Source organism: Paenibacillus woosongensis (genome assembly GCF_030122845.1).
Classification (GTDB): Bacteria; Bacillota; Bacilli; order Paenibacillales; family Paenibacillaceae; genus Fontibacillus; species Fontibacillus woosongensis_A.
The window spans coordinates 1036089-1093759 of sequence record NZ_CP126084.1 but is presented as its reverse complement, the minus strand read 5'-3'; the positions used below and the strand labels follow the sequence as shown (position 1 = coordinate 1093759).

Annotated in this window: 58 protein-coding genes (2 of these 58 cut by a window edge); 6 read left to right on the top strand and 52 right to left on the bottom strand. The window is 50.5% G+C overall.

All coding sequences use genetic code 11. The features are described 5' to 3' along the window. The 18 genes from QNH46_RS04820 to QNH46_RS04735 all read right to left on the bottom strand — a co-directional run. On the bottom strand, positions 1-2106 hold the 5' portion of the coding sequence (locus tag QNH46_RS04820; RefSeq protein WP_283927146.1) for a DUF5704 domain-containing protein. 1407 nt of this gene lie to the left of the window's left edge; only the first 2106 of its 3513 coding nucleotides appear in the window; it begins with the start codon at positions 2104-2106; its stop codon lies off the left edge, out of view. Between the two features lie 3 nt (positions 2107-2109). Next, positions 2110-3216: a copper amine oxidase N-terminal domain-containing protein gene (locus QNH46_RS04815; RefSeq protein WP_283927145.1), complete on the bottom strand. Its 1107-nt coding sequence runs from the start codon at positions 3214-3216 to the stop codon at positions 2110-2112. A gap of 87 nt (positions 3217-3303) precedes the next feature. Next, the gene (locus QNH46_RS04810; protein ID WP_283927144.1) at positions 3304-4281 is read right to left on the bottom strand and encodes a hypothetical protein; all 978 of its coding nucleotides are present in this window, start codon (positions 4279-4281) and stop codon (positions 3304-3306) included. Next, complete coding sequence (locus tag QNH46_RS04805) at positions 4268-4816, bottom strand: hypothetical protein (protein WP_055109602.1); 549 nt, start codon at positions 4814-4816, stop codon at positions 4268-4270. The genes QNH46_RS04810 and QNH46_RS04805 overlap by 14 nt, the downstream gene beginning before the upstream one ends. Positions 4817-4826: 10 nt before the next feature. Continuing rightward, positions 4827-5216 carry a hypothetical protein gene (locus QNH46_RS04800; protein ID WP_055109604.1) on the bottom strand — a complete coding sequence of 130 codons (390 nt, stop codon included), beginning with the start codon at positions 5214-5216 and terminating at the stop codon, positions 4827-4829. Between the two features lie 72 nt (positions 5217-5288). Continuing rightward, positions 5289-5768 carry a hypothetical protein gene (locus tag QNH46_RS04795; protein ID WP_054819771.1) on the bottom strand — a complete coding sequence of 160 codons (480 nt, stop codon included), beginning with the start codon at positions 5766-5768 and terminating at the stop codon, positions 5289-5291. A 72-nt stretch (positions 5769-5840) separates the two neighbouring features. Next, positions 5841-7904 (bottom strand): hypothetical protein, encoded by a 2064-nt coding sequence (locus QNH46_RS04790; RefSeq protein ID WP_283927143.1) that lies wholly within the window; start codon positions 7902-7904, stop codon positions 5841-5843. After that, on the bottom strand, positions 7894-9762 hold the full coding sequence (locus QNH46_RS04785; RefSeq protein ID WP_283927142.1) for a P-loop NTPase family protein: 1869 nt from the start codon (positions 9760-9762) through the stop codon (positions 7894-7896). Before QNH46_RS04785 ends, QNH46_RS04790 begins: the two co-directional genes overlap by 11 nt. Continuing rightward, positions 9759-10607 carry a CpaE/TadZ family protein gene (locus QNH46_RS04780; RefSeq protein WP_283927141.1) on the bottom strand — a complete coding sequence of 283 codons (849 nt, stop codon included), beginning with the start codon at positions 10605-10607 and terminating at the stop codon, positions 9759-9761. The genes QNH46_RS04785 and QNH46_RS04780 overlap by 4 nt, the downstream gene beginning before the upstream one ends. Positions 10608-10646: 39 nt before the next feature. Continuing rightward, the gene (locus tag QNH46_RS04775) at positions 10647-11369 is read right to left on the bottom strand and encodes a hypothetical protein (protein ID WP_283927140.1); all 723 of its coding nucleotides are present in this window, start codon (positions 11367-11369) and stop codon (positions 10647-10649) included. A 9-nt stretch (positions 11370-11378) separates the two neighbouring features. Continuing rightward, positions 11379-12470 carry an SAF domain-containing protein gene (locus QNH46_RS04770; protein WP_283927139.1) on the bottom strand — a complete coding sequence of 364 codons (1092 nt, stop codon included), beginning with the start codon at positions 12468-12470 and terminating at the stop codon, positions 11379-11381. A 31-nt stretch (positions 12471-12501) separates the two neighbouring features. Further along, positions 12502-12672 carry a hypothetical protein gene (locus tag QNH46_RS04765; protein ID WP_155609868.1) on the bottom strand — a complete coding sequence of 57 codons (171 nt, stop codon included), beginning with the start codon at positions 12670-12672 and terminating at the stop codon, positions 12502-12504. Positions 12673-12756: 84 nt separating this feature from the next. Beyond that, positions 12757-13695 (bottom strand): ParB/RepB/Spo0J family partition protein, encoded by a 939-nt coding sequence (locus QNH46_RS04760; RefSeq protein WP_283927138.1) that lies wholly within the window; start codon positions 13693-13695, stop codon positions 12757-12759. Further along, positions 13643-14470 (bottom strand): ParA family protein, encoded by an 828-nt coding sequence (locus QNH46_RS04755; RefSeq protein WP_283927137.1) that lies wholly within the window; start codon positions 14468-14470, stop codon positions 13643-13645. The genes QNH46_RS04760 and QNH46_RS04755 overlap by 53 nt, the downstream gene beginning before the upstream one ends. Before the next feature lie 268 nt (positions 14471-14738). Continuing rightward, positions 14739-16349 (bottom strand): 23S rRNA (uracil(1939)-C(5))-methyltransferase RlmD, encoded by a 1611-nt coding sequence (gene rlmD, locus QNH46_RS04750; protein WP_283927136.1) that lies wholly within the window; start codon positions 16347-16349, stop codon positions 14739-14741. 573 nt (positions 16350-16922) lie between these two features. Continuing rightward, positions 16923-17804: a diacylglycerol kinase gene (locus QNH46_RS04745; RefSeq protein WP_155609870.1), complete on the bottom strand. Its 882-nt coding sequence runs from the start codon at positions 17802-17804 to the stop codon at positions 16923-16925. Between the two features lie 21 nt (positions 17805-17825). Continuing rightward, entirely contained in the window at positions 17826-18722 is an 897-nt protein-coding gene (locus QNH46_RS04740) for a sirohydrochlorin chelatase (RefSeq protein WP_283927135.1), read from the bottom strand. Positions 18723-18724: 2 nt separating this feature from the next. After that, positions 18725-19015, bottom strand: coding sequence for a YerC/YecD family TrpR-related protein (locus tag QNH46_RS04735; protein WP_125084865.1), 291 nt, complete (start codon positions 19013-19015; stop codon positions 18725-18727). A 227-nt stretch (positions 19016-19242) separates the two neighbouring features. Between QNH46_RS04735 and QNH46_RS04730 the strand changes: the two genes are divergently transcribed. Continuing rightward, positions 19243-19779 carry a hypothetical protein gene (locus tag QNH46_RS04730; protein WP_213594250.1) on the top strand — a complete coding sequence of 179 codons (537 nt, stop codon included), beginning with the start codon at positions 19243-19245 and terminating at the stop codon, positions 19777-19779. Positions 19780-20013: 234 nt separating this feature from the next. Here the strand turns inward: QNH46_RS04730 and QNH46_RS04725 are convergent, their stop codons facing one another. The 8 genes from QNH46_RS04725 to QNH46_RS04690 all read right to left on the bottom strand — a co-directional run bounded on the left by QNH46_RS04725 (position 20014) and on the right by QNH46_RS04690 (position 27837). Next, a complete protein-coding gene (locus QNH46_RS04725) occupies positions 20014-21264 on the bottom strand; it encodes a glycosyltransferase family 8 protein (RefSeq protein ID WP_283927134.1) in 1251 nt (416 codons plus the stop codon). A gap of 112 nt (positions 21265-21376) precedes the next feature. Then, positions 21377-22270 carry a UTP--glucose-1-phosphate uridylyltransferase GalU gene (gene galU / locus QNH46_RS04720; RefSeq protein ID WP_213594246.1) on the bottom strand — a complete coding sequence of 298 codons (894 nt, stop codon included), beginning with the start codon at positions 22268-22270 and terminating at the stop codon, positions 21377-21379. Positions 22271-22485: 215 nt separating this feature from the next. Continuing rightward, a complete protein-coding gene (gene corA / locus QNH46_RS04715; protein ID WP_213594244.1) occupies positions 22486-23445 on the bottom strand; it encodes a magnesium/cobalt transporter CorA in 960 nt (319 codons plus the stop codon). 108 nt (positions 23446-23553) lie between these two features. Next, positions 23554-24543 carry an inorganic phosphate transporter gene (locus QNH46_RS04710; protein WP_213594242.1) on the bottom strand — a complete coding sequence of 330 codons (990 nt, stop codon included), beginning with the start codon at positions 24541-24543 and terminating at the stop codon, positions 23554-23556. Positions 24544-24631: 88 nt separating this feature from the next. Continuing rightward, the gene (locus QNH46_RS04705) at positions 24632-25246 is read right to left on the bottom strand and encodes a DUF47 domain-containing protein (RefSeq protein ID WP_213594240.1); all 615 of its coding nucleotides are present in this window, start codon (positions 25244-25246) and stop codon (positions 24632-24634) included. A gap of 192 nt (positions 25247-25438) precedes the next feature. Then, positions 25439-26500 (bottom strand): DUF3048 domain-containing protein, encoded by a 1062-nt coding sequence (locus QNH46_RS04700; RefSeq protein ID WP_283927133.1) that lies wholly within the window; start codon positions 26498-26500, stop codon positions 25439-25441. 171 nt (positions 26501-26671) lie between these two features. Further along, positions 26672-27502 (bottom strand): alpha/beta hydrolase, encoded by an 831-nt coding sequence (locus tag QNH46_RS04695; RefSeq protein ID WP_283927132.1) that lies wholly within the window; start codon positions 27500-27502, stop codon positions 26672-26674. 113 nt (positions 27503-27615) lie between these two features. Beyond that, positions 27616-27837, bottom strand: coding sequence for a hypothetical protein (locus QNH46_RS04690; RefSeq protein WP_213594234.1), 222 nt, complete (start codon positions 27835-27837; stop codon positions 27616-27618). Positions 27838-28085: 248 nt separating this feature from the next. Here QNH46_RS04690 and QNH46_RS04685 point away from each other — a divergent pair, with 248 nt between their 5' ends. Next, a complete protein-coding gene (locus QNH46_RS04685) occupies positions 28086-28799 on the top strand; it encodes a hypothetical protein (protein ID WP_283927131.1) in 714 nt (237 codons plus the stop codon). A gap of 144 nt (positions 28800-28943) precedes the next feature. Further along, the gene (locus QNH46_RS04680) at positions 28944-29303 is read left to right on the top strand and encodes a hypothetical protein (protein WP_283927130.1); all 360 of its coding nucleotides are present in this window, start codon (positions 28944-28946) and stop codon (positions 29301-29303) included. A gap of 16 nt (positions 29304-29319) precedes the next feature. Here QNH46_RS04680 and QNH46_RS04675 read toward each other — a convergent pair whose 3' ends face one another. The 19 genes from QNH46_RS04675 to QNH46_RS04585 all read right to left on the bottom strand — a co-directional run bounded on the left by QNH46_RS04675 (position 29320) and on the right by QNH46_RS04585 (position 48519). Beyond that, positions 29320-30078, bottom strand: coding sequence for a hypothetical protein (locus tag QNH46_RS04675; protein ID WP_283927129.1), 759 nt, complete (start codon positions 30076-30078; stop codon positions 29320-29322). Further along, positions 30078-30773 (bottom strand): ABC transporter ATP-binding protein, encoded by a 696-nt coding sequence (locus tag QNH46_RS04670; protein WP_283927128.1) that lies wholly within the window; start codon positions 30771-30773, stop codon positions 30078-30080. The genes QNH46_RS04675 and QNH46_RS04670 overlap by 1 nt, the downstream gene beginning before the upstream one ends. A 58-nt stretch (positions 30774-30831) precedes the next feature. Further along, positions 30832-31224, bottom strand: coding sequence for a GntR family transcriptional regulator (locus QNH46_RS04665; RefSeq protein WP_283927127.1), 393 nt, complete (start codon positions 31222-31224; stop codon positions 30832-30834). Positions 31225-31269: 45 nt separating this feature from the next. Beyond that, the gene (locus tag QNH46_RS04660; protein ID WP_283927126.1) at positions 31270-32028 is read right to left on the bottom strand and encodes an ABC transporter permease; all 759 of its coding nucleotides are present in this window, start codon (positions 32026-32028) and stop codon (positions 31270-31272) included. Continuing rightward, positions 32021-32971: an ABC transporter ATP-binding protein gene (locus QNH46_RS04655; RefSeq protein WP_283927125.1), complete on the bottom strand. Its 951-nt coding sequence runs from the start codon at positions 32969-32971 to the stop codon at positions 32021-32023. Before QNH46_RS04655 ends, QNH46_RS04660 begins: the two co-directional genes overlap by 8 nt. Positions 32972-33098: 127 nt before the next feature. Then, positions 33099-33929, bottom strand: coding sequence for a response regulator transcription factor (locus QNH46_RS04650; protein WP_283927124.1), 831 nt, complete (start codon positions 33927-33929; stop codon positions 33099-33101). A gap of 1 nt (position 33930) precedes the next feature. Continuing rightward, positions 33931-35682 carry a cache domain-containing sensor histidine kinase gene (locus QNH46_RS04645; protein ID WP_283927123.1) on the bottom strand — a complete coding sequence of 584 codons (1752 nt, stop codon included), beginning with the start codon at positions 35680-35682 and terminating at the stop codon, positions 33931-33933. A gap of 56 nt (positions 35683-35738) precedes the next feature. Next, complete coding sequence (locus QNH46_RS04640; RefSeq protein WP_213594209.1) at positions 35739-36800, bottom strand: NAD(P)-dependent alcohol dehydrogenase; 1062 nt, start codon at positions 36798-36800, stop codon at positions 35739-35741. Positions 36801-36907: 107 nt separating this feature from the next. Next, entirely contained in the window at positions 36908-38515 is a 1608-nt protein-coding gene (locus tag QNH46_RS04635) for a glycoside hydrolase family 43 protein (protein WP_283927122.1), read from the bottom strand. A gap of 349 nt (positions 38516-38864) precedes the next feature. Beyond that, positions 38865-40118 carry an ABC transporter substrate-binding protein gene (locus QNH46_RS04630; protein ID WP_283927121.1) on the bottom strand — a complete coding sequence of 418 codons (1254 nt, stop codon included), beginning with the start codon at positions 40116-40118 and terminating at the stop codon, positions 38865-38867. Between the two features lie 55 nt (positions 40119-40173). Then, entirely contained in the window at positions 40174-41070 is an 897-nt protein-coding gene (locus QNH46_RS04625; protein ID WP_283927120.1) for a carbohydrate ABC transporter permease, read from the bottom strand. An 84-nt stretch (positions 41071-41154) separates the two neighbouring features. Beyond that, a complete protein-coding gene (locus tag QNH46_RS04620) occupies positions 41155-42063 on the bottom strand; it encodes a carbohydrate ABC transporter permease (RefSeq protein ID WP_283927119.1) in 909 nt (302 codons plus the stop codon). A 924-nt stretch (positions 42064-42987) separates the two neighbouring features. Then, positions 42988-43605 carry an NUDIX hydrolase gene (locus tag QNH46_RS04615; protein WP_283928352.1) on the bottom strand — a complete coding sequence of 206 codons (618 nt, stop codon included), beginning with the start codon at positions 43603-43605 and terminating at the stop codon, positions 42988-42990. A gap of 125 nt (positions 43606-43730) precedes the next feature. Then, entirely contained in the window at positions 43731-45005 is a 1275-nt protein-coding gene (gene ilvA, locus QNH46_RS04610) for a threonine ammonia-lyase IlvA (RefSeq protein ID WP_283927118.1), read from the bottom strand. Between the two features lie 78 nt (positions 45006-45083). Beyond that, positions 45084-45701: an alpha/beta hydrolase gene (locus QNH46_RS04605; protein WP_283927117.1), complete on the bottom strand. Its 618-nt coding sequence runs from the start codon at positions 45699-45701 to the stop codon at positions 45084-45086. After that, on the bottom strand, positions 45698-46654 hold the full coding sequence (locus QNH46_RS04600; protein ID WP_283927116.1) for a ring-cleaving dioxygenase: 957 nt from the start codon (positions 46652-46654) through the stop codon (positions 45698-45700). The genes QNH46_RS04605 and QNH46_RS04600 overlap by 4 nt, the downstream gene beginning before the upstream one ends. A 177-nt stretch (positions 46655-46831) precedes the next feature. Then, positions 46832-47104 (bottom strand): hypothetical protein, encoded by a 273-nt coding sequence (locus QNH46_RS04595; RefSeq protein ID WP_283927115.1) that lies wholly within the window; start codon positions 47102-47104, stop codon positions 46832-46834. A gap of 50 nt (positions 47105-47154) precedes the next feature. After that, on the bottom strand, positions 47155-47586 hold the full coding sequence (locus QNH46_RS04590; protein ID WP_283927114.1) for a DUF4064 domain-containing protein: 432 nt from the start codon (positions 47584-47586) through the stop codon (positions 47155-47157). A 27-nt stretch (positions 47587-47613) separates the two neighbouring features. Next, a complete protein-coding gene (locus tag QNH46_RS04585; protein ID WP_283927113.1) occupies positions 47614-48519 on the bottom strand; it encodes an ABC transporter ATP-binding protein in 906 nt (301 codons plus the stop codon). Between the two features lie 869 nt (positions 48520-49388). On the opposite strand from QNH46_RS04585, the gene QNH46_RS04580 reads away from it, so the two are divergent. The 3 genes from QNH46_RS04580 (at position 49389) to QNH46_RS04570 (ending at position 51099) form a co-directional block, all read left to right on the top strand. Next, entirely contained in the window at positions 49389-49679 is a 291-nt protein-coding gene (locus tag QNH46_RS04580; RefSeq protein ID WP_283927112.1) for a hypothetical protein, read from the top strand. A 113-nt stretch (positions 49680-49792) separates the two neighbouring features. Continuing rightward, positions 49793-50272: a stage II sporulation protein M gene (locus QNH46_RS04575; protein WP_283927111.1), complete on the top strand. Its 480-nt coding sequence runs from the start codon at positions 49793-49795 to the stop codon at positions 50270-50272. Positions 50273-50478: 206 nt separating this feature from the next. Then, positions 50479-51099 (top strand): YIP1 family protein, encoded by a 621-nt coding sequence (locus tag QNH46_RS04570; RefSeq protein ID WP_283927110.1) that lies wholly within the window; start codon positions 50479-50481, stop codon positions 51097-51099. Positions 51100-51110: 11 nt separating this feature from the next. Here the strand turns inward: QNH46_RS04570 and QNH46_RS04565 are convergent, their stop codons facing one another. The 7 genes from QNH46_RS04565 to purF form a co-directional block, all read right to left on the bottom strand. Further along, the gene (locus QNH46_RS04565; protein ID WP_213594184.1) at positions 51111-51299 is read right to left on the bottom strand and encodes a helix-turn-helix transcriptional regulator; all 189 of its coding nucleotides are present in this window, start codon (positions 51297-51299) and stop codon (positions 51111-51113) included. 16 nt (positions 51300-51315) lie between these two features. After that, complete coding sequence (locus tag QNH46_RS04560; RefSeq protein WP_283927109.1) at positions 51316-51522, bottom strand: hypothetical protein; 207 nt, start codon at positions 51520-51522, stop codon at positions 51316-51318. 195 nt (positions 51523-51717) lie between these two features. After that, positions 51718-52983 (bottom strand): phosphoribosylamine--glycine ligase, encoded by a 1266-nt coding sequence (gene purD, locus QNH46_RS04555; protein ID WP_283927108.1) that lies wholly within the window; start codon positions 52981-52983, stop codon positions 51718-51720. Between the two features lie 389 nt (positions 52984-53372). Next, positions 53373-54920 (bottom strand): bifunctional phosphoribosylaminoimidazolecarboxamide formyltransferase/IMP cyclohydrolase, encoded by a 1548-nt coding sequence (gene purH / locus QNH46_RS04550; protein WP_283927107.1) that lies wholly within the window; start codon positions 54918-54920, stop codon positions 53373-53375. Positions 54921-55244: 324 nt separating this feature from the next. Continuing rightward, entirely contained in the window at positions 55245-55877 is a 633-nt protein-coding gene (gene purN, locus QNH46_RS04545) for a phosphoribosylglycinamide formyltransferase (protein WP_283927106.1), read from the bottom strand. Further along, positions 55877-56920, bottom strand: a complete 1044-nt coding sequence (gene purM, locus QNH46_RS04540) for a phosphoribosylformylglycinamidine cyclo-ligase (RefSeq protein ID WP_283927105.1) — start codon at positions 56918-56920, stop codon at positions 55877-55879. The genes purN and purM overlap by 1 nt, the downstream gene beginning before the upstream one ends. A 59-nt stretch (positions 56921-56979) precedes the next feature. Next, on the bottom strand, positions 56980-57671 hold the final stretch of the coding sequence (gene purF, locus QNH46_RS04535) for an amidophosphoribosyltransferase (RefSeq protein WP_283927104.1). It continues 787 nt past the right edge of the window; the window shows 692 of its 1479 coding nt (coding positions 788-1479); its start codon lies off the right edge, out of view; the stop codon is at positions 56980-56982.

The following is a 57671-nucleotide window of genomic DNA, read 5'->3' as shown; positions in this document are numbered from 1 at the left end:
ATGCGCCTGATCGTCAGATACAGAAGCCTGATTGACGACCGGCGTATGCACCGTCACCGGATTAATGCCATCAATGGGATAGCTTTGGTTCTGACCGCCCCCAATTCCTTCGATGAGCGTAAAGAAGATCGTGCCGGAGCTTGGTTGATCGGCCTTGTTGGGTTTGCTGGCATCGATCATCAAACCGCTGCTATACAGAACTTTTTGTCCGATCTCGGGCGGAGTCGGTATCTCCCTTGGGGTCGGGGCGGTTTCTTCCGTGATCCGGTTGTCCATAATCGTTTGCCCGTTAAAGATCAGTGAGTCATTTTTCACTTTGATTTTTCCGACAGCCTGTTCCGCTTCGTTGGTCCAATCCTCATTAGGAACGGACGGGCGACTGGAACCTCCTTGAATTGTCTGCCCAGGCAACGATACATTTTGATAGACAGGATCGGTGATGTGGGCCTCACGGGAAGTGTCGTGAGAAACCGAGACCCTCGGCTGCGCGTAGCCGTTCGGCTGCAAGGTAACTTGCCCGCTGGGTAACGCGTAGTTGGAAACCTCTGCTTTTTGTAAGCCGTATACCTCCAGACGATCAATGAGCCAGTAGCTGTACTTGCGCTCCACGGTATAGCTTTTCGTTACGGTTTGCGTATCCGAGCGTGAAACAGGCACTCTGGTCGGATTGCCTTCGCTGTCCGGGGGACCGGAAACGTATTCCGTCCAGCGCAGCGTGTACGTTCGACTAACGGTAATCGGGTACGTCTTCGTCCCTTTGATTTCCGTAAATTTGTTTCGGTACAGATATGCTTTGGCATTCGCTTGAACATAGAGACTCTCCGATGTTGGGATGCCTTGAAGCACGTCGAAGCGTTCCGCACCGCGAGTATCCGCCCGGATCACAGCCGAAGCATCGGGATTCATCACTTCGTTTTCCTTGACAGCTCCAGGCTCTGTTTCGTCATCCGTATCGCCATTTCCCCCTTTGTATACCCCGATAAAATTGGAGCCTCCAGAACCGACAAAGATGGACCGATCCAGCAACTTGCTATCTCCTTTTTCCTGAATAAATAATTTCTCGTCGGGTTTGTTGTTGTTCGTGATATAAGACCGGATGATTTCATACGTCTGCCCGTCTTTGGTGAGCGTGGCTTCAAACGTGTGATTCACTTCATCTCCGGTCGCATGTTCGCCTTTATCCACCTCTTTCAGGACTTGGCCGCCTTCTGTCATATAAATCGCCTTCACCGTATTTTCCTCATGGTATTCGGCGATCAGATTCGTTCCGCCCAGCGCGACGGTAAAGCTGCGAATGCGCACTTTTTCGTTCGTTGCCGGGTTTTCCTGCACCCAAGATTTTCGCGAAGGGTCTTGCTTCGGTGATATATAGGAGCGAACGATGGTATACGTTTTTCCATTGTCTTCGATCACCGCCGGAAATTCATGATTGATCGTCTCCCCGATCTCATACTTTCCTTTTTCAAATGTCACATCCGGTTGGTCAATCACCCGTCCGTCTACTGTCTTAGCGATAACGTCCACCGGGAATTCCGCACTGCGGTAAGGAATATGCAAACCAAAGTAATCATCCAGATCTTCCGGAAATCTCCAGCCTTCCGCTTGCTTGATGCCGGACAACGTATAAAACGGACCTTTCCGCACCGAGCCGTCCGCATTGACCGATACCATCACAGCATAAAAGTAAAGATCGTCATTGTTCTGAATGCCCTCCATCCCTGCTTGCCAGAGACGCTGCGTCACGATTTCTTCGGGGATTTCGTAGTATGATGTCAACGGTTGCCCCGGGATAGGAGGATCGGGATGCTGCCCGATTTGTCGTACTTCCTGATTCATAAATAGCGCATGCGGCCTGCTGCGTGGGTCAGCGCATTGTTTGGGTGATGTTGTGCTGCAAACTTGCTCCCGGGTCACCACCCAGCCCACCGTCCGATAGCGAATCGAAGTGCTCGCCGCCGTGCTGGTGATTTCGAATTGAATCTTGCCGTCACGGATAATCACTTGCGGGAGAGCTGCCGCCGCTTGTTGAACGACGAAAAACGGCATAAAAAAAGTGCATGCCAGCAGCATGCACAGTACTCGTTGATAAAGTTTTCTATTGTCCACCGATCATTCCACCTTTGAAATCGTGTGGTTGAAAAACAAGCTGGCCGTTGGCGAGACTTTCAACGTGCTTCCCCAATTGCCGCCGACATTGGTGACCATTTTGATGTCGGCGTACCCTTCATACCACACATTCTTCTCAAAATCTGCTTCCTGCGGAAACCAGTTATCATAAATCAACCGTTCATGATGTTTAAACGAGAGGAATTGAACCCGAAACTTGACGCGAATATAATCCGCTCCAAACCCGTCATAAAAAATCATGGATGGCTCCGGTTCCAGGTAGCCCATAATATGAATTTGATTTTCTTTCACCCAATCCACATATTCACGAATGTATCTCAATTCCGCATTGGAGTTTTGCATCTTCGTTGCAAACATGGCCTGCGCCCACGTATCATCAATCGTGCGGTAATCTACATTTAACAACAAAGCGCCAAACGTTTTTAAGTGTCCCATCCAGATGTCCACGTTCTGCTTGTTGTATTCGGGGATGGACGCGTACAGTTCGGAAGACACTTTGCTTTCTGAAGGACGGGAGTGGGGGTACGCCATCTCGTACATCTCATTGGGAACATCGGCCAAAATGTAGGGATAGTCCGCCGCATTTTTCGGAAGATCCGTCGTGCGGAGCAAGCGCCCCCATTTATCCGTGTCGCTCTCAGAGATGTCCTTCGTGTGAATTGTCACCGTTGACGTACTGCCGTCCCATTCCACCTCTGCGCCCAGCACCTCGCTGACAAAGCGCAACGGCACATACGTCCGGCCGTCCTTGGTTACCACTTGCGTATCTAAAGCGACCTCTTGTCCATTGACAAGCGCAATATTTGAACCGATTTGAAGTCGAATCTGCTGGCCGTCCCGTTCAATCGGCACCGATTGGCTCTGAGCTTCCCAGCCAACCTTGGCACCGAGCGACTCTGCGACAAAGCGAACCGGCACTAATGTCCGCTGGTTCTCATCAACATAAGCTTGGGCATCGGGAAACCATATTTTCTTGCCGTCCAGCACCACGCTTACAAACGTAGGAGGAAGACTGGCAGCACTTGCCGTAGCCCCGAACAAGCTGATAACCAGGACGGCAATCGTCATGGCCATAAACCATTTCTTCACTCATTTCACCTCTTATTCAAGTAATCCTGACTGGACTGGTTGTACTGTTACTACTAGCATAATGTGCATGAGTCAGACTGTCCACCCTTAGAAAGAGGAACAAGAAAGCGGCATATATCCCTGTTGCGCCGCCGTTTTTTCGCTTGCGAACGTTTCTTCTATCGGATAGGAGTACGGACAGCTTCTGCGATAATATACTTTCATATTGTCTTTCATCGCTCCTACAATCTCCGTTTGCTTCATTACGCGGCTGCCGCCCAGTGCGTAGTTGTTATATTCCTTGCGTCCCATCGGAATTCCCTGCATAAAAGCCACAACGCCTACATCGGCAATCGTGTTGTGCCATTCCTCTAGCGGGATGGACGGCAGTGTAAACGTATAGGAAAGACCATTTCGCAGGGCGACCTCGTTATGCTTGTTGATCCGATAGGACAGCTCATCCTGTATTGCGCCCACGATGGTGCTGAGCCGCACTTCATGAAATAACGCCGCATCTCGTAACAACGGAATGTTGGCCTCCGCCTGAATGTCCCTACGAAAACCCTCATGCCAACTGCGAGTTGCCGCAGCATACACCAGCACTTGTTCATCCAACGTAAAGGAATAGCTGTTGCCGCTTGAATCGGTATACGCATACGGCCGTTTGGTTCCCCAAGCCGGTGCCATGACCGTTTGGCCGTTACGATCTGTCCATTCATCCTCGGCATAAACATAAAACCCATCGTATCCAATGACAACAATCACCGGAATGTAACGGTTCAAAACCCCTTGCGCAACCGGATCGCCGGATATGCCGAAATTGGTGTACAACGTCCGGTAAAACGCCGTGAGCGCTTCCTCCGTGTTGACCGCCACTCGCTTGACCGACTCGTAGCGTGACTCATGCTGCTGATCTGCATTGATGATGAGTGCTTGTGCCGCCGCATCCACCGCTGCATCCATGGCAGCGTCATAACGCAGTTCGAGCAGCATCGTTTGACGCATCAGTTCTACGTCAATCTGATTGATTGTGGCAAACGGGAAAAAGATCAGCACACCAACGACAGCCCATTCAATCCACTTCATTGCGTACCACCCCGCCATAAGGAATGAATATTTTATCGTTCGGGCTGACGGTGCTGTTCAGAAAATCAAACAAGACCGTGCCGGGCGTACGGCTCACATTTTTGACCGTGACGGTGAACGTATCGCCCACCCGCAGTTTGTACCTTCTTGACGGGTCGTCTCTGGGGGCAGAGCTACCGGGAAACAGCACCGGCAAGATCTGAGCGTTGTAAAACGCATCGTAATGCACTTCATACGTACCCTGGAACGTTTCTGGCCTGGTCGGATCGTCATATACCGGCACATATTTCTTGCTTTCATGTTCCATCTGCACATCGAAATCAAGGCCCGTCGCCTCAATAGTTTGTCTGAAATCGGTATACATGGTCGGTGAAATATATCCTTTGTCACGTACCGCATCCACAAACGCCGTTGTCGCCCGCAGGACGACTAATTCTGAAATATCATCCTGCTGCTGGAACGCTGTGTAAATCGGGTAGATGTAAAGCAGCAGTACGGCAAGCAGTATCGCAAACACCTTGATATAACTGTTCATGGCATTCTCCTCAACGTGTGACGACTACCAGGCGCAACAGCCGCCCGTCCGTGTCACGTTCGTGCAAGACGCTGTATCGGCCATGGAGTTGGATTCTGTCTGAAAACCATTGCTCCCGGTTCACCGGTGATGCGTATCGGACGCCATCCACCACGATTTCCGCATCTCCTTCTTCCAACCGCGCGATGGCCTGAAACACTTCGGTTCCCGACATCCTGCCATCACCGGACAAGGGAGACAACGTTTGCCGGATGGTCCGGTCCTGCGTCATACCGGCGAGATAGGCCGTATCGGCAAGCGTCGCGCCGTTTTGAAACAGCCATAGCCCGTTAACCACGGCGATCAAAAACAGGAGACAGGATGCACTCACCTCCAACATCGTTCGCGTCGCGTAATCCAATGGCTTCCTCCTTTCAGCAAAAGGGGGCGCCAGCTAGACGGCCCCCCCTTGGCTTCATTTCGTTTTCGTGCCTTATTGTTGGCGGAACACGATCCCGCGAATGACGTTGCTGCGATCCAGCACCAATTTCGCCTGAAACTTTCCGCTTGGATTAACATAGTTCACATTGGCTTCATCGACGGTATGCTCCAGACGTCCAGGCGCATCGCCAACGACCGATCCATACGTAATGCTGTCCATCGGAACGCCAATGTTGATGACTTTGCCATACCACTGCCCGGTCGGGTTTTTCCCGGTGATTATTTGGATGCCAAACTGTTCCTGATCCGAAAACTTGCGCAGTGCATTGACGACTTGACTGCCCGAAAGTGTCGTGTTGTCGTACACTGTAAAGGCCGTCTGCGATAATTCCGTTTGGATATTGCTAAAATTGCTTTGAGCTGCTTTTGTTGAATCTTGCGCGGAAATAAACAACACGACGGCGAGGGTAATGAGCGCAATTGCGAGGAAAATGCCCGCCGCCATTACCAGCGCCTTTTGTGCATTGGACATGGTCGATCTCTCCTTTAAATGTAGAAATAAAAAACGGTCCTTTCCAACATGGAAAGCACCACTAAAGTTGAATTATTGAATGCGTTGCAATTGCTCGTAGTACACCGACATTTGGTTCAAGCTGACAACAATAAGCGGAATGACCAGATAACCGAAAATAAGCGCCATCATTGGTGTGAACCCGATCATTCTGCCCCATCCCGCCTTGTGCTCAATCAATCGTTCGTACTCCTGCTTGCGTTCTTCCTGTGCATACACGTACTCGGACTCCAAATCATCAAACGCTTTTCGAATCGGCAGCGTGCTTGCCGCCAGTTCCAGCTTTTCCACCATGCGCACGAATGGCTGAAAAGGCGCATCCTCCTTGAGCTGCTCCAGCGCCTGTTCAGCGCCTTGATCAAAATGGAGCAGGCATGTTTGCAGCGGCTCTTCGAACACGCGGGCGAACTGCTCCATCCAAATTAGCAAATGCTCTACCGACATGCGATCCATATCGGCCAGCATCGCAATGACCGCCTGCAATTGATCCACTTCATGCTTCATTTCCATTTGCCGCATTTTGCGCTGAAACAGGCGAATGCCGACCGGCGCCCAGTAGCCGACCCAGCCCGCCAAAACGGTCAATAGCGCTTGCCACCATTTGACGTATTGCCTGTCGAGTTTCTCCAACTTGCCTATAATGCGCTGTGCATCCGCGCGAAGCGCTTCATCCGAACGTTCTCCTCCGGTCTCCTTTCGCAACAGCTCCAAGAGCGACTCCTCTGTAGGCCTCACCCCCTTTACTTGTTCGATGATTCTCCGATCCAGCGCGGCTGCTTCCAGCGCTCTTTCCTGCTCCTCAGGCGTCGCTTGACCAAACAACGTATTGGCATACACCGGCGCATATAGCACTTGATGCCGATCCGTAAAATGCAAAGCTATGAATAGCCCCATTGCTGCAAGAAAAGCCATGCTTCCCGCCACGATTCGCTGGACATAAAACCATTCCAACCGTAGAGGAGAAGCCGTTTCTTTCAGTAGCTTCACCATCCGTTCCGCTTCCCTTGAGCCAGGAGCAGGACCCAATCGGTGAACGAGCCAACGCATCCAGCCCCGGCCGTGCGCCCATTTCTCCCATCTCTTTCGGTTGGTGATTTTCGGCGAGGTCTCCAAGCTCTGAATATGACGAAGCAGAACATAGGAGAGCCAAACGACCCCCATCAAGGCGAGCTTTATGCTCCAACCCATCACACTGCTGTAAAAGGCGTCCATCGCCGAAAAATAATAGCTGGCCCATGCTTCAATCGGACGGGTAAACAAGAGCGGAAGCAGGGCAATAACGGACAGCCCATGCAGCAAAAAACCAAGGCGTTCCCGGCGCAACAATTCAAAGTTCAATTCACCGGCCAATTTTCCCAATGCCTTCAAATACAATGATCCGCTATCCGTTTGTTTGTCTCCGTATTCCTTCACCAGATACGACAATCCGGCCAAACCTTTCAAATAACGGTTCGGAGCCGTTTCCAAGTATTGTTCCAGTCGTTCTTCCGCGTGGCTGTCGGTCAACACTTCAACGATTTCCTGGCCGTGCAAAGTCATTTCATACGGCGCTTCATCCGTCGCTTCGTAAATCGCTTCTTCTACCATTCCGTGTCGGTGATAATGATGACGGACATCCCCGAAAAACTGGCGTAGCTGACGCAACAATCGCATTTCCAACCGTTGTACGAATACGTCTGTTAACATGCCGTGGCAAACCCAACCGCCAATCATCAGCATGACAAGTGTAAATACATCGCGCACCCAAAGCGTGATCGGCACAGCCGCTGCAAGCAACATGCCCCAGAGCCAAAGCGCCGTCCGCATCGTCTCCAGACGCAGCTTCCACTCATCGCCCAGGTGGAGAATGACCAAACGACGACGAATGAAGTGTAAGTAGGTACGCAAGAGCGGTACACGAGAGCAGAGGGTATAGAGTTGTTGCATGCCGTTGTGCAATGCCTGCTTGTTGCTCGTTTTGGCAGGTTGGCGCAAGGCTTCATACTTTCGTGCTGCCCCGGCTTCCCCATAGCGGGACAAAAATTGAAACGCTAAGACCGCCCCAAGAAACAACAGCGTCGCTCCGCCAAGCAGCAGGGAAAGCCACTCAAGATTCATCGCCATCCCCCCAATTACACAAAAACGCCTCGAAAGCTGCCTGGTCCGGACCGGCAAGCCGCTCTGTAATATCTTTGCGGCTTTGTTCGGACAACGGATGAACCGCAACATAACGGCCGTCCCGATATTCAATGACATTTCGCGCTTCATACAGTTTCCGATCCGTGGAGCGATGGAAGTAGTCCGTCACCGTCTCCATAAACGCATCCATCTTCTCATCCAGCGTCTTTTTCTCGCGAAAGTCTGTCCGGTAAGGCATTTCCTGTGCAAGCGGTACGCATTCCGTGATGCGCTCGATATAGCGGCGACCGTCCGCATCCCGTTTTAAGTGAATATCAAAGTTGATGACGCTGACCACTTGCTGTTCTGCCACCTGTTCATTGGTAAACACGCCGGTTTTGAGCAATGAATTGCGCAAGGACAACACCAAATCGCGAAACGTTTTGGCGTGGTGGGTAAACAACGTAAAAAGTGAAGCCACTTGCGCCATTTGGATCATCCAGGCCGCTACCGGGTCGGTCGCCACCTCACCCAAAATGTTGACCGAGCCGTCCGTTTTTTTCTGTATATCCAGCCCGGCCTGACCGGAGATCGTTTCCGTTTCCCGAAGGCTGAGAATATTACGATTAGGATAAATTTTGCGCAGTTGCAGTTCAAAGCTCATCTCTTGAACGCGAATCGGGAGCAGGGCGGATATATGACGCACCATGGCCATAAGCAGCGTCGTTTTCCCGCTGCCTTGCGCGCCGGTTATCGCCGTAATGCGCTCTCCCATCACAAGATAGCGAATCAGAGCAATCGGCAGTTCCGCATGTTCATCGCGAATCAGCTGTTCTAAAGTGGCATTTTGCACATCAAATTTGCGCACAAAAAAAGCCCACGACTCGGCAAATCGGGGGCGCAGCACCACGACACGAGAACCGTCGGCCATTTCATTCACCTTGTATCCGGTCGTTTCGGACAACTGGCCGGGAAAATTATGCTTGTAGATGTTTTGGCATACACGCCGCAGTTCCAGTTCCGATCCAAAGGAGAGGAAACTAAGGTGGATGGATTTCCCCTCATAAAAAACCCACACACTGTCATGCGCGCGCGGCACTTCGCCGAGTTGAACATCCCCTTCCCAATCCCATGTTTCTTCCCATACGGAAGGCGGCAAACCGGAAACTCCGCCGGACACGCCGTCAATGCGCATATCGCGCAGTTCGTCCACGACACTAAAGCCTTTGTAGTGCTGGTAAATGCGCTGCACCACGATTTGCAGTTTATCCTCTTCCGATAGCTGGACGTCCTCTTGTTCATAAATCTCGCCGATCTCCTCAGACGTAATACGGTAAGACAGCTCCTGTTCTTCATGGGCATCCGGCTTGGGCCGATCCAGATCATAGCGGCGTATGAGTTCACTAAGCGCATGATAGCCGTGACGTTTTTTGTATACATGAAGCAAGATGTCAAACCGATCCTGATGCGACAACGATTCAGGGCAATCAAACGGGATCAACCGGTTCAGATGTTCATGATCCAACGTATAGTGCTGTGCAAGCAAATCGGTTATATATTGCTTGACATACATTTTGTCACGCAGATCACCAGACGTGCATCCGCGCAGCGCTTTTTTCATCTCGGCCCGCTTGTTTTTCCGTCGCCGGTACTCTTCTTCTGATAGACCGTAATCCGTCAGATTGGCGCTTATCACGTCATGCAGTGCTCTTTTGACGTATTCTTCCATCGCCTTCAACGTGTACACCGGCGATTCCTGCTGGCGTTCCGGCAAGGTTCGGCTCATGCGCAAATACAGGAACAATACGCCTATTAAGACAATGCCTCCGATCAACAGACCATGTAACACGCCCATCATATCGTGGTCTCCTTCCCGCCGAAAAAGGCATTGTGCAAGCCCGTTTGTTCAATCAACGCAAGTGCCAACGCTCGCACGTCTCGCATGAACAGATAGTTTTCATGTTCCCGCGGCACTTGCCGATTGCGATACATGTAAGAAATCGCCTGCCCGTTTTGTCCATCATCCAACCACCGTGTATTGTAACTGACCGAACATGTTTGTAAACGCCGTCCATAAGGACGCAACAAATTTTTATGGGTCAAAGATGAGTACCGATCATATTTTCCGAATACGAGCACATGCTTTTTAGTTGCGAGCATCGCTTGAAGTTCATCCATCCGAAAAAAACGATGGACAGCCAACCGATTTTGCGGGAGGCACACCACCAGCACATCCGCCAGCCGCAGTAAACCGTTGGTCCATTCCGATGAATTTCCGCTGCCGCCATCCACAAACACAAGATCATACATCCGTTTCGCCATGCTTAGCAGCGATTCCATCCAAGGCGTGGCCATGTCAATAAAACGATCATCCGGCTTGCTTGAACCCGGCAGCAAGTCGAGCCTGTCCTTTAACAAAGGCAGCGTGTAATCCCGAATCATGTTGGGGTGCAATTTTCGGTTTTGCAGCAGTCGCAATAACGCATCTACCCCCATATTGACTGAGACATCCATGTCCATCTCCCGAGAGGCATGCGTTTGATAAAAGCATTGCTTCAAGGCGATATCGTGACTTTCACAATGACCCAGCAGCAACATATGTGCCGAATACTCCAGTCCCATGACCGAGGCAGTCGCTGCCAGATTGCTCGTTGTCCCGGTTCCCGATACCGGACTCCAAAACACGATTGTATGTCCCGTCACCGTGTCCCCTCCTTTTCTCAATCATTTTGATCAGCTTGATTAGCGACGGAAGGCAGCGCGTTCTTGGCGAAGTCGCTTCCATGCCCTGCGAACGGTTTTGTCGTCCCACTCAAACAACTGTTGTGCCATCTCCCATATCGTGCGACGATACGTTCCCGATAGTCCCTTCACATCGATGCGGCCATGATGCTGGTTTTCCAGCTCGACGGATACATCATGCTCATCCAGCGGAAAACGAAAAACCGCTTCCTCCCAGCGAATGGTCTGCTGAGCAAAGGCGGAATCGAGATACGCCTCGGTGACAGTCAGAGGAACAACGGATAGCATCATCTTGTAAAACGATACCGGTTGATTCTGTGCTTCATGCAAGCATAACCGCTGCATCAATTCGACATTTCGCTGCATGGTCAATCGGTTGAAATTGCTGCACCAGATCCGCTTGTCGTAATGGGGTAACTCCCGCCCTTTGACCATTTCGGTATGGTCGGTGTCCAGCAGCATCACATCGTAATCCATGCCATTTGCTTTCTGATACAAGTATCGTTCCATCTGCGAATACAAGATAAACCCACAGGCCACGTCCACACCTTCAAACTCGTAGAGCGGGGCGCGTAATTCTTCCTGCGGCAAATATCCCTGTGTCGTTTGTGCGAGAGTGGAGTCCACCACCAGCACCTTGTAATCCATTGCGGCCAGGAGTTTGCCAAGCAATAACAGCACATGGCTTTTATCCGGCGCTCCTAAAAATACAATCTTTTTCATGGTTTCTCCTTATTGATTGAAGATTTCGGAATAATCCGGGGCCGTTTCTGACTCTGGCTCGGATGCAGGCGGTGGATCGGGCAACGTCGCTTCGGGCGATTCTTCTTCTACCACGACCGGAAGGGAAGAAGGCGGCTGTTCATCTTCTCCTTGCACCGACTCTTGGTCATCCTGCTCCGGGAAACTAAGGGGCTGCGGCATTTGCTGAGCGGCATTGCTTTGCTGTGTTGCGGCCCGTTCATTCATGAGTTGTTGCTGCACGGTGACATTGCCGTACATCACCCGCATTTTGTCCGCTTCGCTCATTTCATTCAGGTTGCTTTCCAACCTTTCGCGTTGCTGACGAGCCAGCTCAGTAGAAACCTGCTCAACCAGGTTTGGGTTTTGCTCCAATAAATCCAACACCATCGGATTGGCCGGATAAGTCGCCGTCGCTGCCTCTTGCAGTCCCGGTTCGATATAGGGCACCGCGTATAATCTTGCGCCTTGCAGATAAGCATCGATGATCGCGCTTGATGTGAGCAGCAGGTCGGTTTCATTCATCTCCAGCCAAATGACGGTTCCCTCGCGATCAAGCACCTGCTTTTTGGCAAGCACAACGAAATCTTCGCCAGTCGGGAAGTTGATCCTCACATCGATATACTGTGCTTTTCCCAGATGCGACGGAAGCTGAATGATTTGAAACTCTTGTGTCCGCACATCCTTGGCAATCGGGTTGCCCTCATACAGCACAGAAGCAAGAAGCGGCATTCCCGGGCGAAGTTCAACTTTGGCGTGTTTACCGACCGCCTCTTCCTCCTTAGCGATCATTTCGGGCGAAACCAATGCGGTCGGCAGGGTCATCGCCGTGACGTCTTCCGGTTCGATCTGCTCACCGGCCGGAATGGTTCGAGCCACAGTCCATACCGTTTGCAGCGATTCTTCTTTAGTCGCTGTTAACTGTTCTATTTGCCTCTCATAATGGGCGATCACTTCCTGATGTTCCTGCTGTTGTTCAGCTTGTCTCATCAAGTGAAAAATGACAGCCGACACGAGCAAAAGAATGCCGAACAAAATGGCAGCGATCACCAGCATCTTGCGATGACGATAGATCCAAGACATGCTCACGACTCCTTTCTATACCAAATGAATTTCAACTTTCTTCCTTCTCATTGCTTTTATGCTTTGCTCGACTTCTTTTTCTTCGTTCCTCTTTAGCTGTGTTGGAACGCTCCGATTCATCTTTCGGTTCTCTGCGGTCAAAACCGGGCCTTTCTTTCATTAATCGTTCGTATTTCCGCCATTTACCTTCCGTAAAGAGCATCTCCGTCACCTCCTTGTAGGCACAAAAAAACTCCCTTGCAATGGAGAGTAAGGAATGGCTATTTTTTGTTCATGTTGCTTAAGATTATCTTCCATGTTCGCGCTGCCGCTTGCGATACCAGCTTTCAAGCAATTGGACAATAAGGTCCTCCTTTTGTTTTTCAGTGAAATTCTTAGGGAAAAAGCGATCAATGCGCTCCCGCTGAATGTGCATTTTTTCCCTCTGATTGGGCTTTTCCTCCGTCAAAATCGAGAAGATAACATCCATATTGAGCCGTCCGCCCTGACTCAGTTTCTTCATACGCAGCGCCTGTGACAAAGAAGGCGTACAGTCTTCGGACTGTATCGTTTCATAAAGGTCTTGCTGCTCTTTTTCGGCCAAGTAAGACAACTCAACAGCCGGATTAAACGCGATCCGTTTTTCATCTACCATTTCAAGAATGGAAGGGATCAAATGAGTCAAGCGAATATACCGCTGAATTTGATTGCGACTTTCTCCAACTTGATCTGCTAGCAGTTCATCGGAACGTTTTTGTGTCCCAACTTGGGACACATTTTCTTTACTTGGTCTGCCTGCCTGTCTTTTCATCGCCTCCAGCTTCATCTTATAAGCAAACGCCTTCTCGCTAGGCGCTATATGCTCCCTTTGCAGGTTGCTGTCCACCATAATAATGGTCGCTTGATCGTCGTCCAGTTCGCGGACGATGCAAGGCATCATTTCCATACCCGCCAGCTCGCTCGCCTTTTTCCGCCGATGTCCGGCGACCATCTCATAACCGCCCTCTGCCTTCGGACGTACTAATCCAGGAACCAATACGCCGTATTGCTTCACACTATTTGCCATTTCCAGCATCGCTTCATCCGCTTTTACTTTGAATGGATGATCGGGGAAATCGCTGATCTCTGACAACGGGATGTCCATCACTTTTTCCCGCTGTGCATCGGCGCGGCTCTCATCGGTCGAAAACAAATCATCGACTGTGGCCAGCTTGATGCTGGCGCGTCTGTCGTCTTTCTTTGCCAATACCCTTCACCTCCTTTGTAAATGCCGCATACGCTTCGGCTACTTGTCCGTTCGGATCATGCTTATAAATGCTCTTCCCCTTGGCGCTCGTTTCCGCCGCACGGATGGAAAGCGGAATTTCCGTTTGAAACACACGCAGCTTGTCTCCATAATCACGCCGAAGAACAAAGGAAATATCCTTGGCAAAGTTGGTCCGGTTGTCCACCATCGTCAGCAGCACGCCATCTACCAGCAACTTCGGGTTGATTTGGCGTCGGACACGGGAAATGGTTTGCAAAAGCTGCGTCATTCCTTTCGCCGGTAAATAATGCGCCTGAACCGGAATGATGACGCTATCAGCGGCCGCCAGTGCATTGATGGTCAACATGCCCAAGCTGGGCATACAGTCAATAAGGACATAATCATAGTCCTTTTTCACCTTGTCTATATAGGAGCGCAAGATCGTTTCCCTGCTCATTGTATTGACAAGCGAGACTTCAACAGCAGACAATTCGATGTTACCGGGCATTAGGTCAATCCCTTCGGGATGGTGCAAAATGCCTTTTTGGGGCGGATACGATTCTTCCAACATATTTTTAACGAGCAGTGTAGCCAAAGAAATTGACAAATTATCCGGTTCGCGGTAACCCAACGCATCTGTCAAATTGCCTTGTGCATCCGCATCCACTAGAAGAACCTTTTTACCTTCAGTCGCCAAGCCAATACCCAAATTAACAGCCGTAGTCGTTTTGCCGACACCGCCTTTCTGATTGGCAAGAGCAATCACCTTCGTCATTCGCTGTTCCTCCTTTCATGAAAAATGCCGGCTGCCTGAGAGGGACAACCGGCTCTTTGAAGAAATATCTATATAAAAAGAGAACGCCCCGATAAGGACGCTCTCTTGGATATTCTTGTTTTCAATTAAAAATCACTAGGTGTATCTATCCATTCCAAGTCGAGAACAATAGAAACCTCGATTTTATCGTTTAACACCTTATTCCTGTAGTCCTTTCCATTAGTCGTAAACGAAGCATACTTTGCAGAATACTGATAATTCAGCACTTCTACGTATCGTCTCGACATATTCCTATTACGCACTCCACATGCACTGTATGCGGGAACATATCCACCGGCTGCACCTCTAACGTCCGGTAGCCGCCATCCTCCAGAATCCGCAGATCCCTGGCTAGCGTGGACGGGTTACAACTTACATACACCACCCGCTCCGGCTTCATCTCCAAGATCGTCTCCAGCAAGCGGGGATCGCAGCCTTTACGCGGAGGATCGACCACGATCACATCTGCTTGGATGCCTTGCTCCTTCCAGCGGGGGATGACGTCCTCCGAAGCTCCCACCTCAAACGTCACATGCTTCATCCCGTTCAACTCGGCATTGCTGCGGGCGTCGTCGATCGCTTCCTTGACGATTTCTACCCCGTATACGCGTTCGGCGTGCTGCGCCAGGAACAAGGAAATCGTTCCAATGCCGCAGTAGGCGTCGATGACAGTCTCTCTTCCGGTCAGCCCCGCATATTCCACCGTCTTACTGTACAACACTTCAGTTTGCACCGGATTCACTTGGTAAAAAGAGCGCGCCGAGATCGCAAACTGCACGTCTCCGATATAATCATAAATGACGTCACGTCCCCAGAGGACGCGGGTTTCGTCGCCAAAGATGACGTTGGTCTGTTTCGTGTTAATGTTCTGGCAAATGCTGACTACCTGCGGGAGCTGTTCCCGGATCAGGCCGACCCAGGCCTCGACGTGCGGAATGTCCTGCCCGTTGGTGACGAGGACAAGCATCATTTCTCCGGTATGAAAAGCCTTCTTCACGACAACATGGCGCAAGAGGCCTCGCCCCGTCTCTTCGTCATAGGCGGTGATGCCGAGCTCGCTCCCGATCGCCTTCACGCGGGTGACGACATCGTCGTTATGCTCATGCTGGATCAGGCACGTCTCCATGTCGACGATGCGGTGGCTGCCGCGGGCATAGAAGCCGCCGACCAGGGCGCCGTCGGTCACGCCGATCGGCACCTGGGCCTTGTTGCGGTAGCGCCAAGGCTCCGCCATGCCGAGCGTCGGCAGCACAACAATACCCTCGTCGCCGTGTGCTGCTCCCTCGCTAGCCCCATCGCCGCCCAGCACCGCGCCAGCATCGCCCTCCGCCGCCACGCGCAGCTTGCCGATGCGCTCCAGCGCATCGACCACGTGCTGGCGCTTCCAGGCCAGCTGGCCCGCGTAGCTCCAGTGCTGCAGCTGGCAGCCGCCGCACTTGTCGTAAATGCCGCACGGCGGAGCTACACGATCCGGGCTGGCTTCACGCAGCTCAAGCAGTTTGGCATAGCCGTATTGCTTCTTCGTCTTCAGCACCTTCACGAGCACCTTCTCGCCCGGAAGCGCTCCAGCTACAAACAGCGTGTACCCATCTGCCCGGCCCACGCCCTCTCCGTCGTGATTCATACCGATGATGTCGATGACCACTTCATCGTTTTTGCTGACAGGCAATCCGGCGATCTCTGGTGCCTGCTGTTTTCTAGCGCCACGCAAATGACCTGCACTTCCATTTCTGCTTCGTTTACTAGAGCTGCGGATACCTGTCTCACGCTCCGCCGATCCATAGGCACGGCCCGCCGATTCCTTCCTGCCCGCTGCCCCATTACTTCGCTGCTTCTTCATTGCTGGTACTTCACTTCTTTCTTGTAAGGTTATTCCCTCATGTTTAGAATATCTGCCAGGGCTTCCAGTTCTCCGCTATTCCTGAGTTTTAATAGCTTCCGCTTCTGCCAGATCTGCCAGGTCTGCCGGGCTTGTCAGGTTTGTCCAGTCTGTCAGATCTACTGAGCCTCTTAGGTCCCCAGGCCATCCGGTTCTACCACTTTTCCTGATCTTAATCTATTCTCATCAGGTCTTCGGGTCTTCAGTTCTTCTTGCCCTTCCTGACCTGCTTGACCTGCTTGACCTGCCTACTCTACGCTCTTCCAGCCCACCCCGGCCCACTAACATAGCAGCCTGCCGGGGCTCCATCATGCCACCTTCATGAAGCCGGGGCTGTTCCCCGCATCCTGCATGCTTCGGAAACAGCCCCTCTATATCCATCCAAATATCGACTCTTCACTATCCTATTACCTGCATTCCGCCCAGTCCGATATAGCCAGCCCGTCGCGAACGCTCTCCACCCAGCCAAGGGTTTCCCCAGCAAGCGAACAACCCGCCTGCCAGCCTGTGCCCTTCACCCGCTAACCCTTACATCTATGCAAAAATCCGCAAATGCGACGGCAAAATCTCGAACACGCCGGGCAGCTCCCCGCCCAGTTCGCCGTCCAGGTTCAACTGAACCAGGCCTGGCGAAGTGACCTCCATCCGGGTCGTCTTGAAATAGACGACACGAGGATCACTGAAATGATCGCCGCGCAGCGCCATCGTCAGCAGGCGGATGAATTCCGCCAGATTGCATTTACGCACCGCGATCACGTCCAGCAGGCCGTCATCGATTCGCGCATCCGGCGCCAGCTTCTCAAAGCCGCCGACAGAGTTGCTGTTCGCAATCAGGAACAGCATGAACTCGCCTTCCAGCACCCCGTGCCCATCAGCACGAATGATCAGCTCCGTCGGCGACAGACTGGCAACCTTCTCGATGCCCTTCATATAATAAGCCAACTGGCCGATCATCGTCTTGAGCTTGCTGGGCACCTCATACGTCAGCTCCGTCAGCGAGCCGCCGCCGGCGATATTAATAAAGTGGCGGCCATTCACCTTGCCGATGTCAATCGGCCGCGTCTTGTTCTCAATCACTAAATCGCAATAATCCTCCCAGCGCTTGGGAATTCCCATAGCCCGGGCGAAGTCGTTTGTCGTTCCCATCGGAAAGATGCCGAGCGGCGGCAAATGCTCAAGTCCTGCCATGCCGTTCACCACTTCATTTAACGTGCCGTCGCCGCCGGCCGCAATAATGATATCGTAGCCGCGCCGCACCGCTTCCGCCGCTTCCCGCGTAGCATCGCCCTCGCCTGTCGTAGCATGGCATGAAGTCTCAATGCCGGCAAGATCCAAGCGATCCAGCACATCGGGAAGCAAGCGCCGCATTTCCTCTCGTCCGGAGGACGGATTATAAATCAACCTAGCTCTCTTCATGATATGAACGCCACCCGTTTATCATAATTTCATTGACCTCATTATATGCAATATTTGATCCAACATCCAGTGAGGCAAAAGCGGATGGGGAAGCAGCGCTTCTCCCGAGTAGCGATATGTCAATCCTTCCAGTCTGGAAGGGATTTCTTTCTTCGTGAAATAACCTGCGCTTAGGAATAACGGGGCGATAGCCACCTCATATCCCCGTTCTTGCCAATAAGTGACCTTCTTATGCACGCTATCTGGATTTAGAAGCGCAAAATCCGTCACGGCAAGGCCGCTGATGTCTTTCACCCGTGCCGCCAGGGAGGAGATGCCTTGCTCCCAGCGCTGGCGGAAGCCGTCATGCCTGCTGCCATGGCCGACCAGCAGCAGCGCCTCCCGCTCCGGCTCGCGGGACAATGGCTTGACCTTATCCCAGATCATTTGGGCAACCAGCGGGTGATCGTCTACGGGCTCGCCAAAGAACACGCGCGCAGAGAGGCGAAAATGCTCTAAATCCGTCTCCTTCTCCGGCGTGTCCTTAACCCCAAGCGCATACGCAATCTCATCCACATGCGTGCTGCCCGAGGACATAAATAAAGGAATGACAATCATATCGGTGACGCCCTCGAGCTCCAGCCGGTCGATCCCGTCCTGAATGAGGCGGCCATCTACAATTTCAAGGAAAGAGGCTTCCACTGGAAGCCCCCCCGGTAATCCTGCTTTGACTGCTGCGACCGCCTCATCCACCAGCTTTACCCAGTGGCCGTCCGGAGAACCGTGGCTGATCACGAGCACACCGGGCCGCCGCGGGCCGTCCGCCGAAAGCGGCTCTCGTGTAAATTCCGCCTCCTCGCTAACCAGCCCTTGTCGCAGCCCATGATCCTGCCCCGAAGCTCCGCTTCCACCCTGCAGCATATCCAAGCTTTCCTTCATCCTTATCGCCCCAGGCGGTCAAGCGTCATCTTGTACCCGTCGTTGCCGTAATTCAAGCAGCGCTTGACGCGGGAAATCGTCGCCGTGCTGGCTCCGGTCTCCGCCTCGATTTGATTATAAGTATTTCCTTTGCCGAGCATGCGCGCCACTTCCAGGCGCTGGGACAAAGATTGTATTTCGTTAACTGTACATAAATCATCGAAAAAGACGTAGCATTCCTCGATATTCTTCAATGTAAGAATCGCTTCGAATAATTGGTCGATCGTTTTATCATTCAACTTCTTAAGTTGCACTGATTAATCATCCCCTACGGTTACTATAAACACACCTACATTGTACCTGAGCAATGGCCTGCTTTTCAAGCGTTAACGATTTCACGCATCACAGAAATAACGCCCAAAATACACAAAAGCCCACCACACCCGGGACATTCGTCTATACACACGTTGTGCGATACACATACAGTGTAATATACAAACGCCTATCTCCACCCTAAATATTGAAAAAGGAAAGTGATATTATGCCTCATTACTATCCTCCCCATCGAAGCGTAACGCCCTCTACCTATACAGACTACTATCCCGGGGTTATTCCGTATGAGCCGTCGCTTACGAATACAGCGGAAGCTTCTGCGCTTGTTCCTTATTCACCACCACAAGCCGCAGCGGGAGCGGGAGCAGCCGCGGGCGAGACCGCTATACTGCCAGCCGCAGCCGCCGGAGCTGCCAAGTCCACCGGAGGCTTCTCTCTCCCGAACTTGGGCGATCTCAAAGGCATGATCGACAGGCTCGGCGGGATCGACGGCATAATTGCTACGGTGGGGAAAGTGCAGAAGGTCATGCAAACCGTTCAGCAGTTTGCGCCGATGGCTAAGCTGATCACGGGTCTGCTCCCCGGCGGCAAAGGAGCGCGGCCCAAAGGAGCCGGCTACAAGCTGGACGAATACAGGCCACGACGCCGCCGGCAGAGCAGAGGAAGCGCCAGGAAGAGCAGCAGAAAAGGCAATAAGCGCTCCTCCTCCCGTGCACGCAACGGAAAAGCGAAACGCCGCCGCTAATGCTACAAACTCCGCACTAGATTATATTCGGGGCCGCAGAGCTGTCGAGAAGTCTCGGCAGCTATTTTTTCTTATCCCATGCATAGCTATAAAATAGCGGCACCCTTCTTTCTTTCTCGCCTTCAGGCTAATAAAGACCGAAGGGTGCTTATGAATTCGGTGTTCGCGATATTGCCGGTAATCTGCGGCAATTTCTACACGTTTCCATATGCGCCCTGGTCCTTCTCCGCCCGCTTAAGGTTCGGGCGTGTACCGTCTTCCAACCAGTTCTGTAATCATTCTTCGCCGAGGTGCTGCGACCCGCTGACCCCTTCCCGGAGGCGTAACTATACCTGGATAGAAATTCTGCGTTCTTCTTTTAGGTTTCAATCGGTAATTCCGCTGCACCGGCGCTGCCTGATATGGCCGAGAGGGCTTGAGCGTTCCGAAGCCGGCCTGCCTTACAGGTCTTTTCAATAACTTCCGCTTCGTTAATCTCCTAAACTTCTTCAGTCTGGATTGCCGCTTCATCCGCGTTTTCTTCATACCGTAAATACGCCGATGCCTTGGCGGATTCACTTTATGCACGGGCTGCTGCTTCCCGGCATACTGCAGAGGCAGCTGCGCAGAACCCTCGGGCTGAGCTGGCTCTTCATGTTCCAATCGAGGCAAGGACGGCCACGGATCCGCCTTTTTCTCAAGCGGCGCTGCAAAGTGCGATTCAGGTAATCTCCACGGTGTCAGATTAAGATATTCTTCATACAGGGCGTAGCCTGGGGACGCTGGATCCCACCACTTTGTCTCGCCGGCAAAATGCACGATTTTATGATTGAAATCTTGATCCGGATTACTGAAGCTAAAGGTGTTAAACTCCCCGCCAAGCTGTAAATAGTTGCTGCCGAAAACGTGATTGAGTATATCCTGGTCCGGCAGGGTTGTGCTGGGATGCTGCCGGAGGAAATCCTTCATCTTGTCATACCATTCCGGGTTGTGGCGAATATTGTCCAGTCCAAATACGATAACACCCGAATTGAAGTAATTATCCGGATTTAAACCTAAGGGCAGAAGTATGTCGGTGAGTCCTGCGACGCCTGGATCTCGGGCCGCAGCCAAATAGTAACCGTTTAAATCGATATTCCACAACTCTTGAATATCCAGATTTACCAGCACATCGCAGTCCAGGTAAATAACTTTCCCGATATTGGGGAGAAAAGGCAAGAGCAGACGGTACATGCTCCCCCGGGTCCATGTATTAACCGATTGAGCTCCCTCAACAACTTCAGCCAAATCGGGAGGAAAGACGACAGAGTAGAAATTGACCGTATGATTATAATGCGAAACCAGTTGTTTAATTCTTAGTTTGTTCTCTTCGGTCAACGACTCGTCATGAAGAATATGAACGTTTACTTGTGAACCTGTATGGAGGAAAACCGATGTAAGAACGACAGCGGCATGTTCTGCATAACTTCCATCCTTATCCGTAAATGCTAAAGCCAATTCAACCATTTACATTTAACACCTCTCCCTGGTTTTTAGACAATAACGCAGTTTACGATTGCCGTACTCGTTACTCTCAGGCCTCTTGGCCCCTTCATGCTTAGTGACTATACGTAGATAGCTATTGTTCGGAACTAGGGATATCATTGTCAACCTGCAGCAGTCTGTTTATCTCCTCTTGCAGATCATTCTTCAGATCTCCACGATGCCTTGTAATAGCGAGAATAGCCTTAAGATAGCCAAGCGGATCTCCAACATCATGCCAGCGGCCATTGATCTCGCAAGTATAGACTGCTTCCTTGGTCAGGAGCCTGTTCAACGCGTCGGTGAGCTGAATTTCACCTCCTACGCCGGGTGGCTGATTTTCCAGAATATCAAAGATCGATGGCGTAAGAATATAACGCCCTACCATCGCCAGACGCGAAGGCGCCGCACCTGTCTGGGGCTTCTCGATTAATTGAGTAACATAGGCGAAAGCATCCATTAATGGCTTGGCATCTACAATCCCGTATTTGGATACTTTATCTTCGGGAACCGTCTGAACCCCCAGAATGGAAGTCTGGAATCTGTCGAAGCCTTCGATCAACTGCTTCAGTGCCGGAGGCTCTGACTCGAAGAAGGTATCTCCAAGCAGAACAGCAAAGGGCTCTCTCCCAACAAACTTTCTGCCCACATGAATCGCGTGGCCCAGCCCTTTCGGCTCGGATTGGCGGATATAATGAATGTCTGCCAGACCAGCAAACTCTCTCACCTTGCGAAGCTCTTCGAACTTTCCCTTCTGTTCCAGGAAGTATTCAAGCTCATGTGCGGAATCAAAATGATCCTCGATAACCTTCTTCCCTTTGCCGGTGACAATCAGAATCTCCTCGATTCCAGCCGCTGCCGTTTCCTCGATAATAAATTGAATCGTTGGTTTATCAATAATCGGAAGCATTTCCTTGGGGATTGCTTTGGTTACTGGAAGAAGCCGTGTTCCGAAGCCTGCTGCTGGTATGATCGCCTTACGAATCTTCAAGTGGTCCTCCTCCTTTATAGTGCAGTTGTATATAATCTCATCGTATGCCAGAAAAGCAATTGTATAGTGGACATCTATCTAATCCGGCAAAAAATAATTGAATGCCCGTCCAGCGCAACAACAAAAAGCGGTCATTTCCCGCCTTAAAATGGGAAATGACCGTCTTTGGAACTGAACTATAATTGATGTTCATAAAAGCTTCAGAACTTCCTCTATCACTTGAACCAGCCCCGCCGCATGAAGCTGAGAATCATCCAGATGCTGAGTACGCCCATTAGGGTAAGCACGCCATAATAGCCATAGTGCCATTCCAGCTCAGGCATGTTCACGAAGTTCATCCCGTAAATTCCCGCTATCAGCGTAAGCGGCATGAACACAGTCGTAATAACCGTCAGCGTCTTCATGATGCCGTTCATCCGGTTGGAATTGAGCGAAATATAGGAATCCCTCAAATCAGCCGTCATCTCACGGTTGCTGTCAATCATTTCCGACAGCTTCAGCAGATGATCATAGATGTCCGAGAAGTGCACTCTCGGCTCCTTCTCCCCCTGGATATGCTGGGAGTTCAGAACGCGGTACATCAAATCCCGCATCGGCACGATCGTGCGCCGCAGCTTGAGCAGACGGCTCCGCAGCGCAAACACTTGATTCAGCAGAACCTCCACCGATTCACGCCCCCCCAGCTTTTCCAGTTCATCCAGATCGTCCTCAATGGAATATACACACGGAAAATAATTATCCACCAGGCTGTCGATGATCATGTAAGCGGCGGCATAAGGCCCCTGGGACCAGATTTTGCGGTTACGCGTCCCGTTCAGCATGTTCTCCCACGCCTGATCTACCTCGTTTAGCGGCTTCTTGTGGTAAGACACGAGGTAGCTGCTGCCGATGAACAAATCGACCTCTACCGTGCTCAAGGTGTCCGGATTCATCGCGTGCAGAACGAGAAATTGATAATCCTCATAATAATCCAGCTTCGGCCGCTGCAGGACGTGCAGGCAATCTTCAATAGCCAGAGGATGGAATTCAAAGAAGGAAGCAAGCAGCTCTGACTCCTCTTCCGACGGTTCATTGAAATCCACCCAGCACCAAATATAGTGTCCTATGCGGACATCTTCCAGCGATAGATCCGCCTTTACTTTATGATCCCGCGTAACGCCCATAATTCGCAGCATGCTCCAGCCTCCTTGCCCGCTTCCATATTTATTCTCATAGACACCACACATATCTAAAAAAGCCAACCCTTGGCATAAATCCTAAGTGATTGGCTTTTTCGTTACAGGCTAGAACAGTATGATATATATTAATCCGGCCAGGACGGCTACAATCGGAATCGTAATCACCCAAGCGACGACGATTCGTCCGGCAACTCCCCATTTGACGGCGGAGAAGCGTTTGGCCGATCCTACGCCAAGGATCGCGGACGTGATGGCATGCGTTGTACTCACCGGCAAATGGAATAACGTGGCGCCAAAAATAACCGATGCCGCCGACAGATCGGCCGCGAACCCGTTGATAGGCTCGATTTTGAATATTTTTGTCCCCATCGTCTTGATGATCTTCCAGCCGCCGATCGAAGTGCCTAGTGCCATCGCTGTTGCTGCCGCGATCTTAACCCATAAAGGAACGTCCATATTATCCTGATAATTGGCTGTGACAAGGGCGAAGGTGATAATCCCCATCGCCTTCTGAGCGTCGTTGGTACCATGTGTGAACGCTTGAATGGCCGCCGTAATGACCTGCATCGAGCGGAACCCCTTATTGACCGTATGCGGGCTGCGCTTTGCAAACACCCATTTCAGGACCATCATCACGACATAACCGATAGCAAAAGCAATCAGCGGAGAAAATATAAGTCCTTCAATAATTGTCGTAAACCCGCTCCAGTTCAGGTTCTCGGAGCCGGCGCCGACAAATACCGCCCCGGCCAGGGCACCGATCAAAGCATGCGAAGATGAGGAAGGGATACCGAACCACCAGGTAACCAAATTCCATATAATCGCGGCGAGCAATGTTGCGACAAGGATCTCCAGACCGTTATCCAGCTTGGCTGGGTCGGCTACGCTGCCGCCGATCGTCTTCGCGACGCCCGTGAACATCATGGCTCCGACAAAGTTCATGACAGCGGCAAGCATGATCGCGGTACGCGGCTTTAACGCGCGCGTCGATACCGAGGTCGCAATCGCATTGGCAGTATCATGAAAGCCGTTGATGAAGTCGAAGGCCAGCGCCAGAAAGATGACAATCAGTATGATGATTAAACTCGTATCCATAGTCTCATTTATTGCACAGATCGTTGTATTTGTATATTATCCGCGCAATTCCAACCTCCCGGAAAATTGAATGATAAAGCGAAGTTTCTTATGAATTGCGCATGATAATGGATTCCAGCATATTGGCAACGTGCTCGCACGCATCCGTTGTCGTCTCGAGACGTTCGTAAATTTCCTTCTTCTTGATCAGAACGATCGGATCCGTTACCTTGGCGAACAGCTCGTTAATGCAAATACGCAGCAGCTCGTCCCCCTGGTTCTCGAGATCGTTCAGTCGAATCGTATGCTCGCGAATCGCAAGCAATTTTTTCTGGGATAGCAAATGTACTGCCTTTTGAATTTCGTAAGCAGAGGTACGCAGTATTTCCGCAAATTGAACAATATGCTCGTCCGGCTCGCTCAAATGATACATGAAGAAGCGGGAGGTCGTTGCCTCCAGTCCATCTATCACATCGTCGAGCGTCGTCGTCAGGTTCATGATGTCATCACGTTCAATCGGTGTAATAAACGTTTTGTTCAGTTCGACAATAATCGTGTGCGTAAAACCGTCACATTTCGACTCGAATTCCTTCATTTGCTTTGCGAATTGCTCTACATCCTTAAGCTCCGATACCTGCTGGGCGAAATAATCCGCCGAATGCACGATCGTATCCGCCATATTTTCTAACGTCTGGAAAAAGATATCCTTCTTTTTCGCTCGCATCTCTTATCCCCTTTTCTCTGCATGTGTTTCTGATACACTCGGATGACATAACCCTGAATATCTTAACACAATTAGCGACAACGTGAATACTTTTGTTACAAACATTTCACGTCTTCACATTATAATACCCCTTTGTTAGCGGTTCCTATCCCTTATATTGCATGAGGATGAAATACTTTCCTATTATTCGACTCATTCAGCTGTAAAACGACTGTCAAATCCCGGCTCATTTGGCACAACGTTAATGTATGTAATCCCAGGGTAAAATGGAATCTCCGCATTATCCTTCACAAAACGGATAATATCGCCAGACTTCCGTATCCACTGGCCGCGAATCATGTTCCCGCGCTGAAAAATAACCGCTTCTCCGCCCGTTTCCAGGTTAACAGCCAATCGTCCGACATCGTCCAGCACTTTATGGTCTGCTCCCATAATGACGACGTTGGCCGCAGTCAGCTGGGTGTCTGTATCGAGATCGTTATGCGGCGCATCGTTAATGAATCGTTTGTACAGCTTCGTACCGGAGTCATATTCATAAGTTACCCGATAATTATTAAGTTGAAATTTAACCTCGACCTGCCCGGCCGGCAATCCTTCTCCCGGGTCCTCTTCATTGCGGAATGGATAGGTCGGAACTGCCTCCTCTTGCTCGGTTGCATAACCCCGTTTAACCGCTCCCTCCAGCAGCTGCTCCAAATTGGTATACAGGTTATGAGGCGCCTTCCGCGATTTATCCCGCCAGAAATATGCACCAGCATTCGTAATTTCGTCGAGATCCTCCTTGCGCTGCTGCTGAAGTATGGCAAACGCGTCATTACTGGCTCCCGCATGGACAGTCACGGCGTGATGGCTTTCACCAAGATCAATCATATAAGGGCGTATGCTGCGCACCGGCCCGATCCGGGTTGCCTCGTCACCGCTTTGATAAATGGCGATCATCCGGGTCACCCCGCCCTCCGCCAGAACTTCATACACGATATCCGCTTGTCCCAAGCCGGATTGCGGCCTGGCGGCCGGGGCGTTATTAATCATTACTGCGAACGGCCTCCGGGTAATCGGCTCTTCTACCGGCAGACCGGTCAGCGGCGCCTTAAAGACTACGGGCGGTTCCTCTACAACCGGCTCCTCCATTTGCACAGGGATGTCCTCTATCTGGCCCCCGCCTATGACGGCAGCTTTCCCTTGCCCGCAAGCAGGTATAATAAATAAGCTAGACAACAATAAGAGCAGCAGCGCATGCTTTGATCGTTTCAATCCATTTGAGCATTTCAAAATCATATCCTCCGAGCACCATGTTTTTCCTCATATTATACGCTGATTGTCCATATGTCGAAAAGACTTTAGCCAAAGAAAAACAGTGCCGTTGTTTACGGCACTGCGCTTGAGAGTCCTGCGGATATGATTTTTCCTGTATCAGACGCCTTGCTATATCATCCAGTGCTGCCAGTCGCTCTGAACAGCTTCCAGCTGATTCAGCCACTCCTTCGTCTTCAGCAGCAATTGACTGCGATGCTCGCCAGAGGAGTAGGTGTGGTCAGCCTGAAAAATAATTTCCTTATCGCAGCGGCCTTCCGGACGCATCCAGAATACCTTCTGGAACAGGAACGCATAATCGACAGGGATTGCATCATCAGAAGTGCCGTGAACAACAAGCACGTCCCCGCTAAACTTAATCGCTTCCTGGAACGGCTGATAGGTGCCAAGCGAGTCAAAGAACACCGGACTGAATCCGTAACCGAGATAGTCGGCGACACCTTTCTCCTGCGCTTCATCGTAGACGTTCCGGCCCGTAATTTTAACGATGTCATTGAAAGGATAGCCGACAGAAGACCACAGAATAAGCTTCTTGACGCGGCGGTCGCGTACGGCGGTAAGAAGTGCGATTGCGCCTCCGAGGCTGTGCCCGATAAGAATGACCCGCGTGGGATCAATGTCCCCGCAGCTCAATCCGTAATCCAGAACCGTGCGCGTCTGGGCGATCATGGAGTCGATGCCTTCCTGTCCGTACTCTCCGCTGCTCTCTCCGCAGCCGATATAATCGAACCGGACAACTAGATTGCCCTCGGAAGCGAGCTCACGGGCCGCCTTTACGAACAAGCGGTCCACGCCAATCCGGCTGCCGACGAATCCATGGCAGATGATGATCAGCGGCACGCGGTCCTTGCAGCGCCCCTCTCTCTTAACCGTCTCGCCTGGGTAATGAATACTGGCCGTTATTTTCTCTTCTCCATGGTTAATCACGATTTGCCGTTCCATCCGCTCAAGCCTCCCTTTATGCCACGCAATATATCAATTAATCCGATAAGTTTAATATGAATTATAAACTTATCTTAGCATCTCAGGAGGCTGAGTGTCAATCGTTTCCTGAATTAATCATAATACTGCCGAAAATAATTCTGGGTCAACTCCTGGCCTTCGCTGGAGCCGCCCCCCGGTATGTCCCCGGCAAGCCATGGCTCATCGTCCTGCAACGGCTGCTCCTGAGCCGCGAATTCCTCCTCGGCATCAATCTCCGTCACTTCTTCAAGACTGCCCCTCGATTGGCTATTCAGCAAATATTTCCGAGTCAGCTCCGAGTGGAACTTTCCCATGGCTGTGCACCTCGCTTCTTGTAATCTCGGAAGAAATGCCGCTCATTTCTTCCTGCTTTATAGTGTTGGAGGGACGGCGTATTTTTATTCCAGCTCCTCCGGTGATTCTCCAGACTCACTCCGGCGACACTTCCGAGGACCCTTGCGGGAGACGTGAAATATACAGTATACTACTGGAGAAAATCGGTAATTCACATACAGAATTGGGAGATTGCATAATTAGCCAATCCGCCTGGAAGGAGAGATTCATGTACATTCACGAAATGATCAGAGAGACGAATCAATTAAGAGGGCAGATGTCCCCGGCTAATGAGGCTTATTTCGGAGAAATGGTGATGTATTTCCGCTCCGGTTCCAGTTCGCTGACGGAGGCGAAGGGTGAAGAAGTTCTTCTAGAGCTGGCCCGGCGCATTATTAAAAATCAAGAAAAGAATATTTCCGCTGCCGAATTATTCGGCGACGATCCAAGAGCTTACTGCGAGCAGCTTGCGGATGACGTCATGATGAAAAAGCCGCGAACCTTGAAGGAAAAAATCAAATATTATACGATGATTCCCTGGGTCGCTCTGACTTGGGTATTCTTTATTTACATGCTCACTGGCTTCTTCAGCAAATGGTTTGGCGGAGAACTGGAATACACCCGGATCAGCACAGCTTCGCTGCTTGTCATCGCCGTTCTCTCGATCGCGCTTGTCGAAGGGGTTACCCGGTATCTCGGCCCGGGAACGAAGCGCAAAGCAGGACAAGAGCAAGAGCAGGAGCATTCCAAGCTCCAGCCAGCGAAATTCGACCCGAAGACACTCGGGGTTTATATCGGAATTGCCGCAGCCGTGGGCGTAGTCGGCCTTGGGTTAAACTGGCTGCTGCCCGCCTTCACCGTCTCGCCTTGGGACAGCCTTATCATTTTCATGATTGGCATTATCGGCCATAAGCTGATTTTTGGCCGAAAGAGCAAGCCTTAATACCATTCTACTGGGCATAGTACACACAAAGGGGCCAAGCAGCATATCCTGCTTGGCCTTTAAGCCGCCGTTCATATCACAGACATCCATCGCGACGAGCAGCATGAAATCATTATTATCCTGACCACGGGCTACGGAACAGGAATGAACGAACAGGAAATCCATGTGCTGAACAAGGAGGACTTGTCTGAGCTATCGCTTGAAGACCCTCTTCAGGCCATTAAAGACCAGGTAACCTCTGATGTCCAGCATGAGCAGAACCAAGTCAGGGTCATCGTGACGACAGACACCGATCAGGTGGAACAAAACTACCTCGAGTCGGATGCGGTACTCTGGAATGAGGAGGTTTCGTTCGGCTCGGTCATCGGATACAGCGCTGCCGACGGCGTAATTACCGCTACTGTCCCGGGAAGCGTCTCCCCCGCAGCGTTTGCCGTAAACGCCATCCTGGAATACGGATCGGATCTCAGAGTTAGATCGATCAGCCTAGAGCCCATCGAGTAAATGCGAATGGGCTCTTCTATATTTCAACCTTCTTGCTCAATAAATAGTTGATCAGCAGCAGCATCAAGGCAAACATGGCTCCATCAAACAGCAGCTGCCCTATCTGCAGCATCGGCGCGCTCGACATGACCTGGGCGTTAATGGAATCATTGGAGGATTCTATAACACCTATGCTAAACAGCTTCGCGTCAAATCCGCCGAACAGCGCGCTCTCTACAAGGCTTAATACATATTGAATTACGAAAAATGCTATGATCCCCACCCATGTGCCGGCTTTGCCGCGCAGGCTGACGCTGGCCCCGATCGTCATCGACAAGAGGATCATTAGCATCAAATAGGTGAGCGTCCAGAAGATGGCGAAGATGAATTTAAACAATTCCAGCAGGCTGGTTACCATTATTTCCTCCGGCCACACCGGGGTCGAATGGACCAAACTAACATAAATATAATAGTGGAGCAAGGCGATTCCCGCTAACACCGCAGTAAACAGCCACCACAGCACGATGCTGGATACGGCCGTCCAGACCGGACGAACCGGCAGCAGCCTGCGGCTATAAGCCTTTATATTATTATCGAACGTCTTGGAGGCGATGATGATTAGAATGATCCCGGTCATCGTATACAACATAAAGGAGAGGACAAATATGATCGACTGCTCCCAACCCCTGACATTGCCTACGACCCCGATGACGATTTGCAGAAAAACCAGCACAGCGAGCAGCCCCAGCGACAAATTCGCATTTCGCTTCCAATCGTACTTAAGCAGCTTCAACATTACGCATACACCTCTTTGAACATGTCATCCACGCTTTTTCCATACTTCATCCGCAGCTCCTCTACTTCCTGCTGCATCACTATTTCACCCTCGCGAATAAAGATCACTTCATCAAAAATCCGTTCGATATCCCGCACGAGATGGGTAGAGATCAGCAGACTGCTGTCCTCGTTATAGAATTCCACGATCGCATCAAGAATTTTATCCCGGGCTACCGGGTCCACCCCACCGATCGGCTCATCCAGCAAGTACAGCTTGGCATTTCTAGATAAAGTTAAGGTCAGATGCAGCCGCTCGTTCATCCCTTTGGACAAGGAGGTGATTCGCTCCTTTTCATTCAGGTTCATGAAGTCGAGCATCCGGCGCGCCTTCTCTTCGTCAAAATCATGATAGAAATCCTGATAAAACCTTACTGCATCACGGACCTTCATCCAGGATTCCGTCAACGGCTGATCCGGCATAAAGGACACGTCCGATTTCGTCTTCAGACCGACGGGAGTCCCAAGAACCGCAGCCGTTCCCTGCGACGCCTGGATCAGACCGGCCGCAACTTTCATAATCGTGCTTTTGCCGCTCCCGTTCGTTCCCAAAAGGCCTACGATTTTACCAACCCCGACGGTGAATGACACCTCGTGCAATGCTTTTTTGGAACCATAGGATTTGGATACACTTTGAAATTCCAGTATATTTTCCACTATACTCGTTCCCCTTCTCATACTGATGATTCAATACTGATGATCCTGCCTAGCAATACTAACCGTTTGATCGATTTGATTCGTTTGCCCCGTCTTGAACTGCTTCAGCAACGATCGAAGCGATATCCTCACTCGAGAATCCGAGCTCCTGCATTCCATGAATGAATCGTTCCAGCAAATCTCCGGCCATTTCCTTTTTGATCCTCATAATTTTCGATTCCTCACTTGTCACGTATCTTCCTAACCCTCTTCTAGTCTCTACAATCGCTTCCCGCTCCAGCTCCTGGAACGTCCGCTGCACGGTATTCGGATTGATTTGCAGCTCCACAGCAAGCTCTCGGACCGACGGAATTTTGTCTCCCGCCTTCAGCTTGCCCGTCACAATTTCTCTTTTGATATAGTCCATGATCTGCAAATAAATCGGCAAGTTATTATCAAATTCAATACTCACAATGTGTCGTACCCCTTTCCGCCCTATCCCATGGGGCTATGCCCCTTAGGCGACATCACGCTTCTTAAACGTAACAAAGCTGGCCCCGAGAAACAAGAACATGTAAACAGCCAATACGATGAGCGAAAAAGCCATAGTCATCCCCTCAAATGGCGGCCGGCCATTTGCATATACCGACAAATCGGCATTCGTGAACAGCAGATATTTCACGAACGAATATTTGGACAGCAGGGCAACGACGAGCCCTTCCAGCATCAGCAGCGTCATACCGATGCCAATCGTCGCTCCGCTCGACCGGGTTAGCGTCCCGAACATAAACGCGGCGGTCACATAAATGGCCATGAATGCAGCGTGGTACAGAGTGGCGCTGAACAGATTGCCGAACCCGGCCATGTCTGAGAAGCCGAACATTACGCTGCCAGTGACCAGACCGACGATTAGTGCGAACAGGGTTAGCGATAATGAATACAGCAGCACGATCGCATACTTGGAAGCCAGAATTTTGCTGCGGCTTACCGAACGGATCAACAGCAGCTTGATCGTTCCGCCGCTGAACTCCTTGGAGACGACGCCCGCCGTGCAGATGATGCTAAGCATCACAAGGAATTGTCCAAGACCATTCTTCGAGATAACCGCCTGCGCAAACTGCGGAGCCGTCAGGACGCTTTGCAATCCGCCCATAAATTGCGTCATATAAGCCAAGAAAATAATGAAGGCTGCTATAATCGCATATGGCACGAAGAAGCTGCGCTTCTTGAACATTTTGAGCCATTCATTCCACACTAATTTACCAAAGCTACGCAATGTAATTTCCTCCCGTCCATTTAAGGAATTCGTCTTCCAGCGATTCCCGGCTCTCTTCCATGCGGTACAGCCCGATCCGCTCCTCGCCCAGTGCCTGTACCATGCGAGGTATATAATGTTCCCGAACGGTAACCGTGATTTCCCTGCTCTCCGGCGCTATGCCAGTGATAATAACTTCCTCCATCCGCTGCAGTCTTTCCTTAGCCCGCACGGCATCATCAACCCGGAGCTTCAGTTTGGCGTACTCTGTTTCACTTTGATGCTCTTCCAGGCTTCGCACCGTCACGAGCTCGCCCTGCTGGATGACAATGACCCGGCTGCACATCAGCTCCATCTCCGACAGCAAATGGCTGGAGACCAGAATCGCGATCCCCTCATCCCGGGCGATTTGCTTCAAATAATCCCGCATTTCCCGAATGCCTGCCGGATCCAGGCCGTTCGTCGGCTCATCCAGGATAAGGATCGAAGGCCGGTGCAGCAGCGCCTGCGCAATGCCAAGCCGCTGGCGCATGCCGAGCGAGTATGCCTTTACCCTCATATGCAGCGCCTGCTCGAGCCCGACGAGCTTCGCCACTTCCATGATCCGTTCCTCGGTAATCCCCTCCGCCATCCGCTGATACTGCTTCAAATTATCATAGCCGCTCATATGCCGGTAGAACTCCGGATTCTCAATGATCCCGCCGATATGGGCAATCGCCTCGGTGAAATTCCGGCGAATGCTCTTATCCATGACAAAAATATCGCCCTCGCTCATGGAAATTAACCCGACGATCATCCGAAGCGTCGTCGTCTTGCCCGCTCCGTTAGGACCCAGCAGCCCCACGATTTCACCTTTATGAATATCGAAGGACAATCGATTCACGAGCAGCTTGCCTCCGATTTTCTTGCTGACCTGGTTCACCGAAAGCACCGTAGGATATGTCTTTAGTTCGTGTATGCTCATAATCCCACTCCTTTGTACTAGTGTTATAGTTGAATAGTACACTAGTGATAAACTACTGTAAAGCCCCTTTTTAATTTTTAACAAAAAAATACGCCGGAGAGTTGTACCTCTCCAGCGCATAAATCGATTATTTCACCTTCATTTGATCGCGGTACTGCTTCGGGGTCATGTTTTCGAACCTTTTGAACATGCGGATAAAATAGCTCGTCGTCTGCAATCCAATTTGCTCCGAAATGGCGTCCAGGCTCAGACTGGAGCCTTCCAGCAGCTCCTTGGCCTTTTTCATGCGAAGTCGGGTGACATAATCGATGAAGGTGACACCGGCTTCCTCCTTGAATAGCACGCTGAAATAGCTTGGATTGAGATGAACCTGCTGGGCCACATCCTTGATCGTCAGCACATCGGAAATATGCTCGTCGATGTATTGAACCGCTTTGATCACATACTCGTTGCTCGTATGCAGGCTAAGCGGGTCTTGATTCTGGCTCGTCTGGCCTTGCCATCCATTTGCCGCAACCGCTTCGCTTAGCTCAAGCTGACCGAAATGCTGCTGCAGGCGCTTCCTTCGCTCTTTCGCCAGACGGGCCTTGTTTAGCGCCTTCTCGGCCATCTTGATGAGCTCGGATTGCTGCACCGGCTTCAGCAGGTAATCGATCGCTCCCAGCCGCAGGCCCTGCTGGGCGTATTCGAATTCCGCGAACCCGGTAAGCAGGACGGCTGCGATCTCGTTTTTCTCCCTTCGCAGCGCCTCCAGCAGTTCAATACCCGTCATAAGGGGCATGCGGATATCGGTGATGAGCAGATCATATTCCCGCTCCCGCAGCATGTTCAGCGCCTGCTGCCCGTTCTCCGCGGCGGCGATGTCGATCTTGCCGTCTCCCCATTGCTGCAGCGTGTAGGACACGCCCATTCTCGTGTTGTATTCGTCATCAACGACTAGGATCGCCGGTATGCTCATCTCAATCCACCTCCTCCTGAACCTGCTCGGCAGGAATCCTCACCTCAACAACGGTGCCTCCATTTTGCCGGCTTTCGATGCGAATGCCGTAATCGGGGCCGTAATGGAACTGAATCAGCTTGCTGACATTGAACATGCCAATGCCTTTGCCGCTGGACATAAACGCCACATTCATATCATTCTGCAGCCTTTCCCGAACGTCCGCCAGCTCGGCTTCACTCATGCCGACACCATTATCGGCGATGAGGAACGAGACAATCCCGTCACGCTCGCGAATCGTGAGCTCAATGATTCCTCCGCTTTCTAGCGGTTCAATGCCATGAACAATCGCATTCTCAATCAGCGGCTGAATCGTCAGCTTCGGAATTTTCAGCCCATGCACGGCCGGGTCGTCATGAATGTGGACCTGCAGCCGTTCATGCCAGCGCATCTTCATAATATAGACGTAGCGCTTGATCTGCTCCAGCTCCTCGGCCACAGTAACGAAGCCGTCCTCCCCGCTCGATTGAATACTGTAGCGGAACATATCGGCAAGCCGGATGACCATCTGGGCCAACTCGTCATCCCCTTTGCGGATATGGGCCCAGTATAGCGAATCCAGCGTATTGAACAGGAAATGCGGGTGAATTTGCGAATGCAGCGCTTTGATTTCGCTTTTGCTTTTGATCAGCTCTTTCTCATAAACCGACTTGATCAAATGGTTGATCTCCCGGACCATTTGATTATATTTCACGTTGAGCAGATTAACCTCACGATTGAAGTACGTCTCCGGATTCTCCTGCGGGTTCCCGCCTTTGCCCTTTTGCATCACCCTCGTCAGCCTTTTGATTGGCGACGTAATCAACAAAGACAGGTAATAGGAGAGGACCGCGAATACGACGATGCTGAGAACGCTGGCCCAGATGAGCACATCCTGCAGAAAATGGATTTCCTCCGTCAGAGCCGTCTTCAGAACCATAATCTCCAGCTGCCAATCGGTCGTTTTGATCTTCCGCTGCACAGTGACATACTCCGCCTTGTTGATAGCATCCCCCTCCGGGGAATCAGATGAAGCCGCAGCGCCTTCAGTTCCCGCCAGCGATATCTCGTTGCCATCGGCATCGATCAGCCGCATGATGCTTCCCCTCGCTTTTGCGACATCCCTGCTGATGAAGTCAACAAGGGAGGGCTTGATGCGAATGACCAAATATCCCCCGTTCTGGTAGTCCAGCTTCTCCACCTTGACCCGCCGGACCGCCAGCAAATCCGCCGGATTCTGGGGGTCGCGGCCTATCCAGATCATCGCGCCAACCTGGTGAGCTTCATTCGCCTCCCGTACGTATCGTTCACCGACCCGGGCAGCAATATTCTGCTCGACAATCGGGTAAAGGCTGTTCTCCTCAGAGAACAGCTCGATTTCCCGGATCGTCTCCGAATATGCTGTTTTATCGATCAGAATTTTTCGCAGCTGCATTTTCTCGTCATAGGTTGTAGTTTCGCCCCGCAGTTCATCGGCAAGCTGATCCTGGACCCGCTCATCCATTGCAAGCTGCAAAGTCAGAACATTGATTTCGCTCAGCAGCGATTCCAGCCGTCCGCTGGCCTGCTCCGCAATTTCATCGATATAGCGGGAGGCGTTCTCCTTCTGCACCTTTGACAGCAAATAATAGAGGCTGCTGACCGTTAATGACAACACGATAATCATCATGACGATGAACCCGACGAAAATCTGGCCTCGCGTCTTGTCCAAACCCATCTTGCTCAGCAGCCTCATTTTTATTGCCTCCTGACTGGTCTAAGGGGTATAGCTGAAGCGGGCAGCCTGCCCGCTTACAACTTCGGATAAATCATTACCTTGATGCTCGTTTCCTTCTCGGTGCGCGCGACTTCGACCGCTTCTTTAATATCCTTAAGCTCATATTTATGCGTAATGACCTGTTCGATATCAATATCGGATTTGCTTAGAGCCTGAATAGCCGACGGATACGTGTTGGCGTAACGGAACAATCCGTATACATCGATCTCCCCGTCGATGATCGTGTTGATATCGACCGGGATTTCCGACGCTGCCGGCATGCCGACCAGCACAACCCGCCCGCCGCGGTTGACGGCACCGAAGGCATCCGCGATGGCCCGCCCGTTACCGGACGATTCCACGACGACCGTCACACCTTGTCCGCCGGTCAGCTCTGCGAGCCGCTCCTTCAAATTTTCCTTCGAAGGATCGATGACCGCGGTAACGCCCATTTTGAGCGCGAGCTCCTGCCGGAACGGAACGACGTCCGTCGCATAAATTTCCGTGACGCCGTAAATTTTCGCAGCCTGAATCGCCAGGAGTCCGATCGGGCCGAGTCCTGTCACAAGCATCCGATCCGCCGGACTGACCTTGCCGCGAATCATCGCGTGCATGCCCACCGACAGCGGCTCCAGCAAAGCCCCCTGCTCAAAGCTCATCTCATCCGGCAGCCGGAACAGAAAGTCGCTGCGCACGGCAACGTATTCCGCCCAGGCTCCATCCACCGGAGGAGTGGCCATGAAGACGACGTCCGGGCATAAATTATAGCGCCCCGATTTGCAGTATTCGCAGCGCCCGCAAGCCACTCCCGGCTCTACGGCGACCCGGTCGCCGACGGAGACGTTCGCTACCTTCGCTCCGATCTGCACCACTTCCCCGGCCAGCTCATGGCCAAGAATGATCGGCTTTTCTACGACATAACGGCCGATCCGCCCATGCTCGTAATAATGGACATCGGAGCCGCATACCCCGATACAGTACACTTTCACCAATGCCTCATCCTCTTTAATACTTGGAACCGGCACCTGTTTGATTTCGATATCCATCGGTTTGTTCAGTACAGCTGCATCCATTACATTCGGTATATTGTTCGACATAGTCAGCTCTCCCTTAGCCTAAAATTCTGCCTATCCGGCTCTCCAATAGCAAATCCTGTTCGGATCTATTTCTCGTCTACCTTAGCTAACCGGCCACAGCTTGATATCTACTCGTCCAGCTCACGGTATGTGAAATAATCGAAATCGGCATGGAGCTGGCGGCCGCTCAAATCCTGAGCGCATATGCCGATAAAAGCTCCGGTAAAGCCCTGATCGAGGGCAATGCCGTCCTTGACCAGCTCCGCGTTCTCGTCCGAGAGCTTGGTCGCGTCCATTTCTCCGCCAATTGCGAGCCACTCTTCCCCGTCGCGGGAATAATAGAAGCGCAGCGACTCGTAGCGAATGACTGCTTTCATATAGCAGCGCTCCCAGCCTTCGATGGAGACCGGCGCCTCCAGAGGTTCGTCGTAGACGCCGCGGTCGCTCAACATAATGCCTAGGCATTTGCCCAATTGTTCATCATGGCTGATCTGTAAGTAATAATAATTTTTCGTATTGTAGTAATAGATCAGACCGGCCATCTGCTGGTAGGTGTCAGGTGCAAATTCAACGACGGTCTCCGCTTCCACGAGAAAAGACTGCTGCCGGCGCGCCACCAGACTTTGGCGGTGATGCGAATACAGCGACTCCCGGCCTCTCAGCCGCAAATAACCCGGGCGCTCCTTCAGCGACGCCCATGCTTCAGCAAGCGGCTCGCGCAGTGTGCTGAAATGGCGGCTGATCCCCCCATCGTCGAAATGCTCGGTCTCCGGCTCTGGCGCAAAAGGATGCTCCGGCAGGCTCGGCCCCGCCACCTGAACCTGCGGCTCATGATCGCCCGTCGTCAGGCGCAGCCAGCCGTCCTCCGACCATTCCACCTTCTGAATGGCCGTCTCGCGGCCGAGCGTGCAGCACATCGATGGCCGCAGCGGCCGTCCGCACAGATGCACGACATACAGCTCGCCATGCTGCGTCTCCACCAGGCTGCCATGGCCTGCCCGCTGCAGCGCCGCTTCCGGGCGATCCGCCGAGGTCAGCAGCGGACCGTTCGGGTCGGCCTCGTAAGTGCCGAGCAGCGTAGCCGAACGCGCCATCGTGATGGCATGGCCGTACCGGGTTCCGCCTTCCGCTGTCATCAGATGATAATAGCCGTTGGCCTTATAAATATGCGGACCTTCCGTCAAACCCAGCGGTGTTCCCCGGAAAATATTGTGGATCGGCCCAACCAGCCGCTGCTCCTCTTCCGAATATTGCTGAATGACGATGCCGCCGAAGTGGTTTTTCCCTTTGCGGTGATCCCAGACCATGTTAAGCACCCATTTTGTGCCGTCCTCTTCATGGTACATCGATGGATCGAAGCCGCTGCTGTTCAGGTAGACCGGCTCCGACCATGGGCCGCGGATATCCTTCGCTGTAACCAGGTAGTTATGCGTATCCTTGAACGGCCCCATATGGCTTTTGACATCGGTATATATTAAATAATATGTTCCATCATGATAGCTTAGGCAAGGCGCCCATACTCCGCCGGAGTCGGGATTCCCCATCATATCAAGCTGGCTCGTCCGGCTCAGCGGATGACCGATGAGCTGCCAATTTTTTAAATCCCGGGAATGATGGATCTGGACCCCCGGGAACCATTCAAACGTTGAAGTCGCGATATAGTAATCATCGCCGACCCGAATGATCGATGGATCCGGGTTAAATCCTCTCAAAATCGGATTGATAATTTCAGACACCACATTTTCCTCCACTTCGTTCTAGTTGTCTGCATCCCTGCAGCTTTCACGGTACAACTTCTTCTTGGAAATCTATAAGTTGAACGTTTGAGATGGATGTGGGCAAGTACGAAAAATGTTGTGCCTACGATCGCTGTTTCTCCCAGATTTCTTGAATGATATGGATTCATAAGAGGGAGAAAACAGGGGCTCAAAGGCGACCCCGAGCGGATGCTCCCGAGGCAGCCTCAAAGCGGTCACAAGCTTATGCGCCCAGAGCAGCTTTCTTTCAGGAAGCTTTCACTCTTCGGAACCATTTTTCTCCCCTGCCTGCATCCATTCTTTAGTTCAACTTATAGTTTCGCCGCCCTTACTTAATCTTCGCCAATTCTTCCTTCACATCATTGCTGCTCTGGCCGACGATGGCGCCCATCAGATCCAGGAATTGATCAGCCCGTCTCGCATCAAGCGTCTGGTCGTAGTAGCCGAAGAAGCCTTCCAGATTGTCACTGATCGACTTATCGTATTCATAAGCGAGCGGATGCATCTTGGAATCGTCGAGGCCAGGATTTTTCATCGGGCTGATGTTAGCGCCTTCGTAAATTTCCTTTCTCTGCTCCGGGCTGGACAGGAAACGAATCGCGGTATAAGCCGCGTCCTGATCCGCCTTGGACGAGATCGCCATGCCTACGCCGAAGCCGCCTTGATACACGTTGATGCTGCCTTGGCCGCCATCGACCGCAGGGAACGGCACGAAACCTACCTTCTCCGCAAACTCATCGTTCAAAAACGCTTCCATCGCCCATTCTCCCTGCAAATACATCGCCGCACGTTCGTTAACGAACAGCGATTCCGCAGCGGCATAATCAAGTCCCAGGAATCCGTTTACAAATCCCTTTCTGTCAATGGCCAGCTCTCTTAGCATCTCCCCGGCTTGTACGAAGCTGTCCTGCGTGAAATCGGCTTCCCCGTTTTTGGCCTTCTCGAACGGCTCCGTTCCACCGACCCGCTGAGCCAGATAAGAGAACCAGTGCAGCATCGGCCAGCGTTCCTTGCCGGCGATCGTAATCGGCGTAATATCCTTCGCGTTCAACTGATCTACCACACTTAAAAGTTCATCATACGTCGCAGGCGGAGTCAAGCCATTCTCAGCGAATATCTCTTTATTATACCAGAGCGATACGCCGCTGAATAAGACAGGAATGGCATAGGTCTTATCTTCATAGGTGAACGTATCAAGTCCGCCCGGCAGCACGTTATCTTTAAACTCCGCGTCCTGGGCCAGCTTGTCCGTAATATCGCCCAGCATATTGGTGGACACCAGCGTATCGAACGTTTCCCCGCTCCAGTACGTAATGATGTCCGGCAGCTGATTGCCCGCAATCGCCACCTTCATTTTCGTTTTCAACGCCTCGTCCTCAAAAAATTCCGCCGTCAAATGAATATCCGGATGCGTATCATTGAATTCCTTGATCGACTTCTCGATCGTGTCCCGGCTGCGCGTCTCCATGCTCCACATTGTCAATTCCTTAACGCCTGCCTGTTTCTTGCTCTCCCCTTGGTTGGAGCATGCCGTAACGGTAAGCAACACGGCAAGCATCACTACTGCGAATGCCTTCTTCATTGGTGTTCCCCCTCGATTTGTCATGTTTATTATAAACCCCAGCCTGTCCCTGCACCTAGCCCTTGACGGAGCCAGCCACAACCCCTTTGTGAACGTACTTTTGCAGGAACATGTACAGCATAAGGATCGGGGCTGTAGTTATAACTAATGCCGCGCTGATCAGTGAATAGTCTGCGCTAAAGTTGCCTTTGAACATCATCAGTCCGATCGGCAGCGTTTTCAAAGATTCCTTGGAAATCATTACTAACGGAAAGACGAAATCATTCATAATGTTGAAAAAAGAAACGATCGTCACCGTAGCCAGCACTGGCTTGGCTAAAGGAAAGTATACGCGGAAGAAGCTCTGGTAAATGCCGCAGCCGTCCACGGTTGCCGCCTCCTCGATCTCCCTTGGCACCTCCCGGAAAAATCCATAGGACAGAAATACCGCCACCGGCAGGTTAAATGCAATGTATGGAAAAAATAGCGCCCAAAACGTATCGTAAGTGCCGATCCGGTTCGAGATCATGAACAGCGGAATCAGCGTGCTGTGCACAGGAATGAGCATGCCTAGAAAGAACATTCCCAGCAGCAGGCCGGAGCCTTTGAAAGGACGGGCCGCAAAATAAAATCCGATCAAGGTCGCCACGATCAGCAGACCGATCACAGAGAACAGCGTAATGTACAAGCTGTTGAACAAATAGCCGCCGATTCCTTCGCTCCAGGCTTTGGCGAAATTGTCGAACCGCCATTCCGACGGCAATCCCCACGGATTCGCGAAATACTCCTTGTTGCTCTTAAAGGATGAGATGACCATCCAAACAAACGGATATCCCGTAAACACCAGGTGAGTCAGCAGGATAGCGTACAACAGGGATTTCACAGCGATTTTCCGGCCAAAAAAGCGTCGTTCGCTGCTCACTCCCGTAGTTTTCGGCTGTTGACGATGTGCTGCCGCATGTGCTCTAAGCAAGATGACCCTCTCCTTTCTTTAGGATGATGAAATTCATTCATAAGCATCTTCAGCCAACGTTTCAGCTTCCTCCGCCTATGTTTTTTATTGGAATTTAGCGCTGCCCTTGTTTAGCAATTTGAAAATGATCAACGCCAGGAACAGCCCGAACAGCAGCAGGAAGGTCGATATGGCGCTTCCATACCCATAATCCATCAGCTTGAAGGCGTTCTTCATCATGTAGCTGGCAATGACCTCGCTGGAGTTGTTAGGTCCGCCGCCCGTCATAATATAGATGAGGTCAAAATACTTCAGCGAGTTGATGACACAGTTCAGCACCGTGAACGTAATCGTTCCCCAAATGAGCGGAATCTGAATGTTGAATACGATTCTCCATTCACTGGCCCCTTCAACCCGCGCGGCCTCAAGCACTTCGTCGGATATGTTCTGCAGCGCCGCGAAATATACGACAACATAGAAGCCGATAAACTGCCAGGCAACGACCGCAATAACCGAAGCCAGCGCCGTCCCCGTCTCTCCAAGCCAGGCATGTGTCCAGCTCTGCAGGCCAAGCTTGATCAGCAGGTTGTTCAGCAGGCCGAAGTTTGGATCATAAATTTGCGCCCACAGGATGCCCAGCACCGCGGTCGACAGCATCACGGGCGTAAAATAGATCGTTTTCATAAAATTGGAGCCTCTGAGTTTGTAGCCGAGCAGAATCGCCAGAAACAGCCCGACCGGCAGTTGGATCAGCAATGCCCCCAACGTGAGGTACAGCGAATTTTTTAACGAAATCCATAACACTGGATCCTGAAACAACCGCGTATAATTGTCCATTCCGGTAAAAATCATGGCCGATATCGCATCCCATTGAAACAAGCTGTAATACATGCTCATCCCGATAGGAACAATGATAATCGCAGCAAAAATCAACAGCGCAGGCCCCATAAAAAAGGCTCCGCTCGTCAGCCGCTTCAAGCCCGTCTCTCTCATTGCAGCTCTCCCCTTTCTCATCGCAATTGTCCTGCTTTCGTTCAAGAACCGTTCCCTAGATCACTGGCGAAGAGTTCATCGCATCTGTCGTGTACAGCTGCCCGGCTCCTCTCGTGAACCGCATCGCGCGACGCTCCCACCATGAGGGTGTTGGCTGCACAGCTTTCGCGCGCTACGACCCTCCAACTGGTGGTGTTGCGCCGCATTGCCTTAAAGCCCTCCGCCCAGCGGTGGGGTTGCGCTGCATGCCTGCCAAACCTGGGGAACTTTCAGCGCGGCGTTGAGCTATATAGCCTTTCGAACCCCGGGAACCTCCGGAGCACGGTGCTTGACATCTCATAACAGCGCTAAGCCACCCACACACACGCAATCTGTATACGCTTACAGGAACAATTGTAGCAATTGTTCCATCGCTTGTTATGGCACGACGATTAGTTAAAATAGGACATCGATTGGGTTCTTCTCTCGCTCAGCTTGTAGATTGCTGCGCTGTCATTGAGCGTTCCGTTGAGTGCAGCCGCATGGATAGGAACAAGTACAGGGGTAAGGCCGCATGGATAGGAACAAGTACAGGGGTAAGTAAGTATAGTGCAAATATAGGGGCGAGACCTTATGGACACCATAGACGCTATCTGTGACAAAACTGCTCATAACCGTACCTAACGGACACAGAAGACCCTATTCGCTAAAAATCACCGGCCAAAGCAACCTTTCTGGCTGTATAAGGTCTCTCAGGTCCGTTAGCCTGTGTTTGTACTCGATTTTGCGACAATAGCGGCTCCTCGGTCCGTTAGCAACTTGCTGACAACCCAAAAAAGCAGCCCATCCAGCTCAATGAACTGTAACCTATTTCATAAATCCGGTCACAATTCACTTTGGCCGCTGTAGGCTGCCTTTAATTTGCAACAACTTTTTAAACTCAAACAGGCTGCTGAGTGCCGTAGTCTAATCGACAATTGCCGGTTTATCCGGGTTTCTCAGAAATTGGAACATCATCTTGATCTGCTCCTCTGTGTTTCTTTGGAGGGATAGCTTCGGAAGCTGAGTTTCCTCAAAAAAGGCTACGCCGCTCGTCTCAAGCCCCTCTGCGGCTTCACCGCCGACAATTTCGCATTGAATGAAAAATTTATAGACGTGATACGGCTCTGGCGGGTGACCATGGAATTTTTTATCCAGAACAGCGAGCAAACGAACCGGTACCGCTTCGTAGCCGGACTCTTCCTTGATTTCCTTCACCGCCACTTCAGTAGGAGACAGCCCGATATCCCCCCAGCCTCCAGGCAATGCCCAGTCGCCGTCATGCTTCTCCTGTACGAGCAATATTTGGTTATCCTTGAACACAACGCCGCGAATATCCACCTTGGGCGTTGCATATCCGCGCTCATTGGCGAATGACAGCTCAATAATCTCCCGGTCCACCTTGGTATAGCTGTTCATAATGTCTATGCTGATTTCCCGAAGAGCCTCATAACGTTCCACATCGTAGACATCCTTCGTATAGGCAAGCCCGGTCTGAGCAAGCGCCTGAATTTGCTTCGCCCATTCCAGCCATTTTGGATCCATGCCCATCTGCACCGACCTCCGTTCTACAACCAGATTATTCCGCCAATTCAAATTCATATCTCAAAATAAACTCGAAATCAAACTCAAGCTCAAATTCAAGCTCAAATTCAAGCTCAAATTCAAGCTCAAATCAACAAATTAAACAAATTCAAATCCCGGTTCAGCTCCGTATAGGTAATCCCCTTTGCTTTCATGCGGCCGATCAAGGCTTCATAATCCGCCGGGTCGCTCAGCTCGATGCCCACTAATGCCGGCCCGTTCTCCTTATTATGCTTCTTCGTATACTCGAACCGGGTAATGTCATCGTTTGGCCCCAGCACGTCCTGCAGAAATTCACGCAGCGCTCCGGCACGCTGAGGGAAGTTCACCATGAAATAATGCTTCAATCCTTCATAAATAAGCGAGCGCTCCTTCATTTCCTGCATGCGGTCGATATCATTATTGCCGCCGCTGATGACGCAGACGACCGTTTTGCCGCGGATTTCGTCCTTATACATATCCAGCGCGGACACCGACAGCGCTCCGGCAGGCTCCACTACGATCGCACTATCATTGTATAAATCGAGAATCGTTGTGCAGGCTTTGCCTTCCGGCACCTTAACGATATCGTCCAGCAGCTCGGCGCAAATGTGATAGTTCAAATCACCGACCCGCTTCACGGCTGCACCGTCTACGAACTTATCAATCGTCTCTAGCGTTACCACCTGCTCCTGCTTGAACGATTCGCTCATGGAGGCAGCCCCCAGCGGCTCAACCCCGATTAATTTCGTCTCCGGGCTCATCGCCTTGATATACGAGCCGACCCCCGAAGCCAATCCGCCGCCGCCAATCGTTACGAACACATAGTCCGCGGGCGTATCCAGGTTCTCCAGAATCTCCATGCCGATCGTTCCGTTACCCGCCACAATCTTCGCATCGTCGAACGGATGAATGAACGTCATGCCGCGGTCCTGGCACGCCTTCATCGCTTCCTCATAAGCGTCGTCATACGTATCTCCAGTTAAAATAACTTCCACATGCGAGCCGCCAAACCGTTTAACCTGCTTCACCTTCTGATTTGGCGTCGTGCTCGGCATATAGATGGCGCCTGGAATTCCCAGCGCATTACAGGAGAAGGCTACGCCTTGCGCATGGTTGCCTGCGCTTGAACAGACGATGCCCTTCTCCAGCTCCTCTGGACTTAGGCTGCGAATTTTATTGTAGGCTCCGCGAATTTTGAAAGAACGGACGACCTGAAGATCCTCCCGCTTCAAAAACACCCGGCAGCCGTATTTCGCCGACAATGTCGCATCCAGCTGCAGCGGCGTGCGCACGACGACTTCCTTAAGCACATGATGGGCCCGAACGATCTCTTCCATGCCTACCGTACGTTGTTCAGTTTCTTGCTCCGTTTGATTCATTCTTTTCTCCCCGCTTCTTATAAACAAAATTAATAATTCTCTATATGAAAATATAATATAGTCCTGATTGCTCTCTTATCATTCTATAGATGCAAATGTCTGTCTGAACCAGGCAGCCGCAGCGTCAATTTCCGTTCCGGTCAAGCTGTGTCCCGCATTTTCCCAGTGCACCGTCAGCTTGGCGCCCGCTCCTTCCAGCAGGCTGCTCAGCTCCTCCGTCTCGGCCGGGGAACACATCCGGTCATTTCGCCCCGCTCCAATGAAGACTGGAACATTCTTCAAATCCGGCAGCACTACGCTGCGCAGCGGAACCATCGGGTGATGCAGCACAGCCCCGCTAAGGGCATCATTATAATGAAACAACAGGCTCGCCGCGATATTAGCCCCATTCGAATATCCTACAGCAACATAATTGCGCCGATCAAGCCCATACTTTACGGCCGATTCATCGAGAAAATCATACAGCTCGCGAGTCCGCAGCGCCAAATCCTCCACATCAAACACGCCTTCGGCCAACCGGCGGAAAAAACGGGGCATCCCGTTTTCAAGCACATTCCCGCGAATGCCGAGAACCGAAGAATCCGGCGACAGAGCCGCGGCAAGCGGCAGCAAATCGCTCTCCGTTCCTCCCGTGCCATGCAGGAGCACCAGCACCGGCGCCGACCTATTCTTGCCTTCGTGAAATAAATGCTTCATTCTTCTGCCTCCTCTTCATATTCTAAAGAGCGTACCTGAAAGCTGACCAAATGAGAAAGAATCGCGCTGCGATGCGGCTCATAACGATCCGGCAGCATCAGGTTCTCACCAAGCCGCACCAGCGGCTCGTCAATCGTAAACCCTGGAGGATCGGTAGCGATCTCGAACAGAATGCCGCCCGGTTCGCGGAAATACAGCGCTTTGAAGTACTCGCGGTTCACGATCGGCGTTGGTCGGAGACCGCACTGCTCGATCATCCGCCGCCACTCTTCCTGCTCCTCGTCATCCTTCGCCCGCCAGGCGATATGGTGAACGGTTCCGGCACCACCGCCGCATCTCGGAATGTCTTCCACATTCAAGTCGATCCAATTGCCCAGCTCGCCCGTCGCCTGATACCGAATCAGCCCTTCTTCCTCGCCGATTCGCTGCATATCGAGAATCAGTTCCAGCACCTTTGCGGTGCTCTCGCTATCGCTGCTGAACAGCAATGCGCCGCCGAATCCCTTAATCGCATATTGCAGCGGCACTCCGCTGAAAGACCATGTACTCGCTGGTCCTTCCGCGCGCTCCACCAGGTCGATTAGCAAACCGGAATTATCGGTGAAACGCACATAATCCTCGCCGAAGCGCGAAATGTCCATGAAGGGAATTCCGAACTTTTTCAGACGTTTGCGCCAGAACAGCAGACTCCCGGGCGGGACGGCATATACCGTTACCCCAACCTGTCCCCCCCCGATCATCCCGTTCTCCGCGCCTTCTTGCGGAAAAAAGGTCATGATCGTTCCTGGATCGCCCGTCTCATTCCCGAAATATAAATGATAGACCTCTGGTGCATCGTAATTAACCGTCTTCTTGACCAATCTCAAACCGAGGACGCCTGCGTAGAAATCCACGTTCCCCTGAACATCTCCCACAAACGCCGTAATATGATGTATTCCTGCCGTGGTTGGCATGGCTCGTCCTCCCGAAAAAACTTCTTCTCGTTATTATACGTAACCTGAGTCAACAATTCATCTGCTATCGCAAAATATAGGCCGAAAAAAATACAAACAGCGCCAGATTTTATCTGACGCTGTAGCTGACGTTGTGGCGGACATTGTTAGCTCTAAAATACCGTTCTTACTGTATGATCACTCAACTTGACCACTGCGGCGTTTTCCCGAATGCCCTGTGTTCTCGAAGTCATCCGCAATATCGTGTTCGGCAGGATGGTCGGCTAGCTCTGTAAGCTTCCATTCCGTCGAACCCATAATCAGATCCGCTGGGAACTCCTGCCCACGGTACAAATATTCCGAACGTCCCCACTCATCCGTATAAAGCCCTTCCACTTCCACCCTCTCACGCGAGATGGGGAGCATATCCTTCTTTTCCTTGCCCATAATCGATTCGACGCCTCCATTCAACAATAAATCGCAATTGCTCTTATCGTTAAGATGCGTCAGAATCGGGCTGCTTATCCGGGGATATTTTGATCAGCATAAGTCGATGGTTTTTTAGTCAAGGCCAGAATGCCAGCGATAATAAAAAGAACCCCTGGAACAAATCCGACGAAAAAAGATGAAATAAAAATAACAATTGCGGACAAAATAAATAATATGCCTGCTAATGTGGATTTAGCATTTTTCTTTAAATTAAATAATGCTATCAGCACTAAGATAAATGAAATAATTGAACTCCATAATAACATTCCCGCAGCATTCTGCAATGAATCTATGATAGAAGCCGCATTTGTGTCACTTTGAATAGTGTTCAAATTATCATTAAGCCTGGTTTTAAATTCATCGTTCTTTGTTAAAACCAATGAAACACCACCAAAAAAACCAATAAAGACAACAATGATACTACCGATGATACCCAATGTTTTCTCCGCAGTTCTTTTAATCATACAACTTCACCATCCCATAATACGTTTTTATTCTCCTAGAATAATATCCTTAAGCTGCAAATCAGATGATCGTACTTCATAAACTTTGTAAGAATGCTCTATTAATATTTTTAAAAGTAGCGATATGTCCTCGTCATCAGACACCTGAATGACAATAGAGTTAGATTCCTGACTAATAATTTGAATATTTAATGCGAATTGGTTCAAAAAATCAGAGGTTACAACTGGAGATGAACGTATAATTAATTTTCTTACTCCTTGCCTTTTATATATCAATGCTTCAATAGTACCTATATCCGTTAATTCTCCTGATTTCAGAATTGCCACCCGGTCACAGCTCTTTTCAACTTCCTCCATGTTATGAGAAGACAACAGAATGGTTTTCCCTTCGCCTCTTAACTTTAGCAATAAATTTTTAACATGCAGCACGGAATGTACGTCCAATCCGGAAGTAGGCTCATCTAAAATCAAAAGCTGCGGTTCTCCGACAAGAGCCTGAGCCAAGCAAAGCTTTTTTTTCATACCGAAGGATAGCGCCTTTATCCGTGTATTGGAAAGCTTTGCTTCCAGACCAACCTGCTCGAGTAGTTCCCTTATATTTTGTAAAGATAATTTTGCTCCTTTAATTTCCGACATATAACTTAGAAAGAAACGGACTGTCATGTCTTGATATAAATTATCAACATCAGGCATAACACCAATTACTTTTTGTGTTTCTTTATTCATGGTGCCGTTATTATCATAGATAACAAATGACCCTTGAGTAGGTTTTTTAATTCCAGTCAGTATATTTATCAAAGTAGATTTTCCGGCTCCATTATGGCCGATTAGCCCAACAATCTCTCCCCTATAAATAGTTAGGCTAATATCCTTTAAAATATCCTTTTTTCCAATGGACTTATTTAAATTACTTATTTCTATTGCAGGAATCATTCGGCTAATAATCCTTTCGTTGTAGAATAAAGTAACTTAAACAAAACAATATTAATGCAGCGATAAAGGGAACCAGCAGCAGTCCTAACGTCAGTTCGTTCGCGTAATACGGAATCACGGCATGAACGATACTCCAATACCAAGTATCAGACATGGATGATATTAGACCTAACACAGGAAACACTATTCCCATCAATATACTAACAAGCAAGCTCTGATTTCCCCGATCGAACAATATAGAAAAACAAACAACCACTGAGAGAGAGAGTAAAATACAAGAAATGGAGCTCATGAATTCTTGGAAATAAATCTTTCCTGAGGACAGGTAAACAAGAAAATATGAAACCGTTAAAGTCAATAGCCAAAATAGAAAAGCCGCTAGAATTTTCCCCAAAAAAATTTTCAGCAAACTAGTTTTTGTAATAAGGAGCCTAATTGTCCTTAACTCAATTTCCTTATTGAAAATGTCATAAAATACAGCTGCTACCAAAATGGGGCCTAAAAAAAACACAAAAAATTTAATGCTAGAGGTTATATCTACCTCTGCCCCATGATTTTGAATGGTAGTAAAATTCCTCGAAAAAAAATATGAAGACAATGCTGTGCTGAGGTATATGAAAAGTGAGATAGTTATGGCTTTAAAACTGCTTGTATATATAAATAATTCTCTTTTCAGGATTGCCCTCAACCAATCACCCCTTATCTTTTACCCTTAGTCAAAATATAACATTTATCGTTTTTATTGTAAATATAATGAGATTTCATTGCTTAATTATCATATTATGGTTGCTTTTTACATAAACAGGAAATAGAATATTAATAGGGAATTTAATAGGTATGTGACTATAAAATGTCAAAGGAGGATTTTTATGATCAGTCACTTGTCTAATGCGAAGAAAAATATTGTATTTTTGGCTTCAGCCCTTGCATTGATTGCTTTCGTGGCATTCTCATTGACTAATAAAGATACCCAAGTAAATGTCGTTACTATTCTAAATCAACTGGGAATAGTTGATCCTCCAGCTTGGCTGGTTTGGGCACTTGTTGCCGCAGGCGCAACTTCCGTTATCGTTGCGCTTCTAGTATCAGGAGGATGGATTGCCTCTATCCCAGCATGGGCTGAAGCTGCATTGCTAGCTGCAGACTCATATGCACTTTAAGTAACACCTTTGACCTCTGCCAAGGTCAGGTACGTATATTTTAAAGTTTAACTAAATTTTTTGGGCGTCACATACCTATTAAATCCCAAGAATTGATGGTGATGATTATGACGTTGGTTAAGAAAAGTACACTTTTATGGATTGTAATATTGGTTTTTTTACTTTTTTCGCTTCTAGGCTTTATAACAGCCGATGTAATCGTTATTCAGGCTGATAAATCTAAATTACAACCCGTCTTTGGTGAAATCTATTTTCAAAATTTGAAGGTAGCTTTAATTATTCTCTTTGGAGGTATTATAACTGCCGGCATTATCCCCTTAGTTATCCTTATTCAAAACTCCATCATGTTTGGAGTCGGTATAAAAAATGCTTCCTACAGCTTTGAAAATTTACAATACATTCTTGCACACGGTGTTCTTGAAATGCCCATGTTCGTATTATTTACCTTTATTAGTTTAAGGCTTACATATGAAATCTACACATCCAGAAAAAACGATATTTCCATAAGGAAGTTAACGATTCTTTCAATAATTGCATTTATAGGCCTGACACTCGCAGCATTGATTGAAACATTTATTACTCCTCAACTTTGACTAAAGGGGACTGAAAATGATATTCAAGAAAAAATTGGAAATTGTTTGCAGTATATGCGGGAGAACGATTAAACCGACGGAATATGCTTACTTTTTACTTCGTTTACCTTCCAGCATTAACATGCCAATTGGAAGATTAGATGCAATGCTCAGCGCCCGGTCTAAGAAGAACATATGCGAAAAATGTTTTGAAGGAAGGTAAGAACATGAGTACTTTTTATAAATTGATTTTCAATCATAAAGAAACTTATTTAAACTTAAAAGTTGGAAAAAGATACCAGCCATTATTGATCATATTAGTATCCAGTTTAATTAATGGCATTGTTACATATTTCACCATTCAATCACAAATCACTCTGGCAACACAGCAACTAAGTGAAAAAATCGACCATACTTTAAACGGCTTGGAAATAATGATGTCAGTAATCTCCATTATTATCGGATCTTTATTTCCCTTATTAACTATTGCAGCAAATGCTCTATTATTTTTTTTATTTGCTAAATTCCTAATAAATTACTCCAACTATAAATATATATTTAAATTTTTTACTTATATATTCCCTATAACTTTAGCAGGAAACGTGCTTAATTATTTCTTGAAAAATATTATTCCTATCTCTGGGGTGCGGTGGACTTCATTAAATGCAGTTTTTCAAACGAAAGGTCCGTTAGGTTTATTCCTGAATTCCCTGGATCTGTTTCAAATATGGACAATTGTTCTAATCTATTACTTCTTGGTTGTATCAATTAAAATGCCTAAATCAAGTGCATTTTCCGCCATAAGCGTATATTGTGCACTAATTGTTTTGCCCATATTTATTTTATAATGTAACTGGCATTATTCAAAGAATAGCTCTTCTACCGATACTTTAAGAACTTTGGCGATGTTCATGGCCAATTTCAAGCTAGGATCATATTTGTTATTTTCTACCGCATTAATGGTTTGCCGTGTTACATTTACTTTCTCCGCCAATTCCAACTGGGACATGTCAAGTTCTTTTCTTTTTAGATATATGTTATTTTTCATCGCACCCGACTCTCCATTATTGCACTTTTTGTTTCATAATCATCATCGAAACGAAAAAGAGAATCAAACCTGCTAGTAAAATTATAAATTGAATCCCTAGTTGATTGTTAAATATCAGATCTGTAATTGTCCACAATAACAAACTGACTGTATAAAAAATACCAAGCCATTTTGTAGCTCGCGTAGCGAGTGACATTTGCATTTCATCCGCTTTTCTTTTCATCTTCAACACCTCTTTTAATATTATTTGTTAATAATTGTAACATAAAAAACAGAAAGTGTAAAACATGTTTTACATTTTGGGTTATTTCATTAATTTTATACTTATTTTCCTTTTATGTTCTATGGATTTATTTATTAAAAAAAGGGCCGGTCCAATCCATTGCTTGGACAGCCCTTTCTCTATTTAGTTCAAATATTATCGCAGCGCTTTAGCCGCAATGTCCGAGCGCTGATGCTTGCCCTCGAAAGTGATGCGCTCTGCAGCAGCATAGGCCTTTTCACGGGCTTCCGCAATATCCTGCCCCAGCCCTACTACACCAAGCACACGTCCGCCGTTTGTAACCCACTCTCCGGCTTCATTCTTTGCCGTCCCGGCATGGAATACAAGCGCGTCCCCGGCTGCATCCAGCCCGGAAATCGGCAGTCCCTTTGGATAGGACGCAGGATAGCCTCCTGAAGCGAGCACGACGCATACCGCCGCTTCATGGCTCCATTCGATTTCAACCTTGTCCAGCGTGCCGTTTACAGCAGCCAGGAAAATTTCCAGCAGGTCGCTCTTCAGCCGCGGCAGCACGACCTGAGTCTCAGGATCTCCGAACCGTGCGTTGAACTCGATCGTCTTCGGCTTGCCATCCGGCGAGATCATCAACCCGGCGAACAGTACACCGCGGAATGGGCGGCCTTCCGCCACCATCGCTTTGGCTGTAGGTTTAATGATCGTCTCGACCGCTTCCTCGATGATGGAATCCGCGATATGCGGCAGCGGTGAGTAAGTACCCATGCCGCCCGTGTTTGGTCCCTTGTCGTTATCATAGACCTGCTTATGATCCTGCGCTGCCGACATCGGACGTACAACTTCTCCATCTACAAAAGCAAGGATCGACATTTCCTGCCCTTCGAGGAACTCCTCGATCACCACCTGGCGGCCCGCATCGCCGAATACTTTGCCAATCATAATATCCTTCAAAGCCGCGTCCGCTTCCTCGCGGGTGAAGGCTACCGTTACCCCTTTGCCCGCAGCAAGCCCGTCTGCCTTGATGACGATCGGCAGCTTCTGCTGGTCGAGGTACGCCTTGGCCTCCTCATAATCGTCGAACTTCTCGTAAGCGGCTGTCGGAATGTTGTATTTTTTCAGCAAATCCTTCATGAAGGTCTTGCTACCTTCGATATGGGCTGCATTTTTGCGCGGCCCGAACACCGGAATGCTCTTCGCTTCGAACGCATCCACGATACCATCCGCCAGCGGATCATCCGGTCCGACCACGACCAGGCCTACCTCTTTCTCCTGAGCGAACGCTGTTAGCTTATCAAATTCGTTCACCGCAATCGGAACGATCTCCGCTACTTGACCGATCCCCGCATTGCCCGGCGCGCAATAAATTTTGCCAGCCTTCGGGCTCTTGGCCAGCGCCCAGCAAATTGCATGCTCCCGGCCGCCGCCGCCAATTACTAAAATGTCCATACCGCTGCTCCTCCTCATATCCAAACAGCAAACGGCAGGCCGCCTCCGCGGTCCACCGTCCCTGTCCATTCTGCAAAGTTATATAAAGTTTACTTCGTGATCAAAAGCCGACTTTTAAAACTACCTCTTACAATGAAGGTTTTAAAAGTCGGGTTTTCAGCACCGAGAAGCTTGAATGAAGCCAGGGGCTGAGGAGCGGAGCTCCACGTTTTCGAAGAAAACGACTACGAAAGCATACGCTTGGAGAAACCTACGTGAGTATCTCAAATGTTTCCGAAGGAAACATACTTCGAAAGCATTAGCTTAGCCCCGGCTGAATTCAAGATTCGACGCCGAATCCACTTCATTGAAATACTTCGTGATCAAAAGCCGACTTTTAAACTACCTCTCTAGTGCTTGAAGTGGCGGATGCCGGTGAAGACCATGGCAACCCCATACTTGTTCGCCATTTGGATCGATTCCTCGTCCTTGACCGAGCCGCCCGGCTGGATGATCGCCGTCACACCAGCTTTAGCCGCGGCTTCTACCGTATCGCCCATCGGGAAGAACGCGTCGGAAGACAGCACGCTGCCCTTCACTTTGTCGCCGGCCTGCTCGATGGCGATTTTCGCCGAGCCGACGCGGTTCATTTGACCAGCGCCTACGCCGATCGTCATATCGTCCTTCGCCAGCACGATCGCATTAGATTTAACATGCTTAACTACTTTCCAGGCGAACAGGAGCTGCTTCAATTCTTCTTCTGAAGGAGCGCGGTCGGTAACGACCTTCAAATCGGACTCCTGCAAGGAATGAACATCGCTGTCCTGAACGATCATGCCGCCGTCGATCGAAGTGACCACAAGCTGGCTTTTGCGATTGGCTCCAAGCTCCAGGCCGTTTACCTTCAACAGGCGAATGTTTTTCTTCTGTGTCAGTACGGCAAGGGCTTCATCCGTAAAGCCGGGAGCGAGGATGATTTCCAGAAAAATCTCCTTTAGCAGCAGTGCCGTTGCTTCGTCAATGATGCGGTTCGCAGCGACGATGCCGCCGAAGATCGATACCGGGTCAGCTTCATGCGCTTTGCGGAATGCCTCGTAAATGCTCTCCCCAATGCCAACCCCGCAAGGATTCATATGCTTAACAACCACGACCGCAGGCTCTTCGAATTCCTTCACGATTTGCAGAGCCGCATTCGCGTCATTGATGTTATTATAGGATAGCTCTTTGCCATGCAGCTGCTCGGCCGAAGTGAGCGTATCCGCCGCAGCCAGCGGCTTGCGGTAAAACGCTGCCTTCTGATGCGGATTCTCGCCATAACGCAGATCCTGAATTTTCTCGTAAGTAACCGTTAAGCGTTCAGGAAGCGGATCCCCGTTCACATTCGACAAATAATCGGAAATCAAGGCATCGTAAGCCGCCGTATGACGGAAAACTTTGGCCGCAAGCCGTTTGCGCGTATCCAGGGTTGTATCACCCTCGGCCGCAATCTCATCCAATACCTTGCTGTAATCGCCGGAATCCACGACGACGGAGACGAAAGCATGGTTTTTGGCAGCGGAACGCAGCATGGTCGGCCCGCCGATATCGATATTCTCAATCGCATCCTCGTAAGTGACGTCCGGCTTCGCAATTGTCTCCTGGAACGGATACAGATTGACGACGACCAGATCGATGTAATCCAGGCCAAGCTCCTTCATTTGCGCTTGGTGCTCAGCGCTGTCCCGTACCGCTAGCAGCCCGCTGTGCACAGCAGGATGCAGCGTCTTCACGCGGCCGTCAAGCACTTCCGGGAAACCCGTTACATCGGAGATGCCGATGACAGGAATTCCTTCCTTCGACAGCAGGTTTTTCGTACCCCCCGTTGAAATGATTTCTACTCCTAATTGCGACAGCCCGCGGCAAAAATCCACGATACCCGTTTTATCTGAAACGCTGACCAGCGCTCTTTTGATACTCACGATTGGCTTCCTCCTCTATATTATGGCAAGAATAACGCCCCGGCTTCAGGCCGGACTGGCTATAATGGCAATAATGGCAATAATGCTTCTCTATTCGATCGTGCGGATTGATGACCCGATATTTCTCGGGAAATATCGAAATCCATATGTTCATCTCTGTAAGACAACCGACAATCGACATACACGCTAAGTAAATCGTCCGCAATTTGCGGCAGTACCCTCAGTACGACAACGTAATTTCGCTAAACATGCTCGGAATCCGCAGCTAAGCTCGTTTTTCCATGCAGCGAATCCTGTACCTGGCATCATCGGATGGTCTTTGCTTCAACCAACCGTGATGCGCCGTCCATCGATCCGTACTTTGCCCGCGGCAAACCAGCTTACCACCTGCGGATACAAGTCCCTTTCAGCAGCGTGAATCTTCTCCTCTAGGGATTCAACAGTATCCTCCGGTGCGATTTCTACAGCCTGCTGGGCAATGACCGGCCCCGTGTCCATGCCGCCATCAACCAAATGCACCGTCACGCCGGTGATTTTGACGCCGTACTCCCAAGCCTGCCCGATCGCGTCCTTCCCCGGAAAAGACGGCAGCAAGGACGGATGGATATTAATCATGCGCCCTTGATAAGCGTCAACCAGAACCGGAGTCAGCAGCAGCATATATCCAGCTAGCACAATCAGGTCAACGCCTCTGCGCTCCAGCTCCTGCGCGATTTCCGCCTCATAATCCTCGCGGCGGGCATAGGCTTTCTTCTCGAACAGGAAACATTCCACGCCGGCGCGGCGCGCCCTTTCGACAACGGGAGCCTCCGGCTTGTTGCACACAAGCAGCACGATTTCCGCACCGAGCTTGCCCTCGCGGGAGAAGTCCAGCAGCGTCTGGAAATTGCTGCCCTGCCCGGAAGCGAAGACCGCGATCCGGTAAGGCCCTTGGCTCCCTACAGTGTGGCCCGTCATTATACGTCCGCTCCCGTAAATTTCACTTCCCGGCTGCCTTCCGTAATCCGGCCGATCACATAAGGCGTTTCTCCGGCAGTACGCAGCGCCTCAACCGCCTTCTCGGCATCTGCGTTAGCTACGACGATCACCAGTCCGATTCCCATGTTAAAGGTCGTGAACATATCACGGTTGCTGACATCGCCCTTCTGCTGAAGCAGCTCGAAGATTGGCAGGATCGGCCATGAGCCGTGATCGATCTCAGCGTTGACGTTGTCAGGCAGCACGCGAGGAATATTCTCGATGAATCCGCCGCCCGTAATATGCGCCATTCCTTTCACCCGTACCTGCTCCAGCAAAGCCAGAACCGGCTTCACATACAGCTTGGTCGGCGTAAGCAGCACATCGCCTAGCCGTGCTCCGTCAAGCTCAGGCAGCGTATCATGCAGACTGTAGCCGCATTGCTCCAATAGAAGCTTGCGAACGAGCGAGAAGCCGTTGCTGTGCACACCGCTCGAAGCCAGGCCGATGACCGTATCACCTGCCGAAATCGTGCTTCCGTTGATCATCTTGCTCTTATCGACTACGCCTACCGTAAACCCGGCGATGTCATACTCGCCTTCGGCGTACATGCCCGGCATTTCCGCCGTTTCTCCGCCGATCAGGGCACATCCGGACTGGCTGCAGCCATCCGCGATGCCTGACACGATCGCTTCGATTTTAGCAGGAATGACTTTATCGCAAGCCAGATAGTCCAGGAAGAAGAGCGGCTCCGCGCCTTGAACGACCACGTCATTAACGCACATCGCCACCGCATCGATCCCGATCGTATCGTGCTTATCCATTGCGAAGGCAATTTTCAGCTTCGTTCCCACGCCATCGGTGCCCGATACCAGGACAGGCTCCTCATATTTATCTTTGTTCAAACCGAACAAAGCTCCAAAGCCGCCCAAATCCGTTAACACTTCAGGGCGGAACGTCCGCTTGACGTGACTCTTCATCCGTTCTACCGCTTCATTGCCCGCTGCGATATCCACACCGGCATTTTTATAGGCTTCAGACACGAAGGACACTCTCCTTAAACAATCATTTTATTTAATCCTATTAATTGAATCACATTAGCTTAGCAGCTACAGCCGAACTTCTCTTCGCCTTCAAAATCCGTCCGCGTCGGATAATCATTGTCAAAGCAGGCCATGCACAGGCCGCCCTTATAATCCTTCGCGTTATCCCCTTCCACCGCACTGATCAAGCCTTCGGCGCTTAGAAACTCCAGCGAGTCCGCATTGATCTCCTTGCGGATTTCTTCAATGGACTTCGAGGAAGCAATCAGCTCGGCCCGGCTCGGTGTATCGATGCCGTAGAAGCAGGGGTTTTTGAACGGCGGTGAGGTAATCCGCACATGCACCTCCGTCGCCCCGGCTTCGCGCAGCAGATTGACGATCCGGCGCGATGTCGTCCCGCGGACGATCGAATCGTCGATCATGACAACACGCTTGCCTTCAACCACCCGGCGCACGGCGCTCAGCTTCATCTTCACGCCCTGCTCGCGCAGCTCCTGGCTCGGCTGGATGAAGGTGCGTCCCGTATATTTATTTTTGATCAGGCCAAGCTCGTAAGGAATGCCCGTCTGCTCGGCGTAGCCAATGGCCGCGGAAATACTGGAATCCGGCACCCCGGTTACGACGTCGGCATCAACGAACGATTCCTGTGCCATGACCTGGCCCATCCGTTTGCGGGCCGCATGCATATTAGAGCCGTTCATATCGCTGTCCGGACGGGAAAAGTAGATATACTCCATAGCGCACAGCGCCT

What these genes read in the sequence shown, in the direction of transcription:
- QNH46_RS04730 (WP_213594250.1), top strand. Translation starts at nt 19,243, where the DNA reads ATGCCTCATTACTATCCTCCCCATCGAAGCGTAACGCCCTCTACCTAT.
- rlmD (WP_283927136.1), bottom strand. Translation starts at nt 16,349, where the DNA reads ATGAAGAAGCAGCGAAGTAATGGGGCAGCGGGCAGGAAGGAATCGGCG.
- purD (WP_283927108.1), bottom strand. Translation starts at nt 52,983, where the DNA reads ATGGACATTTTAGTAATTGGCGGCGGCGGCCGGGAGCATGCAATTTGC.
- QNH46_RS04690 (WP_213594234.1), bottom strand. Translation starts at nt 27,837, where the DNA reads ATGGGAAAGTTCCACTCGGAGCTGACTCGGAAATATTTGCTGAATAGC.
- QNH46_RS04775 (WP_283927140.1), bottom strand. Translation starts at nt 11,369, where the DNA reads ATGAAAAAGATTGTATTTTTAGGAGCGCCGGATAAAAGCCATGTGCTG.
- QNH46_RS04790 (WP_283927143.1), bottom strand. Translation starts at nt 7,904, where the DNA reads ATGAATCTTGAGTGGCTTTCCCTGCTGCTTGGCGGAGCGACGCTGTTG.
- QNH46_RS04640 (WP_213594209.1), bottom strand. Translation starts at nt 36,800, where the DNA reads ATGTCGAACAATATACCGAATGTAATGGATGCAGCTGTACTGAACAAA.
- QNH46_RS04695 (WP_283927132.1), bottom strand. Translation starts at nt 27,502, where the DNA reads ATGGAACGGCAAATCGTGATTAACCATGGAGAAGAGAAAATAACGGCC.
- QNH46_RS04600 (WP_283927116.1), bottom strand. Translation starts at nt 46,654, where the DNA reads ATGCCAACCACGGCAGGAATACATCATATTACGGCGTTTGTGGGAGAT.
- QNH46_RS04590 (WP_283927114.1), bottom strand. Translation starts at nt 47,586, where the DNA reads ATGATTAAAAGAACTGCGGAGAAAACATTGGGTATCATCGGTAGTATC.
- QNH46_RS04745 (WP_155609870.1), bottom strand. Translation starts at nt 17,804, where the DNA reads ATGAAGAGAGCTAGGTTGATTTATAATCCGTCCTCCGGACGAGAGGAA.
- QNH46_RS04725 (WP_283927134.1), bottom strand. Translation starts at nt 21,264, where the DNA reads ATGGTTGAATTGGCTTTAGCATTTACGGATAAGGATGGAAGTTATGCA.
- QNH46_RS04770 (WP_283927139.1), bottom strand. Translation starts at nt 12,470, where the DNA reads ATGTCTTGGATCTATCGTCATCGCAAGATGCTGGTGATCGCTGCCATT.
- QNH46_RS04810 (WP_283927144.1), bottom strand. Translation starts at nt 4,281, where the DNA reads ATGAAGTGGATTGAATGGGCTGTCGTTGGTGTGCTGATCTTTTTCCCG.
- QNH46_RS04565 (WP_213594184.1), bottom strand. Translation starts at nt 51,299, where the DNA reads ATGAAAAATAACATATATCTAAAAAGAAAAGAACTTGACATGTCCCAG.
- QNH46_RS04705 (WP_213594240.1), bottom strand. Translation starts at nt 25,246, where the DNA reads ATGCGAGCGAAAAAGAAGGATATCTTTTTCCAGACGTTAGAAAATATG.
- QNH46_RS04805 (WP_055109602.1), bottom strand. Translation starts at nt 4,816, where the DNA reads ATGAACAGTTATATCAAGGTGTTTGCGATACTGCTTGCCGTACTGCTG.
- QNH46_RS04630 (WP_283927121.1), bottom strand. Translation starts at nt 40,118, where the DNA reads ATGAAGAAGGCATTCGCAGTAGTGATGCTTGCCGTGTTGCTTACCGTT.
- ilvA (WP_283927118.1), bottom strand. Translation starts at nt 45,005, where the DNA reads ATGAATCAAACGGAGCAAGAAACTGAACAACGTACGGTAGGCATGGAA.
- QNH46_RS04765 (WP_155609868.1), bottom strand. Translation starts at nt 12,672, where the DNA reads ATGCTCTTTACGGAAGGTAAATGGCGGAAATACGAACGATTAATGAAA.
- QNH46_RS04615 (WP_283928352.1), bottom strand. Translation starts at nt 43,605, where the DNA reads ATGGATCCAAAATGGCTGGAATGGGCGAAGCAAATTCAGGCGCTTGCT.
- QNH46_RS04580 (WP_283927112.1), top strand. Translation starts at nt 49,389, where the DNA reads ATGATCAGTCACTTGTCTAATGCGAAGAAAAATATTGTATTTTTGGCT.
- QNH46_RS04585 (WP_283927113.1), bottom strand. Translation starts at nt 48,519, where the DNA reads ATGATTCCTGCAATAGAAATAAGTAATTTAAATAAGTCCATTGGAAAA.
- QNH46_RS04605 (WP_283927117.1), bottom strand. Translation starts at nt 45,701, where the DNA reads ATGAAGCATTTATTTCACGAAGGCAAGAATAGGTCGGCGCCGGTGCTG.
- QNH46_RS04680 (WP_283927130.1), top strand. Translation starts at nt 28,944, where the DNA reads ATGAACGAACAGGAAATCCATGTGCTGAACAAGGAGGACTTGTCTGAG.
- purN (WP_283927106.1), bottom strand. Translation starts at nt 55,877, where the DNA reads ATGACGGGCCACACTGTAGGGAGCCAAGGGCCTTACCGGATCGCGGTC.
- QNH46_RS04620 (WP_283927119.1), bottom strand. Translation starts at nt 42,063, where the DNA reads ATGAGAAAGGGGAGAGCTGCAATGAGAGAGACGGGCTTGAAGCGGCTG.
- QNH46_RS04645 (WP_283927123.1), bottom strand. Translation starts at nt 35,682, where the DNA reads ATGAGGCTGCTGAGCAAGATGGGTTTGGACAAGACGCGAGGCCAGATT.
- QNH46_RS04560 (WP_283927109.1), bottom strand. Translation starts at nt 51,522, where the DNA reads ATGAAAAGAAAAGCGGATGAAATGCAAATGTCACTCGCTACGCGAGCT.
- QNH46_RS04785 (WP_283927142.1), bottom strand. Translation starts at nt 9,762, where the DNA reads ATGATGGGCGTGTTACATGGTCTGTTGATCGGAGGCATTGTCTTAATA.
- QNH46_RS04655 (WP_283927125.1), bottom strand. Translation starts at nt 32,971, where the DNA reads ATGAGCATACACGAACTAAAGACATATCCTACGGTGCTTTCGGTGAAC.
- QNH46_RS04755 (WP_283927137.1), bottom strand. Translation starts at nt 14,470, where the DNA reads ATGACGAAGGTGATTGCTCTTGCCAATCAGAAAGGCGGTGTCGGCAAA.
- QNH46_RS04795 (WP_054819771.1), bottom strand. Translation starts at nt 5,768, where the DNA reads ATGTCCAATGCACAAAAGGCGCTGGTAATGGCGGCGGGCATTTTCCTC.
- QNH46_RS04710 (WP_213594242.1), bottom strand. Translation starts at nt 24,543, where the DNA reads ATGGATACGAGTTTAATCATCATACTGATTGTCATCTTTCTGGCGCTG.
- QNH46_RS04685 (WP_283927131.1), top strand. Translation starts at nt 28,086, where the DNA reads ATGTACATTCACGAAATGATCAGAGAGACGAATCAATTAAGAGGGCAG.
- QNH46_RS04740 (WP_283927135.1), bottom strand. Translation starts at nt 18,722, where the DNA reads ATGAAGGAAAGCTTGGATATGCTGCAGGGTGGAAGCGGAGCTTCGGGG.
- QNH46_RS04650 (WP_283927124.1), bottom strand. Translation starts at nt 33,929, where the DNA reads ATGAGCATACCGGCGATCCTAGTCGTTGATGACGAATACAACACGAGA.
- QNH46_RS04570 (WP_283927110.1), top strand. Translation starts at nt 50,479, where the DNA reads ATGAGTACTTTTTATAAATTGATTTTCAATCATAAAGAAACTTATTTA.
- corA (WP_213594244.1), bottom strand. Translation starts at nt 23,445, where the DNA reads ATGCTGCGAATTATGGGCGTTACGCGGGATCATAAAGTAAAGGCGGAT.
- QNH46_RS04675 (WP_283927129.1), bottom strand. Translation starts at nt 30,078, where the DNA reads ATGTTGAAGCTGCTTAAGTACGATTGGAAGCGAAATGCGAATTTGTCG.